The sequence below is a fragment of the Aliiruegeria lutimaris genome (assembly GCF_900099935.1).
GTDB lineage: Bacteria > Pseudomonadota > Alphaproteobacteria > Rhodobacterales > Rhodobacteraceae > Tropicimonas > Tropicimonas lutimaris.
Window position 1 is genome coordinate 1 of record NZ_FNEK01000014.1, and the last position, 56,816, is coordinate 56,816.

Genomic DNA, 56,816 nt, shown 5'->3' on the forward strand with positions numbered 1-56,816 from the left:
CGGGGCTCAGAAGTTTCCCCGTGCAGCTTCCTTCAGGATGAGCTTGTCCAGCGTCAGGTCTGACACGGCTTTTCGAAGCCGTTCGTTCTCTTTCTGAAGCCGCTTGAGCTCCTTCAGTTGGTCGGTTCCCATCCCGCCGTACTGCTTGCGCCAGCGATAGTAGGTCTGCTCCGTTATGCGCACCTCGCGGATCGCATCCACACGCGCAATTCCTTGCCCGACAAGCACATCAACCTGCCGTAACTTCTGAACTATCTCTTCCGGCTTGTGCCGCTTGTTCGCCATTCTCAGTCCTCCGTTCCCTAAACATAACGGTGGACCAGTTCAGACGGGGCACTCCAGATCAACGGACCATTTTAGGTATGCGATTTCGTAGGGTGTCACAGCTTCCCTTCGTCCGTTCACTGCATCGAGAAACAACCTTTGAGCATCGGTTTTGGCAGGGCGCTTACCCGACGCCAAGGCTTCCAATGCTGTGATGCAGGGGCGCAGCAACTGTATTTCTTTCGGTGTCAACTTCGCCATCATTGTACCAACTTTTAGACAACAGAAGTATTGAGCGATCCGATTCCTTCCTCAACTGGGCGTTTCGGCACACAATCCGATTACGTCGACCAATAGCACCTTTGGTGTAACCCAGCGACACACCAACTTTTTTACGTTATTGATTTTATTGGCAAAATGGCGGAGAGACAGGGATTCGAACCCTGGGATCCCTTGCAGGATCAACGGTTTTCGAGACCGCCCCGTTCGACCACTCCGGCACCTCTCCGCGCTCCCGTGGTCAGGGTGGGCGCGGTTTAGTAATCTTGAGCCGCAGGCGCAAGTGCTTTTCTCGCCGCCGGTCGAGAAACTTGATACATTCTTTGCAATTGGATGCCAGCAACGATTCACCGCAACGGCGCACCGCGCCATGGGCAGGAGCCGATCATGACCGCAAGACTGCTTCTGGCACCCTTCATGATCCTGCTGGCGGTGGTGTTCGGCGTGCCGGTCGGAGCGGGCGACAAGGTCCAGGCCACCGAAGCACAGCGCGCCGAGATCGCGCCCTTGATCGAAAGCCTGCATTTGCAAGAACTGTTCGAGATCGTCCAGTTGGAGGGCCTGTCCCACGCGGCGGACCTGGAGAAGGACATGTTTCCGGGGCGTGGCAAGGAGCGCTGGCCGGAGCTCGTCCGCAAGATCTATGACCCCGAGCGCATGACCGGCATGCTGACCGATGCAATGGCCGCGGACATGCCGGAGAACATGGTCGAGGGCGCCAAGGACTTTTTCGACAGCGATCTCGGGCAGCGGATCCTGACGCTGGAGATTTCGGCGCGCGAAGCGATGCTGCAACCCTCGGTGGAGCGCGCCGCGCAAGACTACCTGGCCATGCTGCAGGATGATGGCGCGCCGCGCATCGCGCTGCTGGAGGAGTTCGTCGAGACCAATGACCTGGTCGAGAACAATGTCACCGCCGCGCTGAATGCCAGCTACGCCTTCTATACCGGTCTCAACGCCGCAGGCGCCTTTGGCGAGTTTCGCAGCGAGGAAGAGATGTTGCGCGAGGTCTGGTCGCAGGAAGAGACTATCCGGCTCGACTCCGGCATCTGGGTCATGTCCTATCTCGCCATGGCGTACCAGCCGCTGAGCGACGCAGAGATCGAGCGCTATATCGCCTTTTGTACCTCTACGCCAGGCCAGCAGATCAATTCCGCGCTGTTTTCGGGGTTCGATGTTGTCTTCCGCGTGGTTTCGCGCGAAATGGGGCTCGCTGCGGCGCAGTTCATGGGGGGCTCCGACCTCTGATCCTGTGAGAACGCCGTGACACTCGGCCGTTTTGCGCTCCAAGGGGTGAAAATGGCGAGGAATTCCTTGACCCGTTGCCGTTTCTGGCCCATATGCAGGCCTCCGCTGGCGGATGCTCTGTCGCGGGAACAAGAACTACGCCCATTTGGAAGGGCGCGCTGTCCGAGGTGCCGGCAACCGGCCGTAACGCCCAGATCTGGGGACCGAAGCGACGCGGATACATGAAAAGGAAAGACCCATGTTTGCGGTCCTGAAAACCGGCGGCAAGCAATATCGCGTCCAGAAGGGCGATGTGCTTCGCGTCGAGAAGCTGGCGGCAACCGCCGGCGAAACCGTTCAATTCAATGACGTTTTGATGGTGGGTGGCAATGTTGGCGCCCCGCTCATCGACGGCGCGGCCGTGCAGGCCGAGGTCATCGACCAGATCAAGGACGCCAAGAAGATCACCTTCGTCAAGCGTCGCCGGAAGCACGGCTCGCAGCGGACCCGTGGCCACCGCCAGCAGCTCACCCTGCTGCGCGTGACCGAGATCCTCGAATCGGGCGCAGGCGAAACCGGCGTGAAAGCCGCAGTCGGCGCCGCCAAGGCCCCGGCCGAAGCCTGAGAGATAGGAGACTAGCGATATGGCACATAAAAAAGCAGGCGGTTCATCCCGTAACGGTCGCGACTCCGACGGTCGCCGCCTTGGTGTGAAGAAATACGGCGGCGAAGCCGTCATCCCCGGCAACATCATCGTGCGTCAGCGCGGCAACAAGTGGTGGCCGGGCGAAGGCGTGGGCCAGGGCAAGGATCACACGATCTTCGCCACCGCCGAGGGCGCAGTGAAGTTCCACAAGGGTCTCAAGGGCCGGACCTTCATCTCGGTACTTCCGGTCGCCGAAGCCGCGGAGTAGGTCGAAACCCGGACCTTCAGTCTTTGTTAGGGGGGATCGGCGATAAAGCCGGTCCCCCCAGCGATTCAACGCAATCAGGGCAATGTGATGACTGCTGCACTTGGCAACAGACAGGATCCAATCGTCTCTCTGCGCTGCAAGGCGCGGATCCGTCGGGTGCGTCCGTTGGTCTGGGCGATGATCTGGGCATCGCTGGCGCAAGTCAGCTGGCTGGCCTTCAAGGGGGCACAGGTCCGCCTGCAGCCCGACGCCATTGCCACCGGCTTGCCCGGCTTCCTGTATCGGCTGGTAATTCAGCCACTTGAATGGGTGATGAGCAGCTTTCACGGGACCGATCCGGCCCTGCTGGCCTTGCAGAGCGCGAGTCTCGTGGCCATCTGTATGGCAAATCTCGGAGTTCCCGGCCTTGTCACGCGTACCTTGGGAGGGGCACGCGCGGCTCGAGGTCGGTAAATCTTTGACGCTTCCCGGGAGGAGGGAAACGAAATGGAATTGAAGACGATAACCGGTCAACCGGTGATACAGGCAGAACGGATCACGTTGCGCCCATTACAGCGGTCCGATCGGGGCCTTCTCGAACTTTACGCCGGTGACGAGCGAATCGCGACCAGCACGCGGTCTATCCCGCATCCGCTGCCACCGGGCGCGGCCGAAGCGTTCATCACGCGCAGCCAGGCCCAGGGCCGCAACGAGGATGTGTGGGCACTTGACGGAACGGGTGCCGGGCTGGGGGAACTTGTAGGCGTCATCTCGCTTTCGCGCATGGAAGATGCACCTCATCAGTCGCAAATCGGCTACTGGGTCGCGCCGATCCTTTGGCATAGCGGTCTGGCTTCCGAAGCAGTCAGCGCGCTGCTGGCCGCCAACCCGCAGAATTGCGACACGGTCTTTGCCGAGGTGTTCCAGGACAATCCCTTCTCTGCCCGCATCCTGACCAATGCCGGTTTCCAGTATCTCGGCGATGCCGAGACCTTCTCGGTTGCCCGCGACGCCAACGTGGCGACCTGGACATATCTCAAGAAATTCTGAGACGTAACCGCCCGGCCTCGGCGGCCAAGAGACCCGCGGTGCCGACATGGTACCGTTCGGGGTGCAAGCCATCGCGTTTGGGCTGTTCGAAGTAATGGATCTCGCGAACCTTTTCCTGCCGCTCAAGGTGCTGTTACTGGTCGAGACGGAATTCGGTCAATTCGGACAAACCACCCACTGCTGTTCCGGCGTGACCGGGCTCCCGCCGCCGGTCGCCATTGTGCTCGCCATGGTCCGATCGGCCATGAACGCCGCTCCAGTTCCAGCGGAGCCGATGGCCCGGTGGCAGAAATCACGGAAACGGTCGTGAGGGCCTTTGCAAAGACGGGTGTCATGACCAATCCGCGCGCGACGATCACGTTCGCCATCAATGTGCTGCGCGCGAATGCGGTTGGGGGGTGACGGAAAATCCGGGTTACAATACGGTGATCATGTTTGAAGCCTATGCCGGGCCGCATGCATTGGTTTCATTGAAAAGGAATTTCAAATGACGTTGCCGTTTTCCAATGGAGGACTGAACCGGCGCTCTCGGAAAATATTCCCCTGTGTCCCGTTCAATGAAAGGGAACGGCGGTGACGGGAGGGCAATCCCGGCCCCGGCAAACTCTGACCGGCTCGCGGGCCTGGCTTGCCAAGCTGATTGGCGACCTGCGCGCGAGCTACTGGTTCATTCCCGGCCTTTGTCTGATCGCGGCACATCTTGTGGCGACCCTGACATTGCAGGCGGACCGCGCCTATCCCGAGCTGGTCTCTGCCCTGCCCTCCGCGTTTTCCCAAACGCAGGTCGAGGGCGCGCGCGGGCTACTAACGCTGATGGCCAGTTCGGTGATCGGCGTGGCCGGCGTGATGTTCTCCATGACCATGGTCGCGGTTTCCTTCGCGTCGGGCAATTTCGGTCCGCGGCTGATCGGGAATTTCATGCGGGACCGATGCACGCAATGGTCGCTCGGCATCCTCATCGGTACCTTCGCCTACTGTCTTCAGATCCTTCGCGCTGTGCATGCGGGCGGCGATGCGGAGGCCTTCCTGCCAAACCTGTCGCTCAATGCCGCCCTGTGGCTGACGCTGATTTCAATGGGTGTGATGATCTATTTTGTCCATCACGTTCCCGAAACAATCAATGTCAGCAATATCGCTTCCGCGCTTGGCCGACGGCTGGAAGCCGGGATCCGCGCGGAAATCGACGCCGGTCCGCCGGAGCCAGCGGCCGTGACACCGACCGGCGCGCCGGACGCCCAGCCCTGTCTCAGGCGTTCCGGCTATGTGCAGACACTGGACGCGGACCGCCTCCAACAACTCGCGGAAAGTGAGGATTGGCATATCCTGCTGAGAGCAGAGCCAGGCGATTTTGTCACTGCCGAAATGCCGGTGCTGGAAGTCTATGTGACTGCCCGAGAATCCGCACTGGATGAGAAGGATGAGGCGGCGTTGATCGCCTGTTTTGCGGTTGGAGACGAACGCACAGAGGACCAGAACCCCAGCTTCCTCGTCGATCAACTGGTCGAGATGATCGCGCGGGCGATGTCCTCGGGTGTGAACGACCCATTCACCGCGTGTGACTGCCTCAACCGTCTTTACGCCGCGCTTGATGTGGCGCTGATTTACAAGGGCGGGGTTCATTCTGTGGAGCGCGGACCGATGGGCCAGAAACAGTTGACCTTCCCTGCCCTTCTGAAGCGTTCCTTCGGCGCCAGCCTGCCCTATGTCAAAACGGACCGTATGGCTTGCGAGCACGCGGCGTCTCTTGTTGCACGGTTGCGGCCCTCTGCGCGCAATGAAGGCGAGGCCGAGGCTTTGGACCAGCTGTCGCGGAAACTAGCCGGTGCAGATCCGCACTCCGGTCAGTAACAGAACATAACGTCCTTCAGCACGATAGCGGGTTCCTCTTCGTTCTCCACATGAGCCGCACCGAAACGCGTTGATCGGGGCAAAAACCGCGGTGATCGGGGCAATAGCAGGTTTCTCCGGGCATCTGCTCGTTGCGTTGACCATCGCGCCGATCAGTCTGTTTCTGGAATCCCTTATTCGGAAACTGAGCCAGCGCGAATGGTTTACTGATTGTTGCGCCATGTCATTGTTGGGAGTGCCGTCGCCCATCCTGCAGGGTGTGCCTGGCCTCCTGTTCAACCACATCCCCTCTTTCCGGCCGCCGCGCTGGCTATTCTGCCAAACCCGAAAGGGGCGGCAATCCAGACGACGATCGGGAAGTTGAGGGCCGATCCAGGCAGTTTTTCCCCCTGATCCGTAGCGTTTTGCGTTTCGTCCTATTCTTCGACAACGCATTGCCAGAAGAACTGCTCCGGAAAAATCCGACTCTGCCTCAGAACAGTTGAATCGAACCGTCCGTTCAAAGATGAAGAGGCCCACCCGCTCCGAACCGGATTCTTCAAAAAGCGAAACTGCCCAACCACCTTTTGGGAGAGGTTGGGCAGCCTCGGAGTTCATCGGGCGCAGCACGCAATTCGAGCAGGCACCCGATCGAATCCGTTCAGAACTGTTCCCAGCCCTCATCGAGCTTTTCGGCCGTGCTCGCGGTGCTCGCCGCGGGAATGGCAGCAGATTTACGTATCACGGCCCTCTCGACAGGACGCCTGACGGGCGCTCGCTGGGGCGGCTTACCGCCCGCCAGAGAGAAACTACCTGTGTTCTCCTCAAGTGTGGCGGCTTGCGACTTGAGCGAACTCACCGTTGCGGAAGTCTCCTCGAACATGGCGGCGTTTTGTTGGGTGACCTGGTCCAATCGGTTCACCGCGGTAGAGATCTCGGAAAGGCTCGTCGATTGCTGAGACGAAGTGTCGGCGATCGTTTCAACCAGTTCGTTCAGGTCCAGGATCATCTTTCCGATTTCCTCGAGCGCCGTGCCTGAATCGTTCGCAAGTTCAACACCATCGTCGACCTGCTCCGTCGAGGTCGCGATCAAGGCACTGATTTCGCGCGCGGATTCCGATGAGCGCTGCGCCAGGGCCCGGACCTCGGAGGCCACGACAGAGAAACCACGCCCGGCCTCGCCCGCACGCGCGGCCTCGACACCGGCGTTCAGGGCCAGAAGGTTGGTCTGGAACGCGATTTCGTCGATGACATTGGTGATATGGGAGATCTTTCTCGAGCTCTCCGCGATCTCGGTCATCGCCCGGATCGTCCGTTGGACGACTTCGCCGCCAGCTTCGGACCTCTGACGCGCGAGAACAACCGTTCTGGCGGCATCCTTCGCCCCCTGGCTGGAGTTTTCCACTGAAGCGGTCAACTCGGTGATGGCCGCGGCGGTCTCTTCCAGTGACGCCGCCTGGGACTCGGTTCGACGGGACATTTCGGAAGCCGCCTCGTCCAGCGCATCGCTCTCGCTCCGGATGGCAAGGGAGCTTTCGACGATCGAGCCGACAAGAACCGCGATCTTGCCGACGGCACCATTGAAGTCACGCCGAAGCTGTTCGTATTCCTGGGGGAAGACCTCGTCGATCTGTACGCTCAGGTCGCCGTTCGACATGGCGCTGAGGGAAGACGACAGGGCGTTCACGACTCTTTCCTGCTCTGCCCGATGACGTTCGCGCTCCGCTTCTGCAAGGGCGTTTTGTTCTTCGCGCTCCTTGCGTTGGTTTTCCTCCTCCTCCCGGCGCCGTTCGGTCTCGGCCAACTCGCGCCGCTCCATTTCGATTTCCTGTTCGCGGGCTTCCTCGCGTTGCCTGGCCAGTTCGGCGTCTTTTTCTTGCTGTTCCTTTTCAAGTTGCCGTCGCTCGACCATGGCCCCCCTGAAAGTCTCGATTGCCCGCGCCATGGCGCCGAGTTCGCCGTTTCCGTCGACATGCGGCACCTCGGCCTCGATATCGCCATCGGTCATTCCGCGCATCCGCTCCATAAGAGCCGACAACGGTCGCGTGATGCTCCGAACCAGCAACGTCGACAAAACGACGAGAACAAAAAGCCCGATTCCCGAAGCGATCAGGCTGATCTTTTTCATAACCCAAATTTCGGCCTGGATATCTGACAAGTACGAGCCGGCGCCGACGATCCATCCCCAATCGGAGAAATCGTGCGCAAAACTGATCTTGTCTTCATGGATGGTCGCACCGGGTTTCATGAAACGATAGTTGAACGTACCTTGACCTTCGGCCCGGGCGATGTCGCGCAGTTCCTTGTATATGTTCACACCGTCGGCGTTTTTGTAGGTTGCCCGGCTTTTTCCGACCAGTTCCGGATTGGGCCGCATGACTTCCATGACAAGATCGTAGTTGAAAACGAAAAAGTACCCGTCATCGTCGAACCGCATGTCGTTCAGAAAACGCCGGCCTTCTTCCATGGCGGATCTTCGGTCGAGCTTGCCACTCTTCACTTCCTCCTCGAGCGTCACGAGCACGCTGGTTGCCGTTTCGACAACGTCGTGGAGGTGATCCCTGCGCATTTCATAGATACTGTCTGTGGCGACCGTTTGAAGGACTTCCGACAGACTGAGCGTGATCAGACAGGCGACCCCGACGATCATGTAGATACGTACGGAGACCCGGGAGAGTAAGTGAGTGAACATTGACGTGCCCGTTTTGCTGCATTCTCCACCAAAACCTGGCGTCTGGACGAGACGAACGTTCGCGGGCCGCGAAGGAATTACAGACCAACTCTAACGGATACGCAGATCTGATGGATTGATATATCACCTAACGTCAAGATCTTAACAACAGGTGAGCACATTTCGGCGTCACCTGCCTGTTTCGCGGGCGGCACCGGTCAGAGGTTTCTTAAGACAATTGTCGGATACGCCAAGATGTGACGACGATGTGTCACTGACGACAGATGGGCGATCAGCAAGATGTACCAGGGTGCTTTGGGTCCATTCGATCAGAAGATCCTGTTTCAGGCAGCAAAGCATGCGGGCTTTGCCCAATGGTTTGCGGACCCGAGAACCCGGCGGATGTGGGCGACTGAAGCGTTCTATGATCTTCTCGGCTTCGACCCGCTCGAGGTCAGCCTGGATCACGAATGGATCAGGAAACGCCTGCATCCCGATGATGCCGGCAAGAATCTTGAAAACATGCGAAAGGTATTCTTTGGCGAGAATGACGGCTTCGACACCGATTTCCGTCTGATGTGCAAGGACCGTTCCTATAAGTGGTTCCACGCCACGGCCCGCCTCTATGAACGGGAAGGCAGCCGGTCGGAGCCGATAATCTGTGGAAACCTGACCGATATCTCGCACCGCAAGGAAACCGAAAAACGTCTGCGTCAAGCTCTGAGCCTTGCCGAGACGGCTCGGGAAGAAGCCGAGAAGAGCGAGGATCTGCTGCTGCTGGCGACCGAGAATGCCGGGATATCCCCCTGGTTGCTCAACCCTGGTTCCGGCACATTCATCAGGAACAAGCGCTTCAAGACCCTTAGCGGTATGCCGATGGACGGAGATGTGGGGCACTCTTCCGACGTGTCTTCCCGCGTTCACCCCGACGACATTGCCGCCGTGCGGCAGGAATTGGCGAGCCTGCTTTGCGGGCACAAGGCCGTTGCAAAGGTCGAACACAGGCTGCGTCACGAGGACGGCCATTATGTGTGGTGTTCGAGTATTGCGCGGCTGCTTCCGGGAACTGCCGAGAAGCGCTCCAACCTGATCTGTGGCGTCACTAACGATATCTCCGAAAGAATAGCCCATGAGGTCGAACTGAATGCGGCGCTGAGGGACGCGCAGGCCAAGCGCCTTGAAGCGCTGGAAGCGGCTGAAATCCTGCGCCACTCGACCGAGAAAAGCAGCGTTGTTCCCTGGTATCGAATCCCGGAAACCGGCGAGGGTCATGTGGCCGGCCACCTGGCGACGATCCTCGGCTTTCCCTCCGATTTCGAGATAGGGTTTCGCCAACTCCGCGAACTGCTTCATCCCGATGACGCCCAGGACATGGACAATAACTTCCTGGCCCTGGATCACGGCGAGATCGAGGAACTCAGCGGCGCCTTCCGATTGCAGCGGGCCGATGGAAGCTGGCGCTGGTTCAAGGGCCAGGCGCAACGGGTTGACCGCTCCGCCGAGGGGCTTCCTATCATGATCTGCGGCAGCCTCACGGATATCGACGAGCTCAAGCAGAACGAGGTCCGCCTTGCCGAAACGGCCAATACGCTCCGGCGGTCGCATGAACATCTGACGCTCGTGGCCGATGTCGCGCCCGTCGGCCTGTACGAGTTCCGCCTGTCCCCGGACGGCCGGTTGGATTTTCCCTACTGCAGTGGGCGTTTCGCGGATTTCGCAGGTGTCGACCATTCCGCGATCATGAAGGACTCGATGAAACTTTTCAGCGTGGTCGTGCCGGAAGACATCCCGCCCCTTCTCGCAAGCGTCCACAGGAGTGCCGAGACGCTGGATCTCTGGCAAAGGCGGTTCCGGATCCGTCACCCCGAACGCGATATCGTCTGGCTTCACGGAACCTCCGTTCCCCGCAAGGAGCCGGACGGAACCTGCATCTGGACCGGTGCCTTTCTCGATGTCACCGCCGATGTGGAGCGGGAACAGGAACAGCGTCATGCCCACCTTCTCGCCGAGCAGATGCGCGCTGAAAACGAACGTCAGGCGTTGCATGATGGCCTTACGGGCCTGCCGAATCGCAGATTCTACGACCGGATGATCGGCGAAAGGCTGGAGCGCGCACGATCGGGCGGGCCGAAGGACGCGGTTCTGATCCGCCTCGACCTCGACCATTTCAAGCATGTCAACGACACGTTGGGCCATGAAGCCGGTGACGCTGTCCTGGCCCATGTCGCCGAAATTCTTGGCCGTTCCGTTCGGTCAAGCGATTTCGCGGCGCGCATCGGCGGCGACGAGTTCTCGATTCTCATGGCTCCCGGCGCTTCCGAGAAGGGCGCTCGGGAAATCGTCAAACGCATTCGCGGCGACCTGGAAAAGCCGATGAAATTCGAGGGTCGGCAATGTCGTTTCGGGGCGAGCTTCGGAGTTGCCTTTTCAGAGGACCTGTCCCGCGATGGGGCGGATATCCAGATGTTCGCTAACGCGGCGCTCTATCGCGCGAAGGTCTCGGGCCGCAACCGCCTGGAGTTCTTCACGCCCGATCTTCACCAGTCGCTTCTCCATGACCGGCGGCTGTCCGTCGAGATCCACGAAGCGATCGAGGACGATCAGTTCGTGCCCTTTTTCCAACCGCAGATCTCGGCGGAGTCCGGCAGGCTCGTTGGCCTGGAAGTGTTGCTCCGCTGGCGTCACCCGGCAAAAGGCCTGGTGACGCCGGAGGCTTTCCTGCAGGTCGCCGAACAGCTCCGGCTCGTCGCGGATATCGACCGGATCATGATGGAGAAGTCGCTCGAAGCCCTTGGACGCTGGCGCAAAAGGGGGTTGGAGGTTCCCAAGATCAGCTTCAACGTCTCGTCCGGCCGGATGCACGATCCCGGCGTGGTGGCCCTGGCCACGCAGATGGCGGCCAGCAACACGCGGGTGACGTTCGAATTGCTTGAGTCGATCCTGATCGAGGAAGAGAACGCCGCTTTCCGCGATCACCTGGCGAAGATCCGCGCCGCTGGCATCGATATCGAGATCGACGATTTCGGCTCTGGCCATGCCTCGATCATCGGGCTCATGGAGATTGCGCCATCGGCATTGAAAATCGACAAGCGGATCATCTTTCCGGTTGCCCGCGATAACCGGGCCCGCAACCTCGTGCGCGCGATCGTCGAGATCGCCAACACGCTTGGCATCAACACCGTGGCCGAGGGCGTCGAGACCGAGGAACAGGCGATGGTGCTGCGCGAAATCGGCTGCAACGTCCTGCAAGGATATCTTTTTTCCTGCCCGTTGAGCGAGGAGCAGTTCCTGTCATTCGCGTTGAATCTCGAAAGAAATTCCGCCCCATGACACTGGGTTTTCGAGCCGATGATCCGCAACTGGTCAGTGCGTTGCGCCCCATGCGTCCAAAGATGGCAGATCGCAATCCACGCTTGATCGGATTGGGGAGTCCGGAGAGAATCGCGCCAGCTTCCACGCCACTCAGGGCACGCCGGTCCGCAGGCGACAGACTCGAAACATCGCCTCGCAGCGACCGCTTGAAATACCATGACAAAAATCCGTGCTGTTCTGTTCGATCTCGACGGCTGTCTTGTTGACAGCGAACCCCTTTCGATGGCCGCGCTGTCCGCGCAGATGCGGGAGATCGGCATTGCCGAGGCGTCGCCGGAATACCTGCGCGATCGCTATCTGGGAACATCTCTGGGCCATGTCCGGGAGGAAATCGGCCGTATGCTGGGCCGGCCCTGCCCGGCGGACTTCACCGATGAATACTTCAAGAAGCTCTACGCCCTCTATTAAGCGAAACTGACGCGCATAGAGGGCATGTGCGACCTGATCGACATGGTGAAGGCGGCCGGGCTGACGACCTGCATCGTCTCCGGCAGCGGGATGGATCGAATCCGAAGGACGCTCGCCAGCACCGGTCTGACCGGGTATTTCGCTGAACGGATCTTCAGCGGAGAGGAAGTCCCGCGTGGAAAGCCCGCGCCGGACCTGTTCCTGCATGCCGCCGGCGAGTTGGGCGTCGCGCCCGCTGATTGCATGGTGATCGAGGATGCGCCGCTGGGCGTGCAAGGAGCAATCGCGGCCGGTATGCGCGCCTTCGGGTTCACCCGCGGCTCACATCTGGACGGTATCCGGAAGACGCACGGGGGGCGGCTCTCGAAGGCCGGCGCAAAGGCAGTTTTTGCCTCGACGCCGGAGCTTCGGCAGGCTGTGTCGCGGGAAGCGGGGCTCGACGGGGCGCAGGCCGAATAGCATCGCGCTCCCAGGCCCCTGCCCCGCGAACAGACGCCGCTAGGCCGAGATCCGCTCCGTCAGTGCAATGGCAAGATCGCCGTCAATGATCAGCCCGCGGACAAAACCGCCGCGAAGGATGGCCTCCGTCGCCGCCGCTTTTTGCGGTCCGCCCGCCAGCAGGACACAGCGGCTGCGCGCAAGGTCCTCGACACCGACGCCATTGGTCCGGTGGTTCAGCGCGTGATCGACCGGGCGGCCATCGGCCCCGAGGAAGATTCCGTTTGTGTCGCCGATGGCCCCCGCCGCGCGCAGTTCGAGCAACTCGTCGTGGGTGATCATCCCCTGGCGGCGCATCGAGGAATCTTCGGTCAATTCGCCGACCGAGATCAGCGCCAGGTCCGCACGCCGCGCCAGTTCGAGCGGCCGCAGCACCGCGCTCTGCCCGAGCAGAACGCTCCGGTCCTCGACGGAATCGGCAATGAAGGGTATCGGCAGGAAGTAGCCTTCGCCGCCGACCGCCTGTGCCAGGGCCTGGACGACTTCGAACGGGTTGAAGGCCGAATTGGCCGTGAGAGAGCCCATGAGACTGACAAATTTGGCGTTCGGGCAGTTCACGCCGTTCATCTGTTGGCTCAGATGGGCCAGTGTGCGTCCCCCCCCGGTCCCGACGACGGTCGAGGGGTGATCGGCGAGATGCTCGCGCAGGAACCGTGCCCCCGCCATTCCGACCGCCTTCAGCGGAAGGTCGGCCAGCGCGCCGTTTCGTGCCAGGTCCTCCTCCGTCAGTTGCATGGCCGGCGTGGTCAGGCAGAATTCGAGACCGAATTCCTGCTGGATGGCCTCCTCGACATGAAGAAGGCCGGCGTGGCGATCATTGATCGTGATCGAGACCAGTCCGGTCTCCCGCGCTTGGCCCAGAAGCTTGTTTACGCGCGCCCGGGTGAGCCCCATCCGCCGCGAGGTCGCTTCCTGGTTCAATCCCCCGACATAGTAGAACCACGCTGCCCGGGTCATCAGCTGTTTTTCGGATCTTTCGCTCATAGACACGATTTACCTCCCTTCCCCAATCATTCAAATCATTACATTTGCAATCCAACGTGACAAAGGTAATCTTGGACGTAGCATGACCTCACCCGCTTAGGAGGATGAGCGGGAGTTCCAAGGGAGGAAATCTGATGGACAAGTCCATTCGCACGGCCGCGCTCGCGGCTGTTTGCTTCGCCGTGTCGACACCGGTTCTCGCACTGGATGTTGCGTGGGTTCAATCGAATGCCGCCGCCCAGTCCGAACAGCGGACGAAAGCCGGCTTCGAGGCCTGGCTGAAAGAAAACGGAAAAGACTGGAACGTCAGCTTCCTTGATTCCGGCGGTTCGGGCGAAGCCACGGCGACCAACCTTCAGGATGCCGCTTCGCGCGGGGTCGACGCGATCATCATCACGATGGCCGACCTGCGTGCTTCCACTGCGGCCATCAAGGATGCCGCGGCAGCCGGCATCCCGATCTTCTCGGTCGACTCGGGGTATGTCGAGGGTGCGCTCGTCGATGTCACCACGAACAACTGGGCGATGTCCGCCGACGTCTCTCCCTACCTGCTCGACTCGCTCGGAGGCGAAGGCAAGATCATCTTCCTGCGCATGGCCGAGCACCACGGCACCCGCAAGCGTGGTGACGTGATGGCAACGATCCTGCCGGAATATGGCGATGTGGAAGTGCTGGCCGAGCACAATATCGACTACACCGCGTTCTTCGAAGACACGACAACAACGATGCAGGACTATGTGGCCCGTTTCGGCGACGAGATCGACGCAGTCTGGGCGCCGTGGGACGAGCCGGCACAGGCAGCGATCAACGTTTTGAAGGCCAATGGCCTGACGGATGTATTGGTCACCGGCATCGACGGCCACCCGCAGGCCATCGCCGAGATCTGCAAGGAAGACTCGATGATGCTCGCGACCGTTTCCCAGCCCTTCGAAGGCATGGGCGCGCAGGCCGGCGAGTGGATCCAGGCGATTGTTGAGGACGGTCAACCGGCGGAAGACGTCATCCCCTCGAAGATCGTCTACATGGATGCCCCCTTGGTGACCAAGGCGAACTGCGCCGACTTCCTCAACTAACCCCTTCACAGGAGGGGCAGTTCAGACCTGACAGGAGGGACGGCCATGGCTGCCCCTCTTCCCCTCCCCACCTGCGGTCGGAGGCCCAAGGTGAGCATAGACCTTCACGACATCGTCATGGAATTTTCCGGGACCCGCGCCCTGGCCGGCGTCTCCGTGCGTTTTCAATTCGACGAGGTGCATGGACTGATCGGCGAGAACGGCGCGGGAAAATCGACCCTCGTCAGCATTCTGGCGGGCACACAGCCCCAGACCAGCGGCACGATGACCCTGGATGGCGAACCGTTGCGGCTGAACTCGGCGCGCGACGCGCTTGCCAAGGGTATTGCGCTTGTAAGCCAGGAAGGCTGCCTCGTCCGCAGCCTGAGCGGGGCGGAGAACATCCTGCTGGGCGACGAGCCAACCCGGTCCGGGCTCCTTCAGAGCGCCGCCCTTTTGCAGCGGGCGCGCGCGCTGCTGGAAGAGTGGTTCCCCGGTCTCCAAATCGACCTGGCCAAGGAAGCCGGCACGCTGGACATGGCCGACCAGAAGATCATCGAGATCGTCCGCGCCCTGCGTAGCAACATCCGGCTTCTGATCCTGGACGAGCCGACCGCGACCCTGCAGGCGCGGGAAAAGAACCTGCTGTGGAAGATCATTCGCAGCCTGCCCGAGAAGGGCGTCGGCGTGGTGCTGATCAGTCACTTCCTGTCGGAAGTGAAGGCTCTGTCCGACACCGTCACGGTTCTCAGGGATGGTGCGCATGTCGCCACAGGGGCCGCGGACGATCTTTCGTAGCCGGACATGGTGGAGTTGATGCTCAAGCGCGGCGTTGCATCGGGCGATAGCCTGCGCGGCAGTTTCCCGAAGAGCGCTCCTCCGGTTCTCGAAGTCAACGGATGGCGTGTCGGCAGGGTCGAGGTGCCCCATTTCCAGTTGCTGCCCGGCGAAGTTGTCGGGCTTGTCGGCCTGACCGGCGCGGGGCATTTCGGGTTCGCCCGGTCGCTCTACACAAACATGGCCGTGATGGCGGGCGAAATGGTGGTTGACGGGCAGAAGGTCTCGCGCCGCAACCCGCGGGAACTGCAACGGCTTGGAGTCGGCTTCGTGCCGGATTCGCGCATGGAAAACGCGTTGACGGCCGAAGGGACGATTTCCGAGAACCTGTCCCTCGTGCATCCTGAGGCCGGAAAGTCCGGGGGCTTGCTCTGGCCGCGGCTCGAGGGGCAGGAATCCCGGCGGGTCATGGATCAGCTCAATATCCGCGCCACCGGTCCGCGCCAGACGATCAAGACGCTTTCGGGCGGCAACAAACAGAAAGCCTCGCTGGGCAAGTGGATGTACGGCGCGACCGATCGCTACAAGGTGCTGATCTTCGTCGAGCCGACGGAGGGCGTCGATGTCGGCGCCAAGCGCGAGATCTACGGACATATCAGGCAGTTTTCCGAACGGGGCGTCGCGGTGATCGTGGCGACCTCGGACCTGTTGGAGGTGCAGCAGATCACCCACAGGGTCATTCCCTTCGTCGCCGGCCGCCCCGGCCCGGAAATCCCGGCGGAGGACTATTCGGAACAACGCTTCATAGACGCGATGGCAGGAGAGGCCGCATGACAACCGATACAGTAGCCGCACCCCCACTGGACGAACCGCGGGCGGACGCGCCGCGCAGTGACTGGATCCTGCGATATTCCACGCTCATCGTCCTGATCGTGATGTTCATCGGCTTTTCGCTCTTCGTCGACCGCTTCCTGACGGTCTTCAACCTGACCAATATCCTGCAACAGATCGCCATTCTCGGGATTGTCGGCTCCGGCCTGACCTTCAGCTTTGCCGCCAAGGAGTGGACCTTTCGGTGGGCTTCACGGTTGGCGTGGCCGGCATCCTGACGCCGCTTCTGCTGGTCAATGGCTACCCGCTGATCGTGGCGTTTCTCGCCGCATTGGCGGTCGGCCTCGTGATCGGGTTGATCAACGGGCTACTGGTGACAAAGGTCGGCATCCCCTCCCTGATCGCAACGCTTGCCATGGGCTCGGTCCTGTTCGGCGTGAACTTCCTGCTGACCGGCGGGCGCGCCATCTATGGCGGTCTGCCCGACAGCTATCTCTGGCTCGGCCAGGGCCGCATCTGGGGTGTCCCGGTGCTCGCATTCTTCATGCTGGGCGCGGTTCTGATCGCCTGGATCGCGATGGAGCGCACGGTCTTCGGCCGCTACGTCTACGCCGTTGGCGGCAACCAGAAGGCCGCCGAGCTTTCCGGCATCCGTGTCAGCTTTTACCGCACTGCCTCTCTCGTGCTCGTCGCCGTCTTCGCGACCGTCGCCGGCGTGCTGCTGGCCGCCCGGCTCGGCTCCGGCCAGCCCAACGTGGGCGAGCGCTACCTTCTCGACGGTCTGGCCACCGTGTTCATCGGCATGACGATGTTCCGGCCCGGTACCTCGACCGTGATAGGCACCTTCTGCGGTGCGCTCTTCATCGGCGTCATCAATAACGGCCTGAACCTGATCGGGATGGACACCTACATCCAGAGCATCGTCAAGGGCCTGATCATTCTCATTGCCGTGGCTGTCGTCTCCCGCACCACGAAACTCAGCATCCTGTGAGGTCAAGCTCTTATGAACAAGGACAGCCCAGTGGGCCTGCAGTCAAACACCAACCTGCTCTCGTATTACCGCGAGATGCAGCGGATCAGGACCTTCGAGGACCGGGTCGGAGAGCTCTATCTGCGCGGTGAAAGTGCGGGCTCCATGCTTCACCTTTCCATAGGGGAAGAATCCGCCGCCGTCGGCTTCTGCAACGCGATGACGGACGGCGACACCTTTACCACCCATCACCGCGGTCACGGTATCTTCCTGGCCCGCGGTGCCGACCCAAACCGCATGATGGCCGAGATCGGCGGCAAGGAAGACGGTTATTGCCGGGGCAAGGGCGGCTCGATGCAAATCGCCGATATGGGGCTGGGGCATCTGGGCGCGAATGCGATCGTCGGCGGGGGCATTCCAGCTGTCGTCGGCGCGGCGCTGGTCGCCAAGCGGCGCGGCAATGGCAAGATCTCAGTCGCCTTCTTCGGCGATGGCGCGATGCAGCAGGGCATTCTCTACGAGAGCATGAACATGGCGGCGCTCTGGGATCTTCCGGTCGTCTTTGTCTGCATCAACAACCAATGGGGCATGGGCACGCGGATCGACCAGGCGACCAAGGCCACCAAACTGCACGAGCGCGCCGCCGCTTTCGGGCTGAACGCCGAAACGGTGAACGGGCTGGACGTGATGGACGTGATCGCCGCGGCGGACCGCATCGTCGAGGGCGCGCGGGCGGGAACACCCGGATTCCTCGCCGTCGATTGCTTCCGCTTCTATGGCCATGGCCGCAAGGACAAGAGCCCCTATCGCACCGAAGAAGAGGAGACCGTGGGACGGCAGAAGGACCCGGTCAAATTCGCGCGCGAGGCGCTCATCGCGCAAGGTCACGACGAAGCGGAACTCGACGCACTCGACAAGGAGATCACCGAGGAAATGGACGCGACCATCGACTTCACCATCGCATCCCCGGAACCCGCTTTGGACACCATGTTCCAAGATGTTTATGCGCCCGGCCAGCCCGTGCCGGAACCGGTTCGCAGCCGGATCGAACGCGTTCTGGCAAGGGAGTAAAAGAAATGAAACTCGCTTATCGAGATGCCTTGAGGCAGGCACTGATCGACGCGATGCGGGAAGACCCCGACATTTTTGCCATCGGTGAGGAAGTTGGTCGTTATGGTGGCGCTTATGGCGTGACCAAGGGGCTGATCGAGGAATTCGGGGCCGAGCGTCTCGTCGACACCCCGATCTCGGAGCCCGCTATTGTCGGCGCCGCTGTCGGCGCTGCTATGGCTGGCATGCGCCCCGTGGCCGAACTGATGTATGTCGACTTCGTCGGCATGACGATGGACCAGCTGTGCAACCAGGCGGCCAAGATACGCTACATGTTCGGCGGCCAGATCGGCGTTCCGATGGTGCTGCGCACGCAGGGCGGCATCGGCCGCTCCGCCGGCGCACAGCATTCGCAGTCGCTTGAAGCTTACGTGATGCACACGCCCGGCCTGCGCCTTGCCATGCCCGGAACCGTTTACGATGCTTATCACCTGCTGCGGCAGGCGCTGAAACAGCCCGACCCGGTGGTCTTCATCGAGCACAAGGGCCTTTACGCGATGTCCGAGGAGGTCGACCTGAGCGTCCCGCCGCCCGAATGGGGCAAGGCCGTGGTGCGCCGCGAAGGGCGCGATATCGTCATGGTCACCTATTCCCGCCAGATCCACTACGCGATGCAGGCCGCCGAGGAACTGGCCGCCGAGGGGATCGAGGCCACCGTTATCGACCTGCGGACACTGAATCCGCTCGATTTCGATACGATCCGCGCCGCCGTGGAGCCCATCGGCAAGGCCATGGTCATCTCCGAGGCCGCGATGACGGCAGGCGTGGCGGCGGAACTCGCCGCGCGGATCACCGAGGAATGTTTCGACTTCCTCGAGGATCCGGTCGTGCGCGTCGCCGGTGAGGATATTCCGATCTCGGTGTCGGTTGAGCTGGAAAAGGGCTCCGTGCCCGGACCGGCGCTTGTCGCGCAGACCGCGCGGGAGCTCGTGGCATGACCATCGGTGTCCTGAACATGCCCCGCATGGGCGAGACCATGGAAGAGGGCAAGCTCGTCGCCTGGCTGGTCGAGCAGGGCCAGCCCTTCAAGCGAGGCGAGGAGATCCTGGAGGTCGAGACAGACAAGACCATCGTGGAGTTTCCCGCCCTTGGCGATGGTGTGATCACTGAAACCCTGGTTGAGATCGGCGAGCTTGTGGAAGTTGGCACGCCGATCGCCAGGGTGGACGTGGGCGACGGCCCGAACTGGACCGATGACGGGTCCGATTCGGAACCGGAGCCATCAGAGGAGGCCAATATTTCCCCCCCGGCCTCCTCTGCCCCTTCTCCCGCCCCAGCCCCGGCGCCTGTCATTGCCGAGGCCGGGGGCTCCGCCGGCGGGCCGCTGCGGGCAACCCCTTTGGCCCGCCGGATCGCACGGATCGAAGGATTGGAACTGAGCGGCATAACCGGCACGGGTCGGCGCGGACGCATCATGCGTAGCGATGTCGAAGCAGCCGCTCTGGCGCGTGACGCCTCTGCCTCCGACGAGGCCGCTTCCCCGGTTGCGAGCGCCGCTATGCCATCGGGGGCGACCGCCGAAGCGGTGAAACAGATGTTCGCGGCACGCGGCTTCGAGGAAGTCCAACTCGACGGCATGCGCAAGACCGTCGCCGCGCGGTTGACCGAGGCCAAGCAGACGATCCCGCATTTCTACCTGCGCCGGGAGATCAATCTCGACGCGTTGCTGGCCTTCCGCTCGAAGCTGAACGGACAGCTGGAGGCGCGCGGGGTGAAGCTTTCGGTCAATGACTTCGTGATCAAGGCCTGTGCGCTGGCGCTGCAACGGGTCCCGGCGGCCAATGCCGTCTGGGCGGGCGACCGGATCCTGCGGCTCAGATCCTCGGATGTGGCCGTCGCCGTCGCCATCGAGGGCGGCCTGTTCACGCCAGTGCTGCGGGCAGCGGAGATGAAATCCCTCTCGGCGCTCTCTGCCGAGATGAAGGATCTCGCCGCCCGCGCCCGCGACCGCAGGCTTGTGCCCGAGGAATACCGGGGCGGCAGCTTCGCGATCTCCAACCTGGGGATGTTCGGCATCGACAGTTTCGACGCGGTCATCAACCCGCCGCATGGCGCGATCCTCGCCGTGGGTGCAGGAAAGAGGCGGCCCGCCATCGGGAAAGATGGAGAATTGACGGTCGCGACGATCATGTCGGTGACCCTGTCGGTGGACCACCGGGTGATCGACGGTGCGGTCGGGGCGGAGCTGCTCGGGGCCATTGTCGACAACCTGGAGAACCCGCTGGGCATGCTCGCCTGAGCCTGCCCCAGAGGGGCATGTGACCTGACAAATGTGCGGCCCGGGATCGGGTGGAGCCAATTCCGGACCTTGCCAAGGAGGTATTCGGGTGCGGAGAGGCGCGGCCCGGGAGGAGGAAAAGAAATGGCCTATGTACTGACGGCCGATGGCGGAACCGAGAGCCTGCGCGCGCGGGTCTATGATCTCGCTGGCAAGGAATTGAGCAGTGTCGCGCTCGCCTACGAGACGAAATTCTCGGCAGGCGCGCGGGCGGAGCAGGACCCGGCGGACTGGTGGAAGAACTTTGTCTCCGCCTCGCGGGGGGCGATCGCCGAGGCCGGTATCGACCCGGCGGAGATCGACGCGATCTGCTTTGATACCACCTGCTGCTCGGTCGTGGCGCTCGACGAGAACGGCAACGCGCTGCGCCCGGCCCTGATCTGGATGGATGTGCGCGCCAACGCGGAGGCCGACGCGGTGCTCGCCACGGGCGATCCCGCGCTCTGCCTGAACGGCAATGGCGCAGGTCCCGTCTCGGCGGAATGGATGATCCCCAAGTCGCTCTGGATCAAGCGCAACGAGCCGGCGATCTACGACAAGGCCTACCGTATCTGCGAATATCAGGACTACATCACCTATCAACTGACCGGCGAATGGGCCGCGAGCCTCGATAACGCCGGGCTGCGCTGGCATTACCGCAACGATGCCGGCGGCTGGGCGGCCTCTCTGGTGACTGCGCTTGGCATGGAAGCAATGCTGGAGAAATGGCCGCCGCGCATGGCCGCCCCCGGCGAGCTGATCGGAACGCTGACGGCGAAGGCCGCCGCCGGCGCCTCGGTGATCGTGGCCGACATGGATCTGCGCGAGGCCGAGAAGACCGCCGCCGCCCTTGGCGGCAGCGCGATTGCGCTGGACGTGACCGATGCAGCGGCCGTCGAGGCGGCGGCTGCCGGGCTGGAGGCTCTGGACATTCTCGTCAACAACGCCGGCATCGTCCATAACGGCCCCTCGACGGAGATCGGCATTGCGGACTGGCAGCGGGTGATCGACGTCAACCTCTCCGGCGTTTTCCGTACCGCCCGCGCCTTCGGGCGCGCGATGGTCGCGCGCGGCCAGGGCTCGGTGATCTCGACCTCCTCGATCTGCGGGCAGGTGCCTGTCTGGCCGCAGCCGCAAGCCGCCTACAACGCCGCGAAGGCGGGCGTGAACCTGGTCACGAAATCGCTGGCCGTGGAATGGGCGGCAAGCGGCGTGCGCGTGAACGCGGTCGCGCCGGGCTACACGGCGACGGAGTTGACGCTTGCGGGCCGCTCGAAGCCGGAATGGTACAATGTCTGGCTTGAGCGCACGCCCATGGGGCGGTTGGCCGATCCCGACGAGATCGCCAGCGCCGCCGTTTTCCTGGCCTCCGACGCGGCCAGTTACATCACCGGAACCGTGCTGACCGTCGATGGCGGCTACACGGCACTCTGATCCCCTGGGAGGAACCATCATGGCAAAGAACAGAACAGCATTCGTCACCGGCGCGAGCCGCGGCATTGGCGCGGCCATCGCGCTCGGGCTCGGCGCACGCGGCTATGACGTGGGTCTGAACGATATTCCCACACAGGAAGGCGAGCTTTCGCAGGTCGCTGACAAGATCCGGGCGATGGGCCAGAAATCCGAGCTTTACCTCGGAGATGTGAGCCTCAAGGCGTCCTGCGAGGAGATGGGGCAGAAATTCCTCGCCGATTTCGGCCAGATCGACGCGCTGGTAAACAATGCCGGCATCCTGATCGCCGGCGCCGTGGACGGGCTTCCCGAGGAGGTCTGGGACAAGGTTCTGGATGTGAACGCCAAGGGCGCCTTCATGATGATCCAGGCCTTCCTGCCGACGATGAAGGCGCGGGAATACGGGCGGATCGTCAATATCGCCTCGATCGGCGGCAAGCACGGCGCGCCGGAACAGGCCCATTATTCGGCCTCCAAGGCCGCCATCATGGGCTTCTCGCGGGTACTGGCACAGGAGGTCGGCCCGCTTGGCATCACCGTCAACTGCGTCTGCCCGGGCATCATCCTGACCGAGATGGGGCGGGTGAACCTCGAAGATCCGGCGATCCGCGAAGCCTGGCAGGACAAGACCGCCATGGCGCGGATCGGCGCGCCAGAGGATGTCGCCGGCCCGACTGCCTTCTTCTGTTCGGATAACAGCGCCTTCGTCACTGGCCAGACTCTCAACGTGGATGGCGGGATCGTCTTTAGCTGACGCAACTGTCGCTCAGCATTGGCGGGGTCCTTCCGATCCGCCAACGCATGAGACGACGTGCCGGGGCATGGCGCGACCGCCCTGCCCCGGCGCAACCGGTTTCTCAGCTTTCATCACGCAATTGAGTTTCGGAAACCGGATCGGCAAGCATCCGGTCCTTGTCGGCGTTCTCCTTCAAACCGGTTCCCGTCAGTCCCAGAACCAATACCTTCGGCTGAGCCACGCGATCTAGCGCGCGGCCCCGGCATGGTCGAGCCCGCCTTGGGTTTGGGTGTTGGAGATGCAGTTGCGTTCGCTGTCGCGCCGACCTGGGTGCGGGGCAAAGGTGAGATAGGCACCCAGACTATCGGCCTCGATCATTTCGATGGTGTTGGTGACATGGGTCAGCACGCAGGTTTGCGCCGGGATCGCGTGGCGGTGTCGATATTGTCCGGTGCGAGGTTCACGCCGATCACCGCGTCGCCCACTCCTAAGGTCAGACCGTCTAGCGTCGAGGCGGCGGTGCCCGCGAGATGGTCGGCCGGGTGGTTGGGCTGGAGCCGGGAGCCCAGCCGTCCGGGCAGACCGAGCGTAGTGCGGAACGCGGCGATGACCTCGACTTTGTGCGCCACGGCAGTGAGATCGCGGTTGCGCATGATCTTGGAGACAACCGCGGCCATTTCCGGCGTGAGCCCGGGGCAAGCGCGGCGAATACCGGAAATGGCCGACGGTCATGTGGGCCACGGGTGCGAAGGCGGCTGCATCCAAGGTGTCGAAGACCAGCCTTGTGACTTCATCCGCCTCGTAAGGGATCAGCGGTTCCTCAAGGAAGTCCGCAACGGCAGTTCGGCGAGAACCATCTGGGCCGCGACCCGTTCCACCGCGCTTCCTGCAAGCGCTCGCCGGCCCGCCTGGATTTTGATCGTCTAGACAAATCCTTGCCCGGCCCTGTCGCGCGCCCCACGACTTGTTGACAGCCCTGCCCCTCCGGATGCGAACTAAAGCGCTATGAGGAAGAAGAAACAGCCGCCGACGCATTCGAATGCCGGGGCGGACAGATCGAGGCCGGGCAGATCATGGAAATTGCCAGACGTTACATCCATTTCGTCGACGGGTTGAACCGGATCATCGGAAAAATCGCGATGTACGAAATCTTGGTGATCATGGCGATCCTGCTGTAGTCCTCGATTTCGAAAACCTTCTTCCTGTCATCGCGCTCTGGACGCTGGAAATGGCGCCATTCGCCATGGTCGCCAAGTACCTGCTCGGAGGCCTCTACACGATCCAGATGGGCGACAACGTCCGGATGGACCTGTTCTACGGCGAGTGGTCCGAGCGCAAGAAGAGCCAGATCGACACCATCACCGTGCTCATCAACCAGTACGGGCTTAACGAGATCTGGGATGCCGAGTATTCCACGGTGGGCGTCAAGCACATCTCCGCCGACTCCTGGCATTCCTGCCATTTCGCCACCAAGGTCCCGATCAACTCGCTCGACGATCTCAAGGGCAAGCGCGTCTTCACCTTCCCGACCGCCGGCCGCTTCCTGGCGCTACGGTTGAAGCCGGCGGCGCGATCTACTGAGATATGTGAAAAGGGGAGCCCTGTCGGTGGCTCCCCTTGTGAAACATCCTTGACGACTAACGGGATTTCGGGCGGAGACGCGTCCGCCCCCCGCCCGGCTTATGCGCCGGGCTTCCGCCATTCCGCCGTCGTGTCGAGCGCCTGCGCGATGCAGGAAGCCAGAGACTCCGTCGGCTCGCTCACGTCGCCGCGTTTTTCCAGCTTCGCCAGCTTGCGTCCGAGATTCACGGCGTTGCGGGTGGCCCCGAGATCCGCGATCCCCTGCCCGGCTATGTCGTAGGCCGTGCCGTGGGCCGGCGTCACGATCGGAAACGGGTAGTTGGCAATCAGCGTCACGCCACGGTCGAAGCCGATGAGCTTCATCGCGATCTGGCCCTGGTCATGGTACATCGTCATGACCGCGTCGAACTCGCCCTTCGTTGCGCGAACGAACACGGTATCCGACGGAACCGGGCCGGTGACGGCCAGCTGAAGCGCACTGGCGCGCTCCACGGCGGGCTGGATGACATCCTCATCTTCCGTTCCGAAATTGCGGCCGTCGCCCGCATGCGGGTTCAAAGCCGCGACGCCGATACGCGGATGCGCGAAGCCTGCGCCCCGCATCACCTTGTCCGTCAGCACGAGGCTCTGGAAGACCCGATCCTCCGTGATCGTTTCCGCGACCTTGCTCAGCGGGATATGAGAGGTCACGCGGGCGTTCCAGACCTCGTCCAGAACGTTGAATTCGCGTCCGCTCTCGGCGGGGTGAATCGTGGCATCGATAAAGCCGATCTCGTCGACATAGTCGGGCTGGCCGAGCCGCATCGCATGCTTGTTGAACGGTGTGAAGAAGACCACGTCCGCATATCCCGCATTCGCGGCAAGCAGCGCGGCACGGAAATTCTGCACCGATGCCAGACCGCCCGCCTGGCTGGCTTCGCCCAAAGGAACCGATGTCGGGTCGCAATTGCGAAGATCGATCATGAAACTGCCCTCCGGCAGGCCCGCATCGGCCTGCTCGGGTGACAGGATCGGCAGATCGAGGGTCACGCCGGCGGCTTCCGCACCGCGTTCCAGCACGCGGCGATCACCCAGGACCATGAGGTCTCCAGTGTTGGACTCCGGATCGGCAATCACCTTCGCGGCCAGTTCAGGCCCGATCCCCCCGGCATCGCCGATCGCCATTGCAACCTTGAAGCTCGTCATGGTCTTTTCTTCCGTTCTTTCTGTTCCATGGTCAGCATGGACGTTGCGGCCATGCCATGTTCGGCACGTGTTTCAATGCTTTGCGGATATCGTCCGACAGAGTTCTTGAAAACGTACATTTTCCGGATGATGCCCAACCAGGCGGGCCGCACCGCCCGCGATGCGGACGCTTCTCGACAACGCCATCAAACGCCTCCCTGGCCGTCGTGATTCGGCCCTCGTTTCAACTTGTCTGACCAAGTCTTAGCTCATCCGACAACCTGGATCAAATTTTGTATGCAATATGCATTACGCAGTATTGACTCGAGAAGAGGCCTCAGATTACGAATTTGGGTAACAGGGAGGAACGAATGGACGCGGAGTCATCTCGGGTCGAGAAGAACGCGGTCTCGCCGGTCAAGATCGACCGGCGGTCGCTGCACGGCGAGATCCTGACACGTTTGCGCACCATGATCGTCGAGGGCGACCTCGCGCCCGGCGCGCGGATCAACGAGGTCGAGATCTGCACCCAGTTCGGTGTGTCGCGGACGCCCCTTCGGGAGGCGCTCAGGTCGCTCGCCAGCGAAGGACTCGTGGAACTCGTCCCCAGCCGAGGCGCTGTTGTCCGGGAATTCTCCGCGAAGGAAGTGCGCGACACGATCGCCGTGATCCGAAACATGGAGGAATTTGCCTGCGTCACCGCCTGTGCGCAGGCATCAGACGCCGGCATCGGCGAAATCCGTGCGCTGCACGACGCCATGGAGGCCGCCTATGAAAAGGGCGACAGGCGCCATTACTACAACCTGAACCAGCAGATTCACACGCACCTGGTCGATCTGGCTGACAACTCGGCCCTGTCCCAGGTCCATGAAACGCTGCAGGCGCGCATGAAGCGCTTCCGCTACGCGGGGCACGAGGGTCCCGAGAACTGGGCCCGGGCAATTGCCGAACACAGGGGAATGATCGAAGCGCTGGAGGCGCGCGATCCTGACCGGCTCAAGGCTGTCATCGGTCAACACCTGGGCGCGGCCTGGGAACGTGTGGCCGACATGTTCGCCGCGACGCAGGAGGGAACGAAGGAAAAGCACTGAACGTGGTGGCGGTCGCAATCGGCCGGCACGTCGCGCAGTGCAGGAGGAATTCGGGAATTACGCTCCAATGCCGATGGGAACGGCGGCGGAGAACTGTTTCCGATCTAATGCGCAGGCAGAGACGTCTGCGTCCATTCAAGAGGGAGGAAGGTCTCATGAACAAATTCACCAAACGCCTGACCACTGGCATGCTCGCCTGTACGGTGTCGCTCGGCGCAATGGCCGCGATGGCGGATACCTATGTCGTTGCCGTCGGCTCGGCCTCGAACAGTCTTCAGGGCCTGAGCGCCAAGAAGTTCGCCGAGGATCTCCAGGCCAAGCTGGGCGATGCCCACACGGTCGAGTTCTATGCTGACGGCCAGCTTGGCGACGACAAGGAACTGATGCAGAAGATCCGGCTCGGCACGGTCAACTTCACGCTGATCTCGTCGATCATGACCAACGTCGCGCCCGAATTCGCGCTTTTCGACATGCCGTTCCTGGTTCAGAGCCGGGATCACCTGAAAGCGATCGACAAGGAAATCGTCCAGCCGGTCCTCGCGCCCAAGGCGGCCGAAGAAGGCCTGAAGCTGATTTCCACTTGGGAAAACGGCTTCCGCCAGATCACCAACAACACCCGGCCCATCAACACGCCCGCGGATCTTGACGGCCTGAAGATCCGCACCCCGTCCTCGGAATGGCGCGTGATGATGTTCAAGGAATGGGGCGCCAACCCGACGCCGATGTCCTTCTCGGAAGTGTTCGTCGCACTGCAGACCGGCACCATGGACGGCCAGGAAAACCCACTGACCAACATCACCGGCGCCAATTTCCAGGAAGTGCAGAAATACCTGTCGCTGACCGGCCATGTCTACTCGCCGATCTACCTGCTGACCTCGATGAAGTCCTGGGACGGCTATCCTCTTGACGTGAAGGCCGCTGTCGAGGAAGTCGCCGCCTCCGTTCAGGACTGGGCGCTGGCAGAAGGCGAGAAAGCCGACAACTCGCTGGTCGACAAGGTCAAGGCTGCCGGCATGGAAGTGAACGTGGCTGACAAGGCCGCCTTCATCGAGGCCGCCGCGCCGATCTACAAGGCGTTCGCGGAGAAAGTTCCCGGCGGCGACGAACTCGTGAGCAAGGCACAGGCCCTCGCGAAGTAACAGACCCCACACTGCCGGCCGGGATGTTCCCGGCCGGCGGATCTTCGGACAGGACCCATGATCGCATACTTCCAAAAGGCGCTCCTGCGCCTCGTGGAGACCATATCGCTTGCTCTGCTGGTGATACTGGCGCTCTCCGTGCTCTACTCCACCCTCATGCGCTATCTTGGCGCCTCGCCCACGTGGTATGACGAGATCGCCAGCGTTCTGCTCGCGTGGCTCACCTATTTTGGGGCCACCTACGCGATGCTGATGCGTCAGCACATGGGCTTTGCCGGGCTCGTGACCGCGCTTCCCGGCAAGTTGTCTGTCGGGCTTGCCCTGTTCGGCGAGTTGCTGGTTATCGTCTATTTCGCCATCACCGGCTATTTCGGTTACCTCGTGCTCGAGGTCGCGGCCTATGACGCGCTGCTCAGCCTGCCGTGGCTCTCTCTCGACTATATCCAGGCGATCATTCCGATCTCCTCGGTGCTGATGATCGTCAGTTCCCTGCTGACCATGCCGCAGGCGATCCGCGATGCCGCCGAAGGCGTCGATCCCGAGCATGTCGAGATCGAAGAGGCCATCGCCGAAGCCGAGGTGGAAGCGAAATCCTACACGTTCAAGGAAAACCGGTCATGATCCTGCTTGCTACGACCGTTGTGCTGATCACCCTGATCATGATCAACGTACCCATCGCGGTGGCCATTGGCATCGTCGCGCTTGGCGGCTTCGCGTTTACCACCGGGACGGAGCAGCTCACCAGCATGGCCATCGCGCTCTATAGCGGCGCGACGTCTTTCCCGCTGATTGCGATCCCGCTCTTCATCCTGGCCGGAAACCTGATGAATACTTCGGGCATCTCGGTCAAGCTCATCAACTTCATCACAGCGCTGATCGGTTTCGTCCGCGGCGGGCTCGGCATGGTCAATATCGGCGTCTCGATGGTCTTTGCTGAGATCTCCGGCTCCGCCGTGGCCGATGTCGCGGCCACGGGTACCGTGCTGATCCCGGAAATGAAGCGCCGGGGCTATTCGCGCACGCTCGCCGCGGCGATCACGTCCTCCTCGGCCTCGCTCGCTATCATCATCCCGCCTTCCATCGCCATGATCCTCTACGGCGCGATCTCCGAGACATCCGTGCTGACGCTCTTTGTCGCCGGTATCATCCCCGGTTTTCTCGGCGGCGGTCTGCTGATGGTCGTCACTTACATCCTGGCCGTTCGCTATGACCTGCCGCGCGCCGAAGGGTTCGACCTGCGGCTTGTCGCAAAGACCTTCCGCGAAGCTTTCTGGGCCCTCACCCTACCGGTGATTATCCTTGGCGGCATCCTGACAGGTATCGTGACGGCCACCGAGGCCGCTGGGCTTGCCGTGTTCGCCGCGTTCGTCATCGGCGTCTTCATCTACGGCAATCTCGACCTTGCACACCTGCGCCGTGCCATGCTCGAGGGGATCAGCCAGACCGGCGTCGTGATGCTGCTGGTCGCCACCTCCGCCGCACTGGGCCTGTTCCTGACCCAGGCGCAGGTGCCGCAAAACCTAGCAGCGCGGATCACGGAATACACGACCAACCCCTTGATCGTGTTGGCCCTGCTGAACATGCTCCTGCTGGTGCTCGGCATGTTCCTGCACGGCGCAGCGGCGATCATCCTGGTCGTGCCGGTCGTGATGCCACTGGTGAACGCCGTGGGCATCGATCCGGTTCATTTCGGCATCATGCTGACGCTGAACCTCGCCATCGGACAGCAGACACCCCCGGTGGCCTCCGTGCTCATCACCTCCTGTTCGATTGCCAAGTCGGGGATATGGGAAACCTCGCGGACCAACCTGCCCTTCATCGGCGTTCTTGCTTTCATCCTGCTGCTGGTGACATACGTGCCGCAGGTGTCGCTGATACTGCCGAGCCTGCTCGACTAGGACGGCCCGACCCGGTCGTATCTCGTGAAGTTGATCCTGTCGGGCGCCCAGCCTTGTAGAAAGCCTGGGCGCCCGACTTGCACATCCCGGTTCTCGAAACCTCACCCGGGGCTGGTCCCTACCCCCTTCCCCAACAACGCAAAAAATAGCCGCAGCGGTCGCGCCGCTGCGGTTGTTTTTCTTGCGATCCTTCCGCTGGCAATATCGTCAGCATTTCCGCGAAGGGACGGTTTCGGAGGCGTTAGCCGTGCACCGGCTCGGAGAAGGCCGTCACGGCAGGGGCGTCGCCCTGAAACAACTCAAGTTCGGCCATGCAGGTGCAACCAGCGGTGCCCTGTGCGAGCTTCGACGTCGGAATGTCCGGCGTGAGCACGTTCGGATCGCCGTATTTGCAGACCGATCCCGCCTCGCTGGCGTCCGCCGGGTCGTACCAGGCGCCTTCCTGCAACTGGATCACGCCGGAACGCGTGTCTTCGGTGACGACCGCCCCGGCAAGAACCTGACCGCGTCCGTTGAAGATGCGCACCACGTCGCCGGACTTGATTCCGCGCGCCTCGGCATCCTGCGGATTGATCCAGCACGGCTCCCGACCGGCCACATTGTAGATGTCACGCAGCTTGGCACTGCCATTTAGCTGCGAGTGCATCCGGTATTGCGGGTGGTTCGAGTTTACGTGCAGCGGATAGGTCGTGTCCTGCTGCCCGAGCCATTCGACCGGTTCGAACCATGTCGCGTGCGGCGGGCAATCGTCATAGCCGTATTTCTCGATCGTGTTCGAGTAGATCTCGATCAAGCCAGACGGTGTCGGCAGGCCGTTGAGAAGCGGGTCCTCGCGGAAGTCGGCATATTTCGTCCGGTAGAGCGCCGCTTCCGGCGTTTCGAACTCGACAAGGGGAACGCCGTTCCAGAACGTCTCGAAATCGGGCATGTCCACGCCCATCGATGCGCCCTGTTCACGTGCCGCGGTATAGATTTCCTCGACGAAATCCATATCCGTCCGCCCGCCCGAGAACTCCGGCTCGACACCCAGTCGGGTGGCAAGGTCCTTGAAGATGTCGAAGTCGTTGCGGGCTTCGAACACGGGATCGATGATCTGCTTCATCCCGATGATCGCCTTGTTGGCCACGACACCGACACGGTCGATATCGTTGCGTTCGGCCGAGGAGGTCGCCGGCAGGACGATATCGGCATGACGCGCCGTCGCCGTCCACTGGTAGTCCTGAACAATGAAGGTCTCGATCTTCTTCCAGGCCTCGACCATCCGGTTGCGGTCCTGATGGTGGTGGAAAGGGTTGCCTCCGACCCAGTAGCTGAGCTTGATATCGGGGTAGGTGAAGGTCTTGCCGTTGTGATCGTAGCTCGCACCGGGGTTGAGCAGCATGTCGACGACACGGGCGCAGGGGATCGAGTTGGTCCCCTTCTCCGCCGGCCATTCCTTCAACTCCTTGCGGTCGCCGATCGCGAAGGAGGGGCTGCCGAGCTTCGGGCCGTTGGCCATCGGAGCGCCGGGATTGTCGAGATGATACCGCTGGCAGAAGCCGCCGCCGGGCAACCCGATCTGGCCGACCATGGCCGCGAGCGTGACGAAGGCCCAGGGGAACTGCTCGCCATATTGCTGCCGTTGCGGCGTCCAGCCGCTGACCAGCATGGAGCGGCCCTGGGTCAGGCGACGGGCGAGGTCGCGGATGGTGTCGGCCGGGATGTCGGATTTTTCCGCCGCCCATTCCGCCGTCTTTTCGACGCCTTCCTCGTTGCCCATCAGGTATTCGGCGAAGATGTCGAAACCGGTGGTGCAGTTTTCAAGGAAATCGCGGTCCAGAAGCTCTTCGGTCAGCAGGGTGTGCGCCATGCCGAGCGCGAGCGCGGTGTCCGAATGCGGACGCACCTGCAGCCATTCCCCGTCGAGAATCTTGCAGCCCTCGGTTTTCGACGGATCGATGAAGACGGCCTTCTTACCGGCCTTCTTCATGTCCTCGAACCAGGCATATTCGCCGTGGTCCGGGATCGCCGCCGAGATCTGGTTGTTCTTGAGCGGATCGGTGGCCCAGAACACGATCAGGTCGGTGTTCTCGACGATGGTCTGGTGGGTGGATTGGGGGCCGAAGGCGTCGACCTGGCCGAGCACGTAGGGCATGATCGCCTCGATGCCCGCCTTGGAGTAGTTGCTCGACGAGACAACACTGCCGCCGGTGAGGTTCATCAGCCGCTTGAGCATCGTCTGCGGGTTGTTGGCCCGGCCGTTCGAGCGCCAGCCATAGGTTCCCGTGTAGATCGCCCAGGGGCCTTCCTGTTCCTGCACGCGGCTGATCTCGCCGGCGACAAGTTCCAGCGCCTCTTCCCAACTTACGCGGACGAAATCGCCCGTGCCGCGGGTTTCGGGCGCGGAGCCCGGCCCGTTTTCCAGCCAGTCCCGCCGGACCATCGGGTAGCGGATGCGGCTGGAGGAATAGACTATGTCCTGGAAACCTTCCAACTGCGGCGTCGGGTGCGGGTCACCTTCCCACGGACGCAAGGAGGTGAAACGGCCTTCCTCGACCTTGGCCCAGAAAGCGCCCCACTGGCAGGACTGGAGATATTCTCCGTCCACCACGGTTGCGGCCGCGGCCGGACGGAGTCCGAACGGCAGCGTGGAGAGCGCCCCGCCGGCCGCCAGAGCCGACGCAGTGGTAAGGAACTGCCGCCTTGATAGACGGAATGACGTCTGTGTTTTCATGACATGATCTCCTGTTGTGGTAGTGCCGTATCGGACTTCAATTCGTTCGGCGTCACGCGGCTGCTTCAGCGTCGCCGGTATCTTCGGCCAGCAACGTCGTCATGGCCCTCGCGAGGGCTGCATAGAATCCGGTGGTGTCATTCTCGGCGCAGGCTCTGGCGAAGGCCGGCACCCAGCTGCGCAGACGGGCGCGGAGATTGGAAATTGCCAGCTCCGCGTCGATGCCGGTGATCGTGGCGTCAAGCCGCAGGAACTGCTCCAGAAGCGACAGTTCGATCGTCAGGTGATCGGGCGGTTCCACGAAACCCTCGGCCGGTTTCAGGCCGGTGCTTTCCAGAAGAGCGGCCATTTCGGCGACGGGCTCCTGGAACAGCCGGCCCGTTCCGCGATAGGCGGATTCGAACGGTGGGGCGCCCTTCCCGCCGGCGACGCCGAGAAACAGCAGGAAATAGGCCCGGTTGAGCTTTGCCTGCGCCTCCGCGTCGGTGGGCGGTTCGAGCAGCGCCGACAGGGCCTGCGCAAGGTCGTCGCGAAACCTCGCGTCTTTCTCCAGGAAGGACAGGGCGGACAGGGACTGCTCCCGTCGCAACGCGGCGATATCCTCCAGTTCGAGCGGAGCTCCGAAAAACACCGCAAAATCCCTGAAAAGATCGGCTTCGAGTGTTTCGTTGCTGTCGTCTCTCATCATGATCGTTCCTCTCAGGCGTGCAGGGTTAGGAATGTTCCTCCCCGTCCGGCACGTTGTATTGAAGGTAGGATTTCAGGAAGTAGACCTCGGCCGCGTCGGGACTGGTGTTGTTCTTCATCCCGTCGACGATCCCGATCCACTGGGTGGCCGTGAAGTGACCGAGCGGTGTCAGGCTGTGGCAGCCGCCACAGGCCGCCTTGTACATTTGCTCGCCATAGGCCCAGAGTGCCGCCTCGTCGGAGACGAGGTTCGCAAGCGCTCCCCATGCCTCGAAGGTGACTTCCTTCCAGGTCTGGCCGGTATCCGTGTCCACCATGGTTTCGCCAAATTGTGCGGTCTGTGCGAATTCCGCGTTCACGGCGGCCTCGATGATGCGTTCGCCCTGGCGCGCGACGATCAGGCGTTCGGCGCCTTCACGCTGCCAGCCCTCCATGCGGACCTTCGCTAAATCGCCGTCCCTCTCCAGGACGGTCACACGGGTGCCCGGCAGGATGCGTCCATCCTCCTTCTCATGGGCCTGTGCCTTTTCATTGCCGGACCAGATGCCGTCGAGTCCGAGCGCGAACAGCACGTCACCCTCATTCGCCTCGATTGCGGGGCTGGCCTGCAATGCCGCGAATTTTTCCCGGAACCCGCTCGACATGTCGGGCATCTTGTGTGCGATGCCCTTGTGGCAGTCGATGCAGGTATCGCCATTGGCAAAGCCCTCCTGCATCCGCTTTGCGGCATCCGCCGACTGCAATTCGACATTCATGGCGTGCTGCTGATGACAGCTGCGGCATTCGCGGGAGTCGGTCTTCTCCATGTAGGTCCAGACCCGCTCGGCCATCTCCAGCCTGTGGGCCTCGAATTTCTCCGGCGTGTCGATGATCCCTTTCCAGGAACTGTAGAGCTCACCCAGGGCCTGGTAGTGGTCGACGAGACTTGGGACGAGAGGTTCGGGAACGTGGCAATCCGCGCAGCTTGCCTGCACGCCCGAGGCGTTGGAGTAGTGCGGGCTCTGCTGGTATTCAACGTAGACGGTATCGCGCAGCTCGTGGCACGAGATACAGAATTCGGTGCTGGTGGTGGCTTCCATCGCCGTGTGGAGTCCACCCAGAAACAGCATGCCGATTACGATGCCTGCCGTGCCTGCGATACCGATGGCAACCGGTGTCGTCAGCCACCGGAAGACCGGAGCGATAGGGTTCTTCATTGTTGGTCCGGGGACAGTCTGTTATTTCGTTGGGAGCGACTTGTCCGGGCAATCTAGACGCGGGATGTAAAGTCAAATGGCGGCAATTGTGAACGAACCCACTGCAATTGTTAATGAAATGAGACGAGCATGAGCATGAGGTGGAGAATTCCCGGGAAATCCCCCAAGGGTATCCGCATTGCCGTTGTCGATGACGAACCGATCATCCGCGAGACACTTGGCGCGTATCTGCGCAACGAGGGGATCCAGGTTTTCGACGCGGAGAGCGTGGACACGCTCGTGCGCCTTCTGGATCGGCAGACGTTCGACCTTATCCTTCTCGACATCCGCCTTCCGGACGGGGACGGCCTCATCCTGATGCAGCAGATCCACGCCGAGACGGATGTGCCCGTGATCCTGGTCACCAGCAAATCCGAGGAAGTCGATCGCGTCATGGGGCTCGAACTCGGCGCGGACGACTACATCACCAAGCCGTTCTCGCCGCGGGAGCTCCTTGCACGCGTAAACACCGTGCTGCGCCCGACAGCCAATATCCCGGGCGGGCGAGAACCGACCGGCGCGCGCCGTTTTGCGGGCTGGTCGCTGGATGTCGGTGACCGCCGGCTGACCTCGCCCGATGGCGATCCCGTCCGCCTGACCCATGCCGAATTCGACCTGCTCGCGGCGCTGGTCTGCCATCCGGGCCGGGTCATGAGCCGCGACGAACTCATCGGTGCGATCGGCGGGCACGAGTGGAATCCGAACGACCGGACGATCGACGTGATCGTGAGCCGCATCCGGCGCAAGATAGAACCCGACCCAAGCAAGCCGAGCATGATACAGACCGAGTACGGTATCGGCTATGTCTTTGCCGAACCGGTCACGTAATCCGCGCCGTCAGCTAAGGTGCCCGGTCCAGCAGGGCCAGCTCCCGGGAGGCGCGCAGTTCGAAGGCCTCCAGTTCCGTTACGAAATTCTCCGCCATGTCTTCGATGATGCGGTGCACGCTCTGGGTATCCCTTGCATTTGCGGACGTTTCCAGTCGCGAAAACCACTCCGAAATCCGGTTCGCGCCCACGTGCCGGGAAGCCCGCTTCATCCGGTGTGCAATCTCGGCAAGGCCGCAGAAATCGCACGCGGCCCCGGCCCGCAGCAGGCTCGCATAAGCGGTGGGCGCCTCCGAATTGTAGAGCTCGAGCACTTTGCGCGCTCCCTCGACCCCCAGATCGCGCGCCTGTTCCGAAAGCGCCCCCAGTGTCCGCAGCACCGACGCATGCTCCGGTTGCCGCGGCAGCGCTCCGATCGCCATTGCGATGGTCCGTTCGAGATCTTCTCTGGAATAGGGCTTGGCAAGGAAGCCGTCGAACGGGTTGCCCTGGTTTTCGGACGCGCCCCCCGCCGTGACGGCCACGACCGGGACCATGGCGCGCGTCTCGTGAGCGCATCCTCGGATACGTCGGGTTGCCTCGGTGCCGTCCAGCTGTGGCATCGCAAGGTCCATGAGCACGACTTCGAAATCTGCGGCGCCTGCGCGCTCAACCGCCTCGAATCCGGCTGTCACCACCTCGACACGGTGCCCTGCCCGCACCAGCATCGTCCGGACGATCAGGGCGTTGACGGAATTGTCCTCGGCGACGAGGACGTCCAACCGCGGCAGCGTGAACGTCTCTGTCTCCCGGCAAGCGGCCTCGACCGAGGTCTCCTCGAGGAAAAACGGGATGCAGAAGGTGAATGTCGTTCCCCGCCCCGCACCCGGACTCGCGATATCGATCTCGCCGCCCAGCAGATCGAGAAATCCCTTGCAGATCGCCAGCCCCAGCCCGGAGCCGCCGAACCGGCGCGACACGCTGCAATCGGCCTGAGAAAACGGTTGAAAAAGCGCCTCCCATTCCGGCTTGTCGATGCCGATCCCCGTGTCGCGGACGGTGAAACCGACCCAGACCTGTCCCGCCTCGGACGGTCTGTCCAACCGGTGGACATGCAGATCGACGCTTCCCTCCGGAGTGAACTTGATGGCGTTGCCCAGAAGGTTGAACAGGATCTCGCCGAGCTTGCGGGGATCGCCGACAAGCTGGTCAGGCACATTCGGATCGATCGCGCAGCGATACTCCAGGCCCTTTTGTGAAGCGGAGGGCGCAACGGTCGCTTCAACCGTGGCAATCCTCTCGGAAAGCGAAAACGGGATCCGTTCGACGGAAACCCGTCGCCGCTCGATCCGGGTGTAGTCCAGCACGTCGTCGAGAAGCTCCCGCAGCAGCTGGCAGGAGCCTTTCAGCACATCCAGCCATTTGCGTTGTTCGCCGCGCGACTGGCTCTCCTCCAGCAGTTGCACGGCGCCCAGGACCCCGTTGAGCGGCGTTCGGATTTCGTGGCTCATCGTCGCCATGAACTCCGACTTGGCCCGGTTCACCTTGCCGGAATGTTCGATCAACGCATCGCGCATGTCGTCGATCTGCCGATTGAGGCGAAGTCCCTCCAGTTCGCGGCACCTGAGCGCCTCCAGGGCGGCGGCGATGGCTCCCGGCTCGTCGTTTCGCAGTGGGACGGGAACGGGCCTCTCCAACTCCCCCCGGTTAAGCCGTTCCACGGTGGCCTTGAGCGATTGCAGCGGTAGCGAGAGCCGACGACGGACGAAACGGAGCGAACTCACGCCGAAAGCCACGGCGATCAACAGCGCGAGAATGGAGGCAGCCCCGACAAGTGCGGCGTGCCGCTTGCGGGCTTCCGCCCTGTCGACGATGAGATCGAGGCTGTGATTGCCGATGCCAAGGATGGAGTCATAAGCGGAAACGCAGTTTTCGAACCAGCCAACAGTGTCATAGGCGGAGCGTCCGGAGTTCGAGAGGCCCAGCAGCACTTCGTCCATGACCGCCTGTGCCCGCGCGGTTTCCCTGCGGCCCTGCGCAACGGCGTCGGTGATCCACGCACTGTCGGGAAGAACGCCCGCGGCCCAGTCCATGCGGTTCCAGAGTTCGCTATAGGCGCCCACGTCTGCCCGCCAGCGCCAGACCTGCTGTCTCGTCAGCGGAATGTCGGTCTGCACGGACTGCCTGAACCGGGAGCATTGTCGCGCATACCGGTCGCGGACCGCATAGGACAGCTCGCGCACGGAGAGCAAGGCGCCGAGTTCCGGGTCGACGGCATGAAGTTGCGCCCCGATCACCGAGCTGGCTCCCCGCGCCGCCTCGGCAAGCTCGTAGATCGCCTGCCGCCACGGTTCAATCCGTTCGACATCGCGCTGCGCGCGCGGCCGGGCAGCCTCTTCGAAGAGCAGTTTCGTGTTGATGGACACTCTCTGCGCGGCCTCGATGAACGTATCGGTCGCAGCGTCGATTTCCGGCAGTCCAGAGGTTTCAAGCTCTTGCAGGGTGCGTTTATGCAGTTCTTCGGTCAGTGCGACCGTTTTTTGGATCGCTTGCTGCGGATCGTCCTGCGTGAGAAGCGCCACGCCAACCGTACCGATGCCGACCCGAATGTGCGCGGCGGTGCTGAACAGGTTGCGATCGAGCGCGGCGATCTTCGGCATGCGCGTCGCTTCGACCGTGTTATGCTAGGAAAAAACCGGCGGTAACCAACGCGCCAAGGACGATGATTGCGACGGCGATCCAGTGAAACAGAAGGACAGTACGGGAGACCGAACTCGATGACATCTTTGGTTCCTCCGAGCGCAGCGCGTTCATGGCCGCGACACGGATACGTCGTTTTCAGGAGCCGGATCGAGAACGTATAAGGACGCAGGGACGCGGACATGTCGCGCTACCGTCGGGCGGGCGATGCCCCCGGCGGGTCCGGAAACACCTCAAGGCTTCGTCTTTCGTCCTTCCGGGCCGCGACGCCGACGCCCTGCCCCGCGCGGGCGGCATCGCTCCGTTGCCGCCTTCTCGCAAAAGCGCACGCAGGACCGCCCCGTCAGAACGGACGGCGAGCGGCTCCGACCTGAAATTGTCGAACAATCAGCTACTCTCTCTCAGATACGCTACGACCTCGGCATCGCTGACCTGATCGAACCGCTGATAATGTGCCCCAACCGACCAGAACGGGCTCGGCGTCTCAAGGCAGATCACCAGACCGACACGCGTCCGTAGGTCTGCCACCGTGTCGGCCGGCGCCACGGGAACGGCCAGCAATACCCGGCGCGCCCGCCTCTGTGCCAGGCCTTTCAAGGCGGCGCGCACCGTTGCGCCCGTGGCGATGCCGTCATCCACGACGATGGCATCGCGGCCCTCCACCGAAACCGGCGACCGCCCGGGCAGGTAGATTTGCCGCCGCCTCTCGAGCTCGGCCAATTCCCTGTCCCTGATCGGGATCAGGTCCTCCCGGGTCATGCCGGCCATGCGCAAGACCTCCGGGTTGACGACCATCTGCGGATCATGGCCATCGACCACGGCGCCAACGGCCAACTCGGCCTGGCCCGGCATCCCGAGCTTGCGGACCATCAGCAGGTCCAGCGGCGCGCTGCAAATCCGCGCGACTTCCGCGCCGATGGGAACGCCGCCACGCGGAAGCGCCAGAACAACCGGATCCGGCTCCCCCGGAAGCTTGCGAAGCGCCTCGCGAACCGCCTCGCCAAGCGCGCGGCCCGCTTCGGTGCGATCCCGAAAAAGCGCGGATCTCATTTCATGCATCCTGGTGGCAATTGGGTCGGATGGCCTACCATGCCTCGACCAGGTGTTCGGCGATCTTGTCGATTGGCTGCCCGGTCAGGGTCTTGGGAACCTCCGCCAGCACGCTATCCCGCAGCTTCGGCACCATGGCCTCGCGCAGGGCACCCAGCATCCGGGACGGCGCCGCAACCACCAACCCTTCGCTTCCATCGGCCGCGAACAGCCTTGCGCATTCGCCGGCGATCTTGGTAGCAAACGCCTCCTCGTCCAGGCGTGCGAAATCCGGCTGTTCCATCGCGCTTTTCGGACCTCGCGGGCCGGCGGCGCCATGGCTGTCGGGCCGCCTGCCAGGCGGATTTCCCTTCAGGTCCCGCTCCTCACCGGTCGCATCGGCCTCTATGGTCTTGAGAAGCTTGAGCGATGGATGAATGGCCGTCCCGCTATTTTGAAGAAACAGCGCCTTTCGGGCGTCACACACAATGATCGTTGCGCTTTTGGGTAAGCGTTGCAGACTCGGCATTATCCGCCTCCCCCTGTCTTACATCGCGTTTCCGTGGCTTGATTATACCACCAATACATTCCTTTCGCCAATGAGTTGGCGATGTCCGGGCTTCATGGAAGCAGGACGGCAGCTCCGGTCAATTGACCGCGGCGAAGCCGGTCGAGCGCGATGTTGGCCTCTCCCAGGGGAAAGGTCTCGACCTCGCAGCGAACACCCGCTTGCCGGGCGAGCGCGAGGAATTCCTCGCCATCGGCCCGCGTGAGGTTGGCCACCGAGCGGACCTGTCGCTCGCCCCAGAGGATCTCGTAGGGGAATGAGGGGATGTCGCTCATGTGGATCCCGCCACAGACGACAATCCCGCCCTTGCGAATGCCCCGCAGCGCGGCCGGCACAAGCGCGCCCACCGGTGCGAAGATGATCGCGGCGTCGAGCTCTTCGGGGGGCATCTCGGTCGAGTCCCCGGCCCAACAGGCTCCGAGCCGGCGCGCGAAGTCCTGCGCTGCCGTGTCGCCGGGGCGCGTGAAAGCAAAGAGCCGGCGTCCCTGCCACAGCGCGACCTGCGCCATGATATGCGCCGCGGCTCCGAAGCCGTAGATTCCGAGCGTTGCGGCATCCCCGGACATTTTCAGCGACCGATAGCCGATCAGCCCGGCACAGAGCAGCGGGGCCAGTTCCGCGTCGCTGCCCTCCGCGGGAAGCGGGAATGTGAAGCGCGCATCGGCCACGCAGGCCTCGGCATAGCCTCCATCGATCGTGTAGCCGGTGAAACCCGGCGCGTCGCAGAGGTTCTCGGCATGCTCCCGGCAGTAGCGGCAGCAGCCGCAGGCATGGCCGAGCCACGGCACGCCGACGCGCTGGCCCTGCTTCAGAGTGCTCACTCCGTCGCCAATCGCTCTCACCCGTCCGACGATCTCGTGGCCCGGAACGAGCGGCAATTTGGGTTTGGTCAGATCGCCGTCAACGACATGCAGGTCCGTACGGCAAACGCCGCAGGCCGTTATTTCGATAAGGACCTGCCCCGGACCGGGCCGGGGAAGTGGCAGATCGGACAGGACGAGCGGTTCGCCCTGCCGCTCCAGTACCATCGCGCGCATGACTGCCCTCCATCCGTTCGGTTCCACCGGCCCCTGAAGGGTGACCCGCCGCTTTTTGCAGGTCCATGATCCATTCTGCCACGCCCCGTGATCACTCGCCGGACCCGGTGCCAACCTGAGTTCTCAATTCGAGAATGCGCCATTGCCAATTTTGACATGGATGACAATGCGCGCGCCCGTTAGGCTGCCCGAAACAACCGCCGAAAGATCACGCCAGACATGCTTGCCGTTCTTCTGCCTTGCGGTTGCGAATTTCTGACGGACGGCGAACGCAATCGCCGAGGCGGCGCGCCATGCCACTTCCAGGAGCCCCAATGAGTTTTCAGAATCCCGTCTTCATCCCGGGGCCGACCAACATTCCCGAGCGCCTTCGCAAGGCATGCGACATGTCAACGATCGATCACCGTTCTCCGCTGTTCGGTCAGATCCTGAGTCCTGCCCGCGAGGGCGTGCGGAAGGTTCTGAAAAGCGACAACGCGGAGGTCTTCATCTTCCCCTCTACCGGCACTGGCGGCTGGGAAACGGCGCTGACCAACACGCTCTCGGACGGTCAGAAGGTTCTGGCCGCCCGGCATGGCATGTTTTCACAACGCTGGATCGATATGTGTCAACGCCTCGGCCTCGACGTCCAGGTTGTCGAAACGCCCTGGGGCGAAGGGGTGCCTGTGGATCGCTACGAAGAGATCCTGTCCGCCGATACCAACCACGAGATCAAGGCCGTTCTTGCCACGCATAATGAAACCGCAACCGGCGTGACATCCGACATTGCCGCCGTTCGCAGGGCGTTGGACGCGGCGGGTCACCCCGCGATGCTCCTTGTCGACGGAGTCAGCTCCATTGCCTCGATGGATTTCCGCTTCGACGCGTGGGGCGTCGACGTGGCGGTGACCGGCTCGCAAAAAGGGTTCATGTTGCCCGCCGGCCTTGCCATCCTCGGGTTCAGCCCGAAGGCGCTGGAAGCCAGCCGGTCGGCCGGGCTGCGGCGGGTATTTTTCGATGTTCAGTCAATGCACGAGAGCTACGCCAAGAACGCCTACCCCTATACCCCGGCCTTCGGGTTGCTGAACGGGTTGAACGAAGCCTGCCGGATGATGCTGGACGAAGGACTGGAGAACGTCTTTTCCCGCCATAACCGGATTGCCGAAGGTGTCCGCGCCGCCGCGAATGCCTGGGGCCTCGATCTCTGCGCCCGTTCTCCGGAGCTTTATTCGGACACGGTCACCGCGATCTGCACACCCAGGGGCTTCAATTCGACCGATATCGTGACCCATGCGGCGGACGCCTATGGCGTCGCCTTCGGGGTCGGGCTTGGCGAGGTCGCGGGGCGTGTTTTCCGGATCAACCACCTTGGCAGCATGACCGATGTTATGGCGCTTTGCGGGATTGCCACGGCTGAGATGTGCATGGTGGATCTCGGCCTCGACATCTCGCTGGGCAGCGGTGTGGCGGCGGCACAGGAATATTACCGAATGCACCGAAACTCTTCTGGAGCCTGAACGCCGACGGTATCAAGATCCACGCCAGATTGCCCCGGCGACAATGAACAGAGACAGGCCAATGAACGCATCAATCCCCATCGACGATCTTGAACTCGGCTTCGACTTTCCCGCGCTGCCGGGCATGGACGCGGCCGACATCCAGACGCCCTGCCTTGTTCTCGACCTCGACGCGCTGGAGCGCAACATTCGAAAGATGGGCGAGTATTGCCGCGCGCACGGCATGCGCCACAGGGCGCATGGCAAGATGCACAAATCGGTCGACGTGGCGAGGTTGCAGGAACGGTTGGGCGGTGCGGTTGGCATCTGTTGCCAGAAGGTATCCGAGGCGGAGGTCTTTGCGCGCGGGGGCATCGGGGACATCCTGGTGTCGAACCAGGTCCGCGACCCCGCCAAGATCGATCGCCTTGCGCGGCTGCCGAAACTGGGCGCACGTATCATCGTTTGCGTGGACGACCTCGACAACGTGGCGGAACTGGCGGCGGCGGCACAGAAGCATGGCACCGAGTTGGAAGTCTTCGTCGAGATCGATTGCGGCGCCGGGCGTTGCGGTGTAACATCGACCGATGAGGTTGTGGCCCTGGCCCGCGCCATTGACGCGGCTCCGGGGCTGAGCTTCAGCGGCCTTCAGGCCTACCAGGGCGCGGCGCAACATCTTCGCAGCCATGAAGACCGCAAGGCGAAGCTGGATGTCGCCATCTCGATGGTCAAGGAAGCCGTGGCGGCGCTGAAAACGGCGGGATTGGAGCCGATGCTGGTCTCTGGTGGCGGCACCGGATCCTATCAGTTCGAGTCCAACTCCGGCGTCTATAACGAGCTTCAATGCGGCTCCTATGCCTTCATGGATGCCGATTACGGCGGCGTTCTGGACGAAAACGGCGAGCGCATCGATCAAGGGCAATTGGAAAATGCGTTCTTTATTCTCACCCAGGTGATGAACCACGCGAAGGCGGACATGGCGGTTTGCGACGCGGGGCTGAAGGCGCAGTCGCTCGACAGTGGATTGCCGGTCATCCACAGGCGCGACGATGTGAAATACATCAAGTGCAGCGACGAGCATGGGGTCATCGCGGATCCGAACGGTGCGCTGAAAGTCGGTGACAAGCTCCGGCTGGTGCCGGGCCATTGCGACCCGACCGCCAACCTGCACGACTGGTATGTCGGCCTTCGCGACGGCAAGGTGGAAACGCTTTGGCCCGTATCGGCACGCGGAAAACTCTACTGACGTCCGGAGACCCCCATTCCCGCCATCGCCATCGCCGCCCCCCATCAGGATCCGAACATGACGACAGTCGAAGCCATCTCCCGCGCGCTCCTGGAGGCGCGTCGTACCGAGCGCCGCCTCGATGCGAGCACCCTTCCGGTTCCGGACTACGACGAGGCGCTTGAGATCCAGCGGCGGGTGCAGGCAACGATTGGCCCGGTCGGCGGGTTCAAGGTGGCGCGTCGGGGCGAGGCCTCCCCTGTCATAGCTCCCATCCCTGCCTCCCTGATCCTGCCGTCCGGCGCAACTGTGCCCGTTCGCGACCAGATGGGGATCGAACTGGAAATCGGGTTCGAACTGGTCGCCGAGCCAACGACGGAAATTCTGGCAGATCCGAAGGCCTTCTTCCGACCGCGCATCGTTCTGGAGCTTGTCGATACCCGTCTTGCCGGGGGAGCGGATGATCCGATGATGAAACTCGCGGATATGCAGATCAACGCGGGTCTCATTCTAGGCGCCGGCCCGGAGGATTGGGACGGCACCGATTTCGGAGCGGTCAGCGCGTCCCTTCGATGTGGCGACCGACAGGTCGTGGACGGCGAAGCCACCGTCCCTGGCGGCTCGGCGCTCGCCAATCTCGCGCTTTTCTGCGCCCATGTCGGAGACCATTGCGGCGGGTTCCGCAAGGGTCAGACGATCATCACCGGATCCCTTTCGGGACTCGAATACTTCCCGGGCGGGACGCACGTCGCGGGCCTCATAGAGGGCTTCGGCGAAATCAGCTCTCTTTTGGAGTGACCGGCTCTCCCCGCGCCTCGGCAAGTCGCTCCGTGGTGCGCGATACAAGGAACTCTGACACCAACCGCGCCGCGCGCGACAACGGCCGGCGTGAATCGATGACCACGGAGATCGAGGGCGCTACCAACCCCTTGTCCTTCAGCGGCAGCAGCAGCAGTTCTCCGCGCTGAAGTTCGGGGAGAACGTCGAGTTCCGACGTGATCATCGCCAGCCCGCCCTGTCGCAATGCGCATTTCAGCAGTTGCAGGGAATTGGACGCCAGCACCGGCGCGTTCTCGACAAAGAACCAGGCGTGGCGGTTGTCGAGATACTGCCGCGTGGGAAGGATCGCGCTCTGCGATACCAGCGCGTGACCGCTCGCCTTTGCCAGGGTGATCTCGGGTTCCCGGGCCAACGGGTGCCCGGGCGCGACGATACAGCCGAAGCGAAGTTTCTGGTTCCAGACAACGTGCTGATGGCGCAACCGCGGCATGTTGAAGGCCATGGCGACCTCGACCGTTCCCTCGTCCAGCGCGCGCGCCGCATCGATCGGCGCCACGATGTCCACGTTCAGCCGGATGTGGGGGTGCTCGTCCAGAAGCCAGCTGTGCAGCTCCTCCAGAACGCCGTTTGCAAGGCAATCCATCGCGGCAATCCGCACGCTGCCGCGCTCCTGTCCGCGCAACTCCTGCAGGTCGGTTTCGAGCCGCTCCGCATCCGACCGCCAGCGACGTGCCATCACGACCATCGCCTCGCCGGCCGCCGTCGGGCGCATCCCGCGCGGCAAACGCTCGAAGAGCGGTGCGCGATTCGCCTCCTCGAGAGACTTGATATGCCGGTCGATGGCCGAGGCCGCGATTCCGAGCGCGCGCGAGGCCGCTTGGACAGATCCGTGTTTCGCCACCGCCTCGACATAGAGCAACGGGCGTGGAACGAGGTGAAAATTCATGCAGATGCCGCCATTATTTCATTCTCATTTTGAGAATGAATCATTACTTCTTTTGTTATAGTTGGCAATCCAAACTCTCTCTACCGTGAAGGGAACGCAACCCGAAGGACACGCTCCCAAGATGTCGATGACAGCCGGAAACACCCACGCCAGAAGGTCTCGGGCATGACTTGGGGTCTTGTGCTCAGCCAACGGGCGGCCCGGCTTGTCATGCGCACCCTCTCGGAGGACAGCCAATGAGTTTCCTTCCCGTCGACGGTCGCCGCGTGGGCATGCTGACGCCTTCGTCCAACACGGTGCTGGAGCCCTACACCTCGGCCATGTTCGCCCCTGTTGGGCAGCAGGCCAGCGCGCATTTCGGACGGTTCCGGGTGGTGGAGATATCGATGTCCGACGCCTCCCAATCCCAGTTCACGCTGGAGCCGATCCTCGACGCCGCTGAACGGCTGGCCGAGGCGAACCCGCAACTCATTGCGTGGAACGGCACCTCTGCATCGTGGCTCGGGCTCGACAAGGACCGCGCGCTTTGCGCCGCGATCACCGAGCGGACCGGCATTCCCGCCACATCGACCATTCTGGCCTACGAGGCCCTTTTCCGCGGCATGAACGTGAAGCGCCTCGGGTTGGTGACGCCCTATATCGAGGATATCGAACGGCGGATGATCGCCAATTACGCCGCGCAGGGGATCAGCGTCGTCTCGACGGCGCGGCTCGATGACAAGGGCAATTACAGCTTCGCCACCTACCCTCCCGAACAGGTTGGCGCGATGATCGAACAGGTGGCCGAAGCGAAGCCGGATGCCATCGCGATCGTCTGCACGAATTTCCGCGGTGCGCCCGTCGCCGAGCGCATCGAACAGGCCACCGGCATCCCGGTGATCGACTCGGTCGCCGTGACGGCGGCGCATTGCCTGAAAGTCGTGGGGCTCGACCCCGTGCGTGTGACCGGCTGGGGGAGCGTCTTTTCGCGTGTCTCCGGTCTCGATTTAACCAGTCCACCCGAACGACTCTGACGACAGACACCCACCAAGGAGACCACCCATGATCCGGAAGATCGCAACCTGCGCCGCGGCGCTGGCCGTCCTAGCTGTGCCTGCCGGCGCCGAAACCCTGCGCGTGATGGGTCAGCCCGTCGCAACAGGCCTCATCCAGAAGAATGTCGAACAGCCGTTCTTCGAGAATTTCGCGGCCGAAACCGGCCTGGAAGGCTTCACCGCCGACTACCAGCCCGTCGACGTGACCGGCATCAAGGATACCGAGCAGCTGCGCATCCTCAAGGATGGCCTGTTCGACATCGTGTCGCTGCGCCTGAGCCAGGTGTCGCGCGACGAACCGACGATCCTCGGCCTCGACCTCGTGGGGCTGAACCCCGATTACGAGACCGGTCGCAAGACAGTCGAAGCCTTTGCCCCCATCGTCGACGCCCGGCTGCAGGAGAAATTCAACACCAAGCTGCTCGGCGTCTGGCCGTTCGGGCCCCAGGTGCTCTTCTGCGAACCAGAAATCGGCTCACTGGCGGACCTCAAGGGCCTGAAAGTGCGCGTCTACGACCAGAACCTGGCCGAGTTCGTCAGTCTCGTCGGCGGCTCGCCGGTTCCGATCGGCTTCCCCGAAGTACAGCAATCGCTTGCCCGCGGTGTGGTTGACTGCGCCATCACCGGTCCGTCCTCGGCCAATTCCGCTGGCTGGCCGGAAGTCAGCTCCTACACCCTGCCGATCGCCTTCCAGCTGGCCATGAACGGCTTTGGCATCAATCTCGATACCTGGAGCAAGCTGGATCCGGAACAACAGGAGAAATTGCAGGCCGGGTTCGACAAGCTGTCCGAAAAGATCTGGACCTACTCGGAAGAACTCTTCGTCGATGCCGTGAACTGCAACACCGGCGGCGAGCCCTGCGAGACGGGAACCAAGTACTCCCTCAAGCTGGTCGAGCCCACCGAGGCCGACAAGAAACTGGTCGGCACCGCCGTGCCCAACGTGTCCTTCCCGGCCTGGAAAGAGGTCTGCGACGCGACCAACCCGGGCTGCTCCGACGCCTGGATGAAAACCGTCGGCGCCGGCAAGGACATGTAAGGCCCACCGCCCAAACCCACCGCGCCCGGACCTCGACGGCCCGGGCGCCAGCCATCAGGAGAGAACCATGGATCGTCTCGCCACCTGGATCAGCCGCCTCTTCGGGTGGGCGTTCCTGTTTCTGTCCGCCTTCGTCGCGCTCGAGACGATCATGCGGAAGTTCTTCAACACCTCTCTCCAGGGAGCGGACGAACTCGGCGGCTACATCCTCGCCTTCGGTGCCTCCCTTGCTTTCATCGTCGCGATGATCGACCGAGCGCATATCCGCATCGACGTGATGCACGCACGCTTCCCCCTGAAATTGCAGGCACTGATCGACTGGCTTTCGGTCCTGACGCTGGGGGTGCTCGGTCTTTTCTTCCTTTATGTCGGCTGGTTCGTGATCGCCGACACACTCGAATATGGCTCGACCGCCGCGACGCCTTGGCGCACGCCGCTGATCTGGCCGCAATCGGCCTGGTATGCGGGGCTCGCGGTTTTCGCGCTGTGCTCCTTCATCATGGCCGCCCGTGCGACGCGCCTCTTCCTGAGCGGCCGTCACCGGGAACTGGCCGCGGAATTCAATGCCAAGACCGCCGAAGAAGAGCTCAAGGAAGAGCTCGAACAGCTGCAGGACCGCTGACATGGGCATTATCGATGTATTGATCGGCTTCGTCGTCATGATGGGCCTTCTTCTGGTCGGCCTTCGGGTCGCCACCGTGATGGTCGCCATGGGCGTGGCCGGGGGCATGGTTCTCTACGGCCCGGTCCTGCTGAAGAGCATGGGTCCGGTGCTCTGGGGCACGTCGAACGAACCCGTCCTGACCGCGATCCCGCTATTCATCCTGTTGGGTGAATTGCTGCTGCGCTCCGGTCTCGCGGATCGCATGTACGGAACCTTGGCGCTCTGGCTCGGCCGGTTGCCGGGCGGGCTTCTGCACACGAATATCGGCTGCTGCTCGCTCTTCGCGGCAACTTCTGGGTCCTCCGTCGCGACCGCCGCAACCGTTGGAACGGTGGCCCTGCCCGCGCTGACCGAGCGCCGGTATCGCCCCTCGCGGTCGCTCGGATCTCTCGCGGCGGGCGGCACGCTCGGCATCCTGATCCCACCCTCTGTGAACCTGCTCGTCTACGGCTCGCTCGCCAGCGTTTCCGTCGGCCAGCTCTTCATTGCCGGGATTATCCCCGGCATCCTCCTGACGCTTCTCTTCATGGCCTTTATCGCCGCGCAGGACATTCTGGCGCCCGGAGGCGCCTACCAGGAGTCGGAAGTGCCGTGGAGCGTCAAATTCCGTGCCCTCAAGCACCTTGTCCCGGCGGCGACGGTCTTCCTGATCGTGATGGGATCGATCTATCTCGGCATCGCAACGCCGACCGAGAGCGCCGCCCTTGCCGTGATCGTGGCGCTCGGCTTCGTCTGGGCCGAGGGCAAGCTCAGCATGGCCTTTCTCGACACCTGCTTTCGCACAACGGCCAAGACCACGGGCATGATCCTGCTGATCATCGTCGCGGCCTTCACGCTGAACGTGACGCTGGCGCTTGGCGGGATCACCGCTGTCATGTCGCGCTGGATCGAAGGGCTGGGCCTGAGCCCGGTCGAGCTTCTCTTCGTGCTGATGATCTTCTACCTGGCCCTGGGGATGTTCATGGACGTTCTGTCGATGCAGGTCCTGACCATCCCGATCGTGGTGCCGATCATCATCGCCCACGGGATCGACCCGGTCTGGTTCGGCATCTTCGTGGTCCTCATGTGCGAGCTTGGCATGATCACCCCGCCGGTCGGCATGAACCTCTACGTTGTGCAGGGCGTGCGCAACGACCGCGGTCCCTTTTCCGACGTGATCGCCGGCGCGGTTCCCTATGCCGTCCTGATGCTGCTCTTCACCTCGGCCCTGATCCTGTGGCCCGCCATTGCAACCTGGCTGCCGGAGGCAATCGGACGATGAGCTTGCCCGAAGAAAAGAACGCAACACCCGACGCGACCGCCCTTGTCGAGGCCTATCGTACGGGGCGCGCCGACCCCGTCGCCGTGATCGCGGCCCATATCGAACGCATCGACCGTCTGAATCCGGCGCTGAACGCCTATTCCAGCCGCGCGGGCGACGCGCTGGAAATGGCGCGTGCCGCGCGAAACCGCTATGCCGATGGCACCCCGGCCGGGCCGCTCGACGGTGTGCCCATAATCATCAAGGACAATCTTGTTTCGGCAGGACTGCCGGCGGCTTGGGGGAACGCGGAGCTCGCAAGGCGCGTGCCCACCCATGACGAACTTCCCGTCGCCGCGCTAAGCAAGGCCGGGGGCATCGTTCTCGGCAAAGGGAACACGCCCGAGTTCGCCGTAGAGGGCTATACCTGCAACAAAACCTTCGGCATCACGCGCAACCCGTTCGATCCGGCGCTGACCCCCGGCGGTTCTTCCGGCGGCGTCGTCGCGGCCGTGGCCTCCGGCATGGCGGTGGCCGGTCTCGGAACCGATGGCGGCGGTTCGATCCGTCGACCCGCGGGCTATACGGGCCTTTGGGGGCTCAAGCCCGGCATCGGAACCGTGCGGCGCGGTGGTGGCCTGCCGCAGGTGCTGCTGGATTTCGAAACCGTTGGCCCCATCACCCGCTCTGCCCGCGACCTTGCCCTGTTCCTGTCGGTTCTGACGGGCAATCCGGGTCGGACCGAGCCGCGTCCACTACGGATCCTTTCGGTGCCCGTGATCGACGACTCGCCCTGCGACCCTGCCATTCGCAGCGCCTTCTCCGAAAGCGTGGCGCGGCTCCAAGGCCTCGGCCACAGCGTGACCGAAGGACCGCTGCCACTCGACCTGGGACCGCTGAACGATGTCTGGGCACAGATGGCGGAGATCGGGCTGGCGCATCTCGGCTGGCGCGATCCCCCGGTACTTGCGGCGGCCGCGCAGAAATACCGCGACATGGCCGGCCGTGGCGCCGAAGTCAGCGCGGTGACGCTCTACGAAGCCCTGACCCGCGTCTTCGCCCTGCGCGAATCCGTGCGCGGGCTCTGGGGATACGATGCCGTTCTCATGCCAACCGCCGCGGCCCTGCCCTGGCCTGCCGAAGATGTCTTTCCCGCGCAGATCGACCACCAGAGCGTCGGTCCGCGCGGACACGCGGTCTATACCGGCTGGGTCAATGCCGCGGGTCTGCCGGGACTTGCCTTCCCGGCGGACCTTTCAGATGGCTTGCCGATCGGCATGCAACTCGTTGCGGGCCGCGGAGACGAGAACCTGCTGCTCTCGGTTGCCGCGACGCTGGACGCCTAGGCCGCTGGACGCCGGACACAAAGCCTTTACTTACCTAAGGTAAAGCTTCCGTGGTACACTGCTTCCGCGCCGCCTCTTGCACCCGACCGTATTCGATCACCAATCATGCGGCGCGCTTTCAATAGGGAGGACACAAAATGACTCGTTTCAAGAAGGCGATTATTCCCGTCACCTTTTTCCTGGCTTTCGCCGCGCCTGCCTATGCCTTTCATTGCCCGGCCGACATGGCGGAAATCGACAAGGCGCTGGCTTCAAGCCCGATGATTCCCGAGGGCGACATGGCAAAGGTCAAGGAATTCAGAGCCATGGGGCAGCAATTGCATGAGTCCGGCCGTCACCAGGAGTCGGTCGACACCTTGCAGAAGGCAAAGGATCTGCTGGGCATCTGAACGTCAGTCTGGAGGGGGCGCCAGAGCGAACAGGCTGGCGGCTCTTTCCGCCGCGAACGACCCCGCCGCTCGTCTAGAGCGGCGGGTCAGGTGTTTTCCACCTTTGTCAGGGACAAAGCGGACGGATCCCTTCCCGGCCTCAAACCGGGTTGATGTGACAGGACCGCGCCACGATTTTCGTCGGCCTTACACCCCTGATTTGACCTTCGTCCAAAGCCGGGTACGCGCCCGCAGCGTCTTTGCATCGACGTTCCGGTCGGCAAAGAGCCCTTCGCGCGTCGCGGCGTCGGGATAGATGCCCGGATCGCTGCGGATCGCCGGATCGACCAGGCCATCGGCCGCGGCATTCGCATTGGCGAAATACACCGTGTCGGTGACCTCGGCGATCACGTCCGGGCGCAGCATGTAGTCGATGAACCGGTAGGCCGCGTCGATATTGCCGCTGTCGGCCGGAATCGCCATCAGGTCGATCCAGAGCAGCGTCCCCTCCTTCGGGATCGCATAGAGGATCTCCGGACCGCTCTCGGCCTCCATGGCGCGGGCCTGCGCGATGCCCGCATCGCCGCTGTAGAGGATCGCCATGCAGATATCGCCGGTCGCGAGGTCGTTCACCGCCCTCTGGTTGGCAAAATAACGCGTATTTCCGGCAAGCCCGGTCAGCAGCCCGGTGACCTCGTCAAGCTGATCGCGATCGTTGGAATAGGGATCGTGGCCGAGATAATCGAGACCGATCGACACCAGCTCGATGGGCGAGTCCAGCACCGCAATGCCGCAATCAGCGATCCTGGCGGCCAGTTCCGGCTTGAACACGATATCCCAGCTGTCGACCGACACGTCGCCCAGCCGCTCGGCGATCATGGCGCTGTTGTAGGCCAGCCCGACCGTGCCCCAGGTGTAAGGCACACCGAGTTGTCGGCCACCGGGGAGTTGATCGAGCGCCGAAACGATCTCTGGGTCGAGATTGCCGTAGTTTTCCAGTCGGGAGGGGTCAACCGGATGCAGGGCGCCGGCCGCGAATTCGCGCTCGGCATTGGACGCGGCCGGGAAGACGACATCGAAACCGGAACCGCCGGTCAGCAGCTTGGTCTCCAGCACCTCGTTGGATTCGTAAAAATCGAGCGTCACCTCGGCGCCAGTCTCTGCCTCGTAATTCGAAATCGTGCTTTCGCCGAAATAGTCGGCCCAGTTGTAGATCGCCAGTTCCTGCGCCGCGGCGCCTGCACCGTTGCCGGCCAGCAAGGCGGCGAAAATCCACGTGATCCGTGTTCGATGATGCATCGGTCAAACCTCTCTTCGTTCGTCAGGATTTGGCGCGGGCAGCGGCGTAAAGGCACAACAGGTCGTTGGCGATGGTGGCCGCGGCAATCGCCGTGATCTCGGAAACGTCATAGGACGGCGCCACTTCGACCACATCCATGCCGACCAGGTCGATCCCTTCCAGTCCGCGCAGGATCTCCTGTGCCTGGAACGGGCTCAGCCCGCCGATCACCGGCGTGCCGGTGCCGGGCGCCGAGGCGGGCTCCAGCGCATCGATGTCGAAGGTCAGGTAGCAGCGGCGCGCGCCGACAATGGCCCGGACCTTTTCAACAACCGCCTGCGGCCCAAGCCGCTGCACCTCGATGGCGTCGATGATGTTGAAGCCGAGCGGCTCGGGATTATGGGTCCGGATGCCGATTTGCACGGAGGTGGACGGATCGACCAGCCCCTCGCGCGTTGCGTGCCACAGCATGGTGCCATGGTCGATCCGGTCGGGTTCGTCGGCCCAGGTATCGGTATGGGCGTCGAACTGGATAAGGCTCAGCGGTCCGAATTTCTCGGCATGAGCCTTGAGCAGCGGATAGGTGATGTAATGATCGCCGCCGATCGAGAGCAAAGCCGTTTCCTGCGCGAGTACGGCGCGCGCGGCCTCGGTGATCTGTCCGGGCACCTTGTGCGGATAGCCGGTATCGAGTTCGCAATCACCGTAATCGACGATGCTCAAAGCCTCGAACGGATCCAGCGTCCAGGGCCAGGGCGCGGACCAGGCGATATGGGATGATCCGCTGCGCACGGCACGGGGGCCAAGCCGCGTTCCGGTCCGGCTGGAGACGGCAAGATCGAACGGCACCCCCATCACTGCGACATCCGCGCCGGAAAGGTCCTTCGTATACCGCCGGCGCATGAAGCTGAGCGCGCCGGCATAGCTCGCCTCCGCTACCACTCCGCGCGCGTCCTTGCGCGTGAAGGCAAGATCGCCCGTCACCGGGTTTACACTGGAATCCTCTGCCATCGCCTGCTCCTGAAATCATTGCTTGCCGGCAGGTTGCACCATGTTGCCGATTCGGATTATTGCGTGACAGATATATATCCTTGTTATTAGTCATGGGCGCTGACCAAAGAACCGACATCACGCAGGATGACCTTCAACCGCCGTCGCCCAAGTGGATCGAGGCGGTTGCCGGACTGGTGCGCATGTCGGGAACAGAGCATTTCGCCATCGCACTCCGGAACTGTCTCGAACTGGTCTGTCCCTTCGATTCCATGGTGGTCTCGGCCTATGCCGGAAACGCCGCACCGGTCGCGCTCTACCACGATCTGGACGAGGTTTCGGCGGCGGTTACCGTCCAGTTCTATGCCAGCGGGCCCTATCTGCTCGACCCGGTCTATCTTGCCTGCCGCAACAACGTGGCGCCCGGGGCCTATCGCCTGCTCGACCTCGCGCCGAAGGATTTCCTGCGCTCGAATTACTACGCCACCTTCTTTCGCAAGATCCGGATCCACGACGAGATGGCGATCCTGCTGCGTGGGAGCGGCGACGACTGGATCGCGATTTCGCTTGCCCGCTCCCGGAGCCGGAACCGTTTTGACGCGGGTGAACGGGACCGTGTGAACCGGATATTGCCGGTTGTGGAGGCCGGCGCGCTGCGGACATGGCAACCGGATGCGCCCGCCATCGCCGCGGCCGACGCCTTGCCGCAAGACCGTCTTCGCGGTTTTGCACGCGACCTGCTCAGCCGGCGGCAGGCGGAAATCGTGCAAATGATCCTGCAGGGGCATTCGACACCGAGCATCGCCACGGAACTCGGTATCGCCGAAGGCACGGTCAAGGTTCACCGCCACCATGCCTATTCCAAGCTCGGAATTCGTTCCCAGTCGGAACTGTTCGCGCTGCTGACCCGGTACCTGGTCGACACCAGCCGTTGAGCCGGTGCCGTGCCGCGTTGCGACAGTTACGCCTCGATCAAGGCGATCATCTTCTCCAGACGCTCCATTGCGAGCACGCCGTCTTCAATGTTGGGAGCATTGCGGCTCTCGCCCCGCAGGGCCGCCGCCGCATCGGCGATCAGCGCGCTGTAGCCCTTGTGGTCTTCGTTCGCGGCGGCCGTGAAATTGGGTTGCCATGTCAGCGTGTCCACGGTGTCGCTGAGCGTCGCGGCCGGGTCGTCCACCTTGAATGGCGGGTCCCTGTGAAGCTCGACATTGACGATATTGTTCACTTCGATCCGCTTGTGATCGCCCATGATGCGGATCTCTTCCATCGGCGTGCCTCGGGACTGGACCGTGCCCATGACGATATTGCCGATTGCCCCCGCCTGTGTCGTGAAGCCGAGATGCAGCAGAAGACGCCCCGGCGCCGGGCTGACCTTGCGCACGGTCAGTTCGGCAAACTCGCTGGAGGCGAACCACGGGACGAGGTCCATGTAATGGATGCAGTGGTGCAGGAAAAATCCGGTATAGTCCGGTTCGCCTTCGAAATAGGTCGGCGCGGTCATGTAGCTGCCGGTGATGCCGAGGACCCTGCCGAAATCGCCGTGCCTGAGCAGGTTCATCGCGATACGGTTGCCGCTGGAATAGCGCTTCATGAAGCCTACGATCACCGGCTTGCCGGCGCGGCGCGCGGCGGCGGCCACGTCCCGTGCTCCCTCAGCAGTGGCGGCGGGCGGTTTCTCCATGAAAACCGGCAATCCGCGTTCCAGAGCCGCGATCGCCGCCGCCCGGTGAACCTCGGGGCCGACCGCCATGCCGATCGCGTCCAGCCCGGGATGCCGCAGAAGCTCGCCGAAATCGTTGTAGCAGTCTTTGACGCCATAAGCCTGCGCGGTTGCGGCCATCGCCGCTCCGTCCCGGTCGCACAGGGCGGCCAGCCGAATGCCATGATCTGACAGACGTGGCAGAAGCATCTGGCGCGCGTGCCGGCCGCAGCCGATCCAGCCGATATTCAGGGTCATTGGTCCACCTCCGCCAGTGCCAGCGCCGACCGGATCACGCCGAGACCGGCTTTCAGCTTTTCGCTCTCGTCCTCTCGCGGGGCGCGCCAATGGGCGATGGGCAGCGCTACCCGGTCATCGGCGCGCCGGAAGGGTTCGAGCGAGACCGGCCCCGTGTAGTTCACCTCCGCCAGCGCCCGGCAGATCGCGGGCCAGTCGAGATGGCCTGTACCCAGGTGGCCGCGGTGGTTCTCGTTCGCCTGGAAATGGACGATCCGCGGCCCGGCTGCGCGGATCGCGTCCGGAATGGAGCGTTCCTCCATGTTCATGTGGAACGTGTCGAGCATGATGCCGAGGCCGGGATCATCCATGGCATCGACAACCTCGATGGCCTGCCGGGTGGTGCACAGAATGTCCGTCTCGAACCGGTTGAGCGGTTCCACGGCGAAGACCTTGCCGGCCGCCCGGGCCAGAGGGGCGACGCCGGCCAGCCCTTCGATGGTGCGGGCAGCGCGGGCCGCGATGTCCTCGTCGGTTCGGGGCATTGGCGGTCGGCCGGCGAAAACCATCGGTTCCCCGTAGAGCGGACCACCGATGATACTGGCCCCGATGGCTTCGGCCACGTCGACGCAGGATTTCAGGTACTCAATCCCGCCTGTCCGTGCTGCGGGGTCTTCCGAGGCAATCGAACGTTGCGGGTTTACCCGCGCCGCGAGAACGATGCCGATCCCGGCATCTGCGGCGGCAGTGCGGACATCTGCCGGGGAAAGGTCGTCCTCCGGCTCCGGCACCAGCAGTTCGACGAAGTCGAAACCGAGTGCCTTGGCATGGGCAAAATAGTGCAAGTCGCGCCCCGTGAAGGGTCGAATGAACTGCATCGAGATGATGCCGACGGGGTTGTCCAAGTGGTCTTCCTTTCGCGTATCAGCCTTTGACCGCACCCTGGGTCAGGCCGGAGATCAGGCGTTTTTGCACCAGCAGGAACAGGACCGTGGCCGGCATTGCGCCGACGATGCCGCCCGCGGTCAGCAGGCCCCATTGCACCTCGTATTCGCCGATCAGCGTCTGCACGGCGACGGTAATGGTCCGCACGTTGCGGCCGCCGAGGGTCAGGGCATAGAGGTACTCGTTCCAGGCGGTGATGAAGATGTAGATGCCGGTGGCGATGATCCCCGGCAGGCAGAGCGGCAGCACGATACGGAGCATGGCGCCGAGCCGGGTGCAGCCGTCGGTCATCGCCGCCTCGTCGAGCGAACGGGGGATGCCGTTCATGTAGCTTGTCATCATCCAGACCGAGAACGGGATTGCGATGGTGGAATTGGCGATGATGAGCGCAAGGTGACTGTCGAGCAGTCCCAGGATCCGCATCAGTACGAAGAGCGGCAGGATCAGCAGCACCAGCGGGAACATGTTGATGAGCAGGAACTGCATCATCAGAACGCGGCGCCCCCGGAAGGAGAAGCGCGAGAAAGAATAGGCCGCCGTGACGGAGAGCGACAAGCCGACGACGACCGTGCCGCTTGCGACGATGAAACTGTCGAGCAGGTTTTCGGCGAAGCCCACGGTACGGAAAAGGCGCGTGTAGTTTTCGATTGTTGCCCCGGCGATGGAGGGACCTTCGGTGAAGAGGCGCTTTTCCGGCGTGATCGACGTGAGGAACATCCAGAGATAGGGCCCGAGGGTGAAGGTAAGGATTGCCAGCATCGGCAGGTCGACCGTCAGGATGCGTCGGCGGAGGGACTTTCGTTTCAGTGCCATCAGCGCAGAGCCTTTCCGGTGCGTCGCAGATAGATCACGACGATGATCATCAGCAGGATCGTGAAGGTGACGGCCAGCGCGGAGCCATAGCCGAAATCCAGATTGGTGCGGGCCTTTATGAAGGCATAGAGCGGCAGGGTATAGGTCGCGTAGCCCGGACCGCCGCCGGTCATCACGAAGATGACGTCGAAGGAATTGGCCACCCAAATCACGCGCAACAGGACCGCGGTGACGAGCACGCCGGAGATGCCGGGCAAGGTGATGTGGCGGAACTGCCGCCAGGTGGAGGCGCCATCGATGGAGGCGGCCTCGTAGTAGCTTTTCGGAATGGCCTGAAGACCGGCGAGGATCATCACCGAGAAAAAGGGAAATCCCTGCCAGGTGAGCGTCAGCATGATGGCGCCGAGCGCGGTGTCGGGATCGGCAA

51 protein-coding genes, 1 tRNA gene and 5 pseudogenes (1 of these 57 running past the window's edge) are annotated in these 56,816 nt (G+C 62.8%); 35 read left to right on the forward strand and 22 right to left on the reverse strand.

The window, feature by feature from the left end; genetic code table 11:
- Window positions 1-15 precede the first annotated feature (15 nt).
- Both BLR85_RS08390 and BLR85_RS08395 read right to left on the reverse strand, forming a co-directional pair.
- Window positions 16-285, reverse strand: a pseudogene (locus BLR85_RS08390) (transposase); the annotation flags it as partial.
- 397 nt (window positions 286-682) lie between these two features.
- A tRNA-Ser gene (locus BLR85_RS08395) sits at window positions 683-772 on the reverse strand.
- Window positions 773-930: 158 nt separating this feature from the next.
- Between BLR85_RS08395 and BLR85_RS08400 the strand changes: the two genes are divergently transcribed.
- The 7 genes and pseudogenes from BLR85_RS08400 (at window position 931) to BLR85_RS08430 (ending at window position 5,561) form a co-directional block, all read left to right on the forward strand.
- On the forward strand, window positions 931-1,791 hold the full coding sequence (locus tag BLR85_RS08400; RefSeq protein WP_170844497.1) for a DUF2059 domain-containing protein: 861 nt from the start codon (window positions 931-933) through the stop codon (window positions 1,789-1,791).
- Between the two features lie 238 nt (window positions 1,792-2,029).
- Window positions 2,030-2,392 (forward strand): annotated as a pseudogene (gene rplU, locus BLR85_RS08405) (50S ribosomal protein L21); the annotation flags it as partial.
- 22 nt (window positions 2,393-2,414) lie between these two features.
- The gene (gene rpmA / locus BLR85_RS08410; RefSeq protein WP_093153530.1) at window positions 2,415-2,684 is read left to right on the forward strand and encodes a 50S ribosomal protein L27; all 270 of its coding nucleotides are present in this window, start codon (window positions 2,415-2,417) and stop codon (window positions 2,682-2,684) included.
- An 87-nt stretch (window positions 2,685-2,771) separates the two neighbouring features.
- Window positions 2,772-3,137: a hypothetical protein gene (locus tag BLR85_RS08415; protein WP_093153536.1), complete on the forward strand. Its 366-nt coding sequence runs from the start codon at window positions 2,772-2,774 to the stop codon at window positions 3,135-3,137.
- A 33-nt stretch (window positions 3,138-3,170) separates the two neighbouring features.
- Window positions 3,171-3,713 carry a GNAT family N-acetyltransferase gene (locus BLR85_RS08420; RefSeq protein ID WP_093153542.1) on the forward strand — a complete coding sequence of 181 codons (543 nt, stop codon included), beginning with the start codon at window positions 3,171-3,173 and terminating at the stop codon, window positions 3,711-3,713.
- 46 nt (window positions 3,714-3,759) lie between these two features.
- Window positions 3,760-4,023 carry a hypothetical protein gene (locus BLR85_RS08425; protein ID WP_093153547.1) on the forward strand — a complete coding sequence of 88 codons (264 nt, stop codon included), beginning with the start codon at window positions 3,760-3,762 and terminating at the stop codon, window positions 4,021-4,023.
- Window positions 4,024-4,286: 263 nt separating this feature from the next.
- Entirely contained in the window at window positions 4,287-5,561 is a 1,275-nt protein-coding gene (locus BLR85_RS08430; protein ID WP_093153553.1) for a DUF2254 domain-containing protein, read from the forward strand.
- Between the two features lie 640 nt (window positions 5,562-6,201).
- On the opposite strand, the gene BLR85_RS08435 is transcribed toward BLR85_RS08430, so the two are convergent.
- Window positions 6,202-8,232, reverse strand: coding sequence for a methyl-accepting chemotaxis protein (locus BLR85_RS08435; protein ID WP_093153557.1), 2,031 nt, complete (start codon window positions 8,230-8,232; stop codon window positions 6,202-6,204).
- A 279-nt stretch (window positions 8,233-8,511) separates the two neighbouring features.
- On the opposite strand from BLR85_RS08435, the gene BLR85_RS08440 reads away from it, so the two are divergent.
- Window positions 8,512-11,541, forward strand: coding sequence for an EAL domain-containing protein (locus BLR85_RS08440; protein WP_093153562.1), 3,030 nt, complete (start codon window positions 8,512-8,514; stop codon window positions 11,539-11,541).
- A 198-nt stretch (window positions 11,542-11,739) separates the two neighbouring features.
- Window positions 11,740-12,450 (forward strand): annotated as a pseudogene (locus BLR85_RS08450) (HAD family hydrolase).
- 39 nt (window positions 12,451-12,489) lie between these two features.
- On the opposite strand, the gene BLR85_RS08455 reads toward BLR85_RS08450, so the two are convergent.
- Window positions 12,490-13,473: a sugar-binding transcriptional regulator gene (locus BLR85_RS08455; RefSeq protein WP_093153581.1), complete on the reverse strand. Its 984-nt coding sequence runs from the start codon at window positions 13,471-13,473 to the stop codon at window positions 12,490-12,492.
- A gap of 134 nt (window positions 13,474-13,607) precedes the next feature.
- Between BLR85_RS08455 and BLR85_RS08460 the strand changes: the two genes are divergently transcribed.
- The 10 genes from BLR85_RS08460 (at window position 13,608) to BLR85_RS08495 (ending at window position 22,676) form a co-directional block, all read left to right on the forward strand.
- Entirely contained in the window at window positions 13,608-14,546 is a 939-nt protein-coding gene (locus BLR85_RS08460; protein WP_093153585.1) for a sugar ABC transporter substrate-binding protein, read from the forward strand.
- Window positions 14,547-14,636: 90 nt separating this feature from the next.
- Complete coding sequence (locus tag BLR85_RS29475) at window positions 14,637-15,323, forward strand: ATP-binding cassette domain-containing protein (RefSeq protein ID WP_212635037.1); 687 nt, start codon at window positions 14,637-14,639, stop codon at window positions 15,321-15,323.
- Between the two features lie 6 nt (window positions 15,324-15,329).
- Window positions 15,330-16,136 carry an ATP-binding cassette domain-containing protein gene (locus tag BLR85_RS29480; RefSeq protein WP_212635038.1) on the forward strand — a complete coding sequence of 269 codons (807 nt, stop codon included), beginning with the start codon at window positions 15,330-15,332 and terminating at the stop codon, window positions 16,134-16,136.
- Window positions 16,133-16,411, forward strand: coding sequence for a hypothetical protein (locus tag BLR85_RS29485; protein WP_212635039.1), 279 nt, complete (start codon window positions 16,133-16,135; stop codon window positions 16,409-16,411). The genes BLR85_RS29480 and BLR85_RS29485 overlap by 4 nt, the downstream gene beginning before the upstream one ends.
- Entirely contained in the window at window positions 16,378-17,124 is a 747-nt protein-coding gene (locus BLR85_RS08470; RefSeq protein ID WP_212635040.1) for an ABC transporter permease, read from the forward strand. The genes BLR85_RS29485 and BLR85_RS08470 overlap by 34 nt, the downstream gene beginning before the upstream one ends.
- A gap of 30 nt (window positions 17,125-17,154) precedes the next feature.
- Window positions 17,155-18,174, forward strand: coding sequence for a thiamine pyrophosphate-dependent dehydrogenase E1 component subunit alpha (locus BLR85_RS08475; protein WP_244520655.1), 1,020 nt, complete (start codon window positions 17,155-17,157; stop codon window positions 18,172-18,174).
- A 5-nt stretch (window positions 18,175-18,179) separates the two neighbouring features.
- Entirely contained in the window at window positions 18,180-19,151 is a 972-nt protein-coding gene (locus tag BLR85_RS08480; protein ID WP_093153591.1) for an alpha-ketoacid dehydrogenase subunit beta, read from the forward strand.
- The gene (locus tag BLR85_RS08485) at window positions 19,148-20,452 is read left to right on the forward strand and encodes a dihydrolipoamide acetyltransferase family protein (protein WP_093153597.1); all 1,305 of its coding nucleotides are present in this window, start codon (window positions 19,148-19,150) and stop codon (window positions 20,450-20,452) included. The genes BLR85_RS08480 and BLR85_RS08485 overlap by 4 nt, the downstream gene beginning before the upstream one ends.
- 123 nt (window positions 20,453-20,575) lie before the next feature.
- On the forward strand, window positions 20,576-21,904 hold the full coding sequence (locus BLR85_RS08490; RefSeq protein WP_093153604.1) for an SDR family oxidoreductase: 1,329 nt from the start codon (window positions 20,576-20,578) through the stop codon (window positions 21,902-21,904).
- A gap of 19 nt (window positions 21,905-21,923) precedes the next feature.
- A complete protein-coding gene (locus BLR85_RS08495; protein WP_170844498.1) occupies window positions 21,924-22,676 on the forward strand; it encodes an SDR family NAD(P)-dependent oxidoreductase in 753 nt (250 codons plus the stop codon).
- A gap of 228 nt (window positions 22,677-22,904) precedes the next feature.
- Here BLR85_RS08495 and BLR85_RS29785 read toward each other — a convergent pair whose 3' ends face one another.
- The gene (locus tag BLR85_RS29785) at window positions 22,905-23,066 is read right to left on the reverse strand and encodes an ethanolamine ammonia-lyase light chain EutC (protein WP_244520656.1); all 162 of its coding nucleotides are present in this window, start codon (window positions 23,064-23,066) and stop codon (window positions 22,905-22,907) included.
- Window positions 23,060-23,693: pseudogene (gene eutB / locus BLR85_RS30355) on the reverse strand (ethanolamine ammonia-lyase subunit EutB). Before eutB ends, BLR85_RS29785 begins: the two are co-directional and overlap by 7 nt.
- A gap of 322 nt (window positions 23,694-24,015) precedes the next feature.
- Here eutB and BLR85_RS29800 point away from each other — a divergent pair.
- Window positions 24,016-24,207, forward strand: a pseudogene (locus BLR85_RS29800) (C4-dicarboxylate ABC transporter); the annotation flags it as partial.
- A 131-nt stretch (window positions 24,208-24,338) separates the two neighbouring features.
- Here the strand turns inward: BLR85_RS29800 and BLR85_RS08510 are convergent.
- A complete protein-coding gene (locus tag BLR85_RS08510) occupies window positions 24,339-25,424 on the reverse strand; it encodes a 4-hydroxythreonine-4-phosphate dehydrogenase PdxA (RefSeq protein WP_093153611.1) in 1,086 nt (361 codons plus the stop codon).
- A 350-nt stretch (window positions 25,425-25,774) separates the two neighbouring features.
- Between BLR85_RS08510 and BLR85_RS08515 the strand changes: the two genes are divergently transcribed.
- The 4 genes from BLR85_RS08515 to BLR85_RS08530 all read left to right on the forward strand — a co-directional run bounded on the left by BLR85_RS08515 (window position 25,775) and on the right by BLR85_RS08530 (window position 29,531).
- A complete protein-coding gene (locus BLR85_RS08515) occupies window positions 25,775-26,494 on the forward strand; it encodes a GntR family transcriptional regulator (protein WP_093153621.1) in 720 nt (239 codons plus the stop codon).
- A gap of 155 nt (window positions 26,495-26,649) precedes the next feature.
- Window positions 26,650-27,633, forward strand: a complete 984-nt coding sequence (locus tag BLR85_RS08520; protein ID WP_093153628.1) for a TRAP transporter substrate-binding protein — start codon at window positions 26,650-26,652, stop codon at window positions 27,631-27,633.
- Between the two features lie 57 nt (window positions 27,634-27,690).
- Window positions 27,691-28,254 carry a TRAP transporter small permease gene (locus tag BLR85_RS08525; protein ID WP_093153637.1) on the forward strand — a complete coding sequence of 188 codons (564 nt, stop codon included), beginning with the start codon at window positions 27,691-27,693 and terminating at the stop codon, window positions 28,252-28,254.
- Window positions 28,251-29,531: a TRAP transporter large permease gene (locus BLR85_RS08530; protein WP_093153645.1), complete on the forward strand. Its 1,281-nt coding sequence runs from the start codon at window positions 28,251-28,253 to the stop codon at window positions 29,529-29,531. The genes BLR85_RS08525 and BLR85_RS08530 overlap by 4 nt, the downstream gene beginning before the upstream one ends.
- Window positions 29,532-29,772: 241 nt before the next feature.
- Here the strand turns inward: BLR85_RS08530 and torA are convergent, their stop codons facing one another.
- From torA to BLR85_RS08545, 3 genes are read right to left on the reverse strand one after another with little or no spacing between them, the layout of a single operon-like run.
- Complete coding sequence (torA, locus tag BLR85_RS08535; protein WP_093153651.1) at window positions 29,773-32,244, reverse strand: trimethylamine-N-oxide reductase TorA; 2,472 nt, start codon at window positions 32,242-32,244, stop codon at window positions 29,773-29,775.
- A gap of 52 nt (window positions 32,245-32,296) precedes the next feature.
- Window positions 32,297-32,932 (reverse strand): TorD/DmsD family molecular chaperone, encoded by a 636-nt coding sequence (locus BLR85_RS08540; RefSeq protein WP_093153656.1) that lies wholly within the window; start codon window positions 32,930-32,932, stop codon window positions 32,297-32,299.
- 25 nt (window positions 32,933-32,957) lie between these two features.
- Window positions 32,958-34,127 carry a NapC/NirT family cytochrome c gene (locus BLR85_RS08545; protein ID WP_093153660.1) on the reverse strand — a complete coding sequence of 390 codons (1,170 nt, stop codon included), beginning with the start codon at window positions 34,125-34,127 and terminating at the stop codon, window positions 32,958-32,960.
- A gap of 129 nt (window positions 34,128-34,256) precedes the next feature.
- On the opposite strand from BLR85_RS08545, the gene BLR85_RS08550 reads away from it, so the two are divergent.
- On the forward strand, window positions 34,257-34,994 hold the full coding sequence (locus tag BLR85_RS08550) for a response regulator (protein ID WP_212635042.1): 738 nt from the start codon (window positions 34,257-34,259) through the stop codon (window positions 34,992-34,994).
- A gap of 13 nt (window positions 34,995-35,007) precedes the next feature.
- Here BLR85_RS08550 and BLR85_RS08555 read toward each other — a convergent pair whose 3' ends face one another.
- The 5 genes from BLR85_RS08555 to BLR85_RS08575 form a co-directional block, all read right to left on the reverse strand.
- Complete coding sequence (locus tag BLR85_RS08555) at window positions 35,008-37,632, reverse strand: ATP-binding protein (protein ID WP_093153664.1); 2,625 nt, start codon at window positions 37,630-37,632, stop codon at window positions 35,008-35,010.
- Window positions 37,633-38,059: 427 nt separating this feature from the next.
- Entirely contained in the window at window positions 38,060-38,722 is a 663-nt protein-coding gene (locus tag BLR85_RS08560; protein ID WP_212635043.1) for a phosphoribosyltransferase, read from the reverse strand.
- Window positions 38,723-38,756: 34 nt separating this feature from the next.
- Entirely contained in the window at window positions 38,757-39,230 is a 474-nt protein-coding gene (locus BLR85_RS08565) for a host attachment protein (protein ID WP_093153674.1), read from the reverse strand.
- Window positions 39,231-39,322: 92 nt separating this feature from the next.
- A complete protein-coding gene (locus BLR85_RS08570; protein ID WP_093153678.1) occupies window positions 39,323-40,306 on the reverse strand; it encodes a zinc-dependent alcohol dehydrogenase family protein in 984 nt (327 codons plus the stop codon).
- Window positions 40,307-40,429: 123 nt separating this feature from the next.
- A complete protein-coding gene (locus BLR85_RS08575) occupies window positions 40,430-40,621 on the reverse strand; it encodes a hypothetical protein (RefSeq protein WP_093153682.1) in 192 nt (63 codons plus the stop codon).
- Here BLR85_RS08575 and bhcA point away from each other — a divergent pair.
- The 3 genes from bhcA (at window position 40,621) to BLR85_RS08590 (ending at window position 43,804) form a co-directional block, all read left to right on the forward strand.
- A complete protein-coding gene (gene bhcA, locus BLR85_RS08580; RefSeq protein WP_093153686.1) occupies window positions 40,621-41,802 on the forward strand; it encodes an L-aspartate--glyoxylate aminotransferase BhcA in 1,182 nt (393 codons plus the stop codon). The genes BLR85_RS08575 and bhcA overlap by 1 nt on opposite strands.
- A 61-nt stretch (window positions 41,803-41,863) precedes the next feature.
- A complete protein-coding gene (bhcC, locus tag BLR85_RS08585; protein ID WP_093153690.1) occupies window positions 41,864-43,027 on the forward strand; it encodes a 3-hydroxy-D-aspartate aldolase BhcC in 1,164 nt (387 codons plus the stop codon).
- A 57-nt stretch (window positions 43,028-43,084) separates the two neighbouring features.
- Window positions 43,085-43,804, forward strand: coding sequence for a hydratase (locus tag BLR85_RS08590; RefSeq protein ID WP_093153694.1), 720 nt, complete (start codon window positions 43,085-43,087; stop codon window positions 43,802-43,804).
- Here BLR85_RS08590 and BLR85_RS08595 read toward each other — a convergent pair.
- A complete protein-coding gene (locus tag BLR85_RS08595; protein ID WP_093153699.1) occupies window positions 43,785-44,732 on the reverse strand; it encodes a LysR family transcriptional regulator in 948 nt (315 codons plus the stop codon). The two genes, BLR85_RS08590 and BLR85_RS08595, sit on opposite strands and share 20 nt — an antisense overlap.
- Window positions 44,733-44,968: 236 nt before the next feature.
- On the opposite strand from BLR85_RS08595, the gene BLR85_RS08600 reads away from it, so the two are divergent.
- The 6 genes from BLR85_RS08600 (at window position 44,969) to BLR85_RS08625 (ending at window position 50,444) form a co-directional block, all read left to right on the forward strand.
- A complete protein-coding gene (locus BLR85_RS08600) occupies window positions 44,969-45,745 on the forward strand; it encodes a maleate cis-trans isomerase family protein (RefSeq protein ID WP_093153705.1) in 777 nt (258 codons plus the stop codon).
- 28 nt (window positions 45,746-45,773) lie between these two features.
- Entirely contained in the window at window positions 45,774-46,805 is a 1,032-nt protein-coding gene (locus BLR85_RS08605) for a TRAP transporter substrate-binding protein (RefSeq protein ID WP_093153709.1), read from the forward strand.
- Between the two features lie 67 nt (window positions 46,806-46,872).
- Complete coding sequence (locus tag BLR85_RS08610) at window positions 46,873-47,427, forward strand: TRAP transporter small permease subunit (protein ID WP_093153714.1); 555 nt, start codon at window positions 46,873-46,875, stop codon at window positions 47,425-47,427.
- Between the two features lies 1 nt (window position 47,428).
- A complete protein-coding gene (locus BLR85_RS08615; RefSeq protein ID WP_093153718.1) occupies window positions 47,429-48,730 on the forward strand; it encodes a TRAP transporter large permease in 1,302 nt (433 codons plus the stop codon).
- On the forward strand, window positions 48,727-50,055 hold the full coding sequence (locus tag BLR85_RS08620; protein ID WP_093153721.1) for an amidase: 1,329 nt from the start codon (window positions 48,727-48,729) through the stop codon (window positions 50,053-50,055). Before BLR85_RS08615 ends, BLR85_RS08620 begins: the two co-directional genes overlap by 4 nt.
- A 137-nt stretch (window positions 50,056-50,192) precedes the next feature.
- Complete coding sequence (locus tag BLR85_RS08625; RefSeq protein ID WP_093153725.1) at window positions 50,193-50,444, forward strand: hypothetical protein; 252 nt, start codon at window positions 50,193-50,195, stop codon at window positions 50,442-50,444.
- 186 nt (window positions 50,445-50,630) lie between these two features.
- Here BLR85_RS08625 and BLR85_RS08630 read toward each other — a convergent pair whose 3' ends face one another.
- Entirely contained in the window at window positions 50,631-51,722 is a 1,092-nt protein-coding gene (locus BLR85_RS08630; RefSeq protein ID WP_093153730.1) for an extracellular solute-binding protein, read from the reverse strand.
- Window positions 51,723-51,744: 22 nt separating this feature from the next.
- A complete protein-coding gene (gene speB, locus BLR85_RS08635; RefSeq protein ID WP_093153735.1) occupies window positions 51,745-52,713 on the reverse strand; it encodes an agmatinase in 969 nt (322 codons plus the stop codon).
- A 92-nt stretch (window positions 52,714-52,805) separates the two neighbouring features.
- Here speB and BLR85_RS08640 point away from each other — a divergent pair, with 92 nt between their 5' ends.
- Complete coding sequence (locus tag BLR85_RS08640) at window positions 52,806-53,627, forward strand: helix-turn-helix transcriptional regulator (protein WP_093153738.1); 822 nt, start codon at window positions 52,806-52,808, stop codon at window positions 53,625-53,627.
- A 26-nt stretch (window positions 53,628-53,653) separates the two neighbouring features.
- Here BLR85_RS08640 and BLR85_RS08645 read toward each other — a convergent pair whose 3' ends face one another.
- The 4 genes in view from BLR85_RS08645 to BLR85_RS08660 are tightly spaced (at most 19 nt apart) and all read right to left on the reverse strand, a layout consistent with a single transcriptional unit that may run on beyond the window.
- Window positions 53,654-54,652: a Gfo/Idh/MocA family protein gene (locus BLR85_RS08645; RefSeq protein WP_093153743.1), complete on the reverse strand. Its 999-nt coding sequence runs from the start codon at window positions 54,650-54,652 to the stop codon at window positions 53,654-53,656.
- A complete protein-coding gene (locus BLR85_RS08650; RefSeq protein WP_093153747.1) occupies window positions 54,649-55,536 on the reverse strand; it encodes a sugar phosphate isomerase/epimerase family protein in 888 nt (295 codons plus the stop codon). Before BLR85_RS08650 ends, BLR85_RS08645 begins: the two co-directional genes overlap by 4 nt.
- Window positions 55,537-55,555: 19 nt before the next feature.
- Entirely contained in the window at window positions 55,556-56,389 is an 834-nt protein-coding gene (locus BLR85_RS08655; RefSeq protein ID WP_093153752.1) for a carbohydrate ABC transporter permease, read from the reverse strand.
- Window positions 56,389-56,816, reverse strand: partial view of a carbohydrate ABC transporter permease gene (locus BLR85_RS08660; protein WP_093153757.1) — the 3' end only. Its footprint extends 499 nt past the window's final position; the window shows 428 of its 927 coding nt (coding positions 500-927); its start codon lies off the right edge, out of view — the gene reads right to left on this strand; its stop codon occupies window positions 56,389-56,391. The genes BLR85_RS08655 and BLR85_RS08660 overlap by 1 nt, the downstream gene beginning before the upstream one ends.

Coding starts and splice junctions, on each gene's coding strand:
- BLR85_RS08550 (WP_212635042.1), top strand. CDS start 34,257: ATGAGCATGAGGTGGAGAATTCCCGGGAAATCCCCCAAGGGTATCCGC.
- BLR85_RS08530 (WP_093153645.1), top strand. CDS start 28,251: ATGATCCTGCTTGCTACGACCGTTGTGCTGATCACCCTGATCATGATC.
- speB (WP_093153735.1), bottom strand. CDS start 52,713: ATGGCAGAGGATTCCAGTGTAAACCCGGTGACGGGCGATCTTGCCTTC.
- rpmA (WP_093153530.1), top strand. CDS start 2,415: ATGGCACATAAAAAAGCAGGCGGTTCATCCCGTAACGGTCGCGACTCC.
- BLR85_RS08630 (WP_093153730.1), bottom strand. CDS start 51,722: ATGCATCATCGAACACGGATCACGTGGATTTTCGCCGCCTTGCTGGCC.
- BLR85_RS08440 (WP_093153562.1), top strand. CDS start 8,512: ATGTACCAGGGTGCTTTGGGTCCATTCGATCAGAAGATCCTGTTTCAG.
- BLR85_RS08600 (WP_093153705.1), top strand. CDS start 44,969: ATGAGTTTCCTTCCCGTCGACGGTCGCCGCGTGGGCATGCTGACGCCT.
- BLR85_RS08420 (WP_093153542.1), top strand. CDS start 3,171: ATGGAATTGAAGACGATAACCGGTCAACCGGTGATACAGGCAGAACGG.
- BLR85_RS08490 (WP_093153604.1), top strand. CDS start 20,576: ATGGCCTATGTACTGACGGCCGATGGCGGAACCGAGAGCCTGCGCGCG.
- BLR85_RS08560 (WP_212635043.1), bottom strand. CDS start 38,722: ATGAGATCCGCGCTTTTTCGGGATCGCACCGAAGCGGGCCGCGCGCTT.
- BLR85_RS29480 (WP_212635038.1), top strand. CDS start 15,330: ATGGTGGAGTTGATGCTCAAGCGCGGCGTTGCATCGGGCGATAGCCTG.
- BLR85_RS08605 (WP_093153709.1), top strand. CDS start 45,774: ATGATCCGGAAGATCGCAACCTGCGCCGCGGCGCTGGCCGTCCTAGCT.
- BLR85_RS08595 (WP_093153699.1), bottom strand. CDS start 44,732: ATGAATTTTCACCTCGTTCCACGCCCGTTGCTCTATGTCGAGGCGGTG.
- bhcA (WP_093153686.1), top strand. CDS start 40,621: ATGAGTTTTCAGAATCCCGTCTTCATCCCGGGGCCGACCAACATTCCC.
- BLR85_RS08655 (WP_093153752.1), bottom strand. CDS start 56,389: ATGGCACTGAAACGAAAGTCCCTCCGCCGACGCATCCTGACGGTCGAC.
- BLR85_RS08555 (WP_093153664.1), bottom strand. CDS start 37,632: ATGCCGAAGATCGCCGCGCTCGATCGCAACCTGTTCAGCACCGCCGCG.
- BLR85_RS08485 (WP_093153597.1), top strand. CDS start 19,148: ATGACCATCGGTGTCCTGAACATGCCCCGCATGGGCGAGACCATGGAA.
- BLR85_RS08545 (WP_093153660.1), bottom strand. CDS start 34,127: ATGAAGAACCCTATCGCTCCGGTCTTCCGGTGGCTGACGACACCGGTT.
- BLR85_RS08590 (WP_093153694.1), top strand. CDS start 43,085: ATGACGACAGTCGAAGCCATCTCCCGCGCGCTCCTGGAGGCGCGTCGT.
- bhcC (WP_093153690.1), top strand. CDS start 41,864: ATGAACGCATCAATCCCCATCGACGATCTTGAACTCGGCTTCGACTTT.
- BLR85_RS08455 (WP_093153581.1), bottom strand. CDS start 13,473: ATGAGCGAAAGATCCGAAAAACAGCTGATGACCCGGGCAGCGTGGTTC.
- BLR85_RS08620 (WP_093153721.1), top strand. CDS start 48,727: ATGAGCTTGCCCGAAGAAAAGAACGCAACACCCGACGCGACCGCCCTT.
- BLR85_RS08570 (WP_093153678.1), bottom strand. CDS start 40,306: ATGCGCGCGATGGTACTGGAGCGGCAGGGCGAACCGCTCGTCCTGTCC.
- BLR85_RS29485 (WP_212635039.1), top strand. CDS start 16,133: ATGACAACCGATACAGTAGCCGCACCCCCACTGGACGAACCGCGGGCG.
- BLR85_RS08435 (WP_093153557.1), bottom strand. CDS start 8,232: ATGTTCACTCACTTACTCTCCCGGGTCTCCGTACGTATCTACATGATC.
- BLR85_RS08625 (WP_093153725.1), top strand. CDS start 50,193: ATGACTCGTTTCAAGAAGGCGATTATTCCCGTCACCTTTTTCCTGGCT.
- BLR85_RS08525 (WP_093153637.1), top strand. CDS start 27,691: ATGATCGCATACTTCCAAAAGGCGCTCCTGCGCCTCGTGGAGACCATA.
- BLR85_RS08515 (WP_093153621.1), top strand. CDS start 25,775: ATGGACGCGGAGTCATCTCGGGTCGAGAAGAACGCGGTCTCGCCGGTC.
- BLR85_RS08460 (WP_093153585.1), top strand. CDS start 13,608: ATGGACAAGTCCATTCGCACGGCCGCGCTCGCGGCTGTTTGCTTCGCC.
- BLR85_RS08610 (WP_093153714.1), top strand. CDS start 46,873: ATGGATCGTCTCGCCACCTGGATCAGCCGCCTCTTCGGGTGGGCGTTC.
- BLR85_RS08480 (WP_093153591.1), top strand. CDS start 18,180: ATGAAACTCGCTTATCGAGATGCCTTGAGGCAGGCACTGATCGACGCG.
- BLR85_RS08645 (WP_093153743.1), bottom strand. CDS start 54,652: ATGACCCTGAATATCGGCTGGATCGGCTGCGGCCGGCACGCGCGCCAG.
- BLR85_RS08425 (WP_093153547.1), top strand. CDS start 3,760: ATGGTACCGTTCGGGGTGCAAGCCATCGCGTTTGGGCTGTTCGAAGTA.
- BLR85_RS08400 (WP_170844497.1), top strand. CDS start 931: ATGACCGCAAGACTGCTTCTGGCACCCTTCATGATCCTGCTGGCGGTG.
- BLR85_RS08615 (WP_093153718.1), top strand. CDS start 47,429: ATGGGCATTATCGATGTATTGATCGGCTTCGTCGTCATGATGGGCCTT.
- BLR85_RS08495 (WP_170844498.1), top strand. CDS start 21,924: ATGGCAAAGAACAGAACAGCATTCGTCACCGGCGCGAGCCGCGGCATT.
- BLR85_RS08540 (WP_093153656.1), bottom strand. CDS start 32,932: ATGATGAGAGACGACAGCAACGAAACACTCGAAGCCGATCTTTTCAGG.
- BLR85_RS08510 (WP_093153611.1), bottom strand. CDS start 25,424: ATGACGAGCTTCAAGGTTGCAATGGCGATCGGCGATGCCGGGGGGATC.
- BLR85_RS08415 (WP_093153536.1), top strand. CDS start 2,772: ATGACTGCTGCACTTGGCAACAGACAGGATCCAATCGTCTCTCTGCGC.
- BLR85_RS08565 (WP_093153674.1), bottom strand. CDS start 39,230: ATGCCGAGTCTGCAACGCTTACCCAAAAGCGCAACGATCATTGTGTGT.
- BLR85_RS08520 (WP_093153628.1), top strand. CDS start 26,650: ATGAACAAATTCACCAAACGCCTGACCACTGGCATGCTCGCCTGTACG.
- torA (WP_093153651.1), bottom strand. CDS start 32,244: ATGAAAACACAGACGTCATTCCGTCTATCAAGGCGGCAGTTCCTTACC.
- BLR85_RS08640 (WP_093153738.1), top strand. CDS start 52,806: ATGGGCGCTGACCAAAGAACCGACATCACGCAGGATGACCTTCAACCG.